The following is a 57,321-nucleotide window of genomic DNA, read 5'->3' as shown; positions in this document are numbered from 1 at the left end:
CCGCCACGAGGTGGCGCCGCTGGTCACGCCGATCGGCCTCGATCCGACGCACCCCTTCCCGCGCCTGGTGAACAAGAGCCTGAACTTCATCGTCCAGCTGGAAGGCACCGATGCCTTCGGCCGCGATTCGGGCCTCGCGATCGTACCGGCGCCGCGCATCCTGCCGCGCCTCATCCGCCTGCCCGGGGAAGTCTGCGAAGGTGGCGACAACTACGTGCTGCTCTCGTCGATCATCCACGCGCATGCCGACGATCTCTTCCCCGGCATGCGCGTGCTGGGCTCGTATCAGTTCCGCCTCACCCGCAACGCGGACCTGACCATCGACCCGGAGGATGTCGAAGATCTCGCGCGCACCTTGCGCGGTGAACTCTTCTCGCGCCGCTACGGTGACGCCGTGCGCCTGGAGGTGGCCGACAACTGTCCCAAGCCCCTCGTGGACTACCTGCTCAAGCAGTACTCGCTGGAAGCGGATTCGCTCTACGAGGTGAACGGCCCGGTGAACCTCGCGCGCCTGTTCGAGATGACCTTGCAACCGGCCTACGCGCGCCTGCAGTTTCCTGGTTTCGTACCCGCCCTGCCAAAGGCGCTGGCCGACGCGGAGGACATGTTCTCGGTGATCGGAAAGCAGGACATCCTGCTCCACCACCCCTTCGAATCGTTCTCGCCCGTGGTCGACTTCCTGCGCCAGGCGGCCAAGGACCCCCAGGTACTGACGATCAAGCAGACGCTCTACCGCAGCGGCGCCAACTCGGAGATCGTCGACGCCCTGGTGGAAGCGGCGCGATCGGGCAAGGAAGTCACCGCCGTGGTCGAACTGCGCGCGCGTTTCGACGAAGAATCCAACCTGACCCTGGCCTCGCGCCTGCAGCAGGCGGGCGCCGTGGTGACCTATGGCGTGGTGGGCGTGAAGACGCACGCGAAGCTGATGCTCGTGCAGCGCCGCGAGAACGGCAAGCTGGTGAGCTACGCCCATCTCGGCACCGGCAACTACCATTCGGGCAACGCGCGGCTGTACACCGACTACAGCCTGCTCACGTCCGACGAAGCCCTGTGCGACGACGTGCATCGCCTGTTCCGCCTGCTCACCGGCATGGGCAAGGCGCTGAAGATGAAGCGGATGCTCTACGCACCCTTCACGCTGAAGAAAGGCCTGCTCGACCTGATCGCGCGTGAAGCCGCGCACGCCGCCGCGGGCAAGAAGGCGGAGATCGTCTGCAAGATCAACGCGATCACCGATCCCAAGCTGATCCGCGCGCTCTACCGGGCGAGCCAGGCAGGCGTGAAGATCGAATTGATCGTTCGCGGCATGTGCTGCCTGCGCGCAGGCATCCCGGGGGTATCGCAGAATATCCGCGTGCGCTCCGTGGTGGGCCGCTTCCTCGAACACAGCCGCGTCTACTGGTTCCACAACGACGGCGAACCGGATCTCTACCTGGCCAGCGCCGACCTGATGGAACGCAATCTCGACCGCCGCGTCGAGACCTGCTTTCCCATCGAAGGCAAGAAGCTGCGCCAGCGGGTGCGGCGGGAACTGGAGTTCTACCTCACGGACAACCACTCGGCATGGGTCCAGCAGCCCGACGGGAGCTATGCCCTCCTGCAGCCGTCCCCCGGCCAACCGGTCCGCGACGCGCAGGCCCAGTTGCTGGAACGCTTCGGCGGCATAGCGGCACCCCAGCCCAGCTGAAACGCCCCCACGGAGCGGCTTCTCTGTGAGAGCCGCTTTTTTGTGGGGAGCCGCCTCTCCTGTGTGAACCACTTCACCTGTGTGAACTTATTCACCTGTGGGGAACCACTTCACCTGTGGGGACCACTTCTCCTGTGGGAGCCGCTTCAGCGGCGATGGGTGCTTGCCTCACCCTGGCCCGCTGCCGCGGGATCGCCGGCAAGCCGGCTCCCACAACGACACCTCTCACAACGACACCTCCCACGACAGCGGCTCCCACGACAGCAGCACCCACAACGGATACGCCCAACGGCCAGCGCGACAGCGGCCATGGACCACGGCAGAATGGTGCCGTATATGCGTACCGGCAACCGCCAGCACGGGTGGGTCCACCGTCTGTTCCAGGCGACGGTGCTGTGCGGCCTGCTTCTGGGCGGTACCGCCACCGCGACCACGCTCACGGCCAACTGGCGCGAGGTGCGTCCGGGCGACACTCCCGCCGACATCCTCCGCGAGGCGGCCCAGCGGCCCCTGCCCGCCTTCGACCCGGCGCGCATGCAGATCCTCCCCAACGCGCCCACCGGCACCTGGGTGATCTTACGCGGCCTGCCCCCCTGGACGACGGGCGAACGCGTGCTCAGCGTCGGCCATCCGGGCATGGGCGCGGTGTCGCTCTACGACGGCGACACGTTGGTGGCGACCACCTCGCTGGACGACTTCGGGCCACCCCTGCACGGTCACGGCCGGCTGATCTTCAACGTGCCCGCGTCGATTCCGGCGTCACGGCCACTCCTGCTGAAATTCGAGCCCACGGCACAACCGCCGGGCGCGGTGACGATATCGATCGACTCGTGGCCGGATTACCTCCGGGACGACGGCAGCTGGATGGTCTTCGCCACCGGATGTTTTGCCGTCATGCTGACCATGGCGCTGATGGCGCTGTGCTTCACGCTGATCCTGCGCGACATGACCTTCGGCTGGTATGCCGCGTACCTGATTTGTTATGCCTTGATCCAGGGCTTGCGCTCGGGCTTCGTTTTCCACCCGCTCGAATTGCAGTCGCTGGCCGGCATGGCCGACACTCTCGGCGCGGCGGTGACGGCACTGTCGGTGACCTTCGCGGCCCTGTTCATGCTGCGCTTCGCCAAGGTCGACGAATACGTGCCCTTGCTGCGCACGCCCGTCCTGGCCTTCGCGGTGGTGATGCCCTTGCTGATCGTGCTTCGCGCGACCGGCGTCGGCATGCTGGTGGGCATGGCCCAGCTGCTGTTACAACCCTTGGTGCTGCTCGGCGCGTTGCTCCTGCTCGTGGCCGGTGCCATCGCCGCCGTGCGCGGTTCGCGGCATGCCTGGTTTTTCCTGGCGGGCTGGACACCACTGCTCATCCTTACCGCGCTATGCGGCGCCCAACAGCAGGGCATGTTCGCGGGAGCGCCGTGGCTGCCGGATGCGGCGATCGCGGTGGGCGCCTTCGAGGCCATCGTGTTGTCGATCGGCTTGTCCGACCGTGCGCTCACCATCCGCCACGATCGCGACCGCGCCCGCCAGCTTGCGGACAGCGATCCATTGACGGGACTGCTCAACCGTCGCGCCTGGACCGATGCGGCGACGGGTGTGCTGGAACAGGGGGCCTCGCGTCCCATCGCCGTGCTGTTCTTCGACCTGGATCACTTCAAGGAACTCAACGACCGGCACGGCCACGCCACCGGCGACCGAGCCCTGGTGGCCGTGGCGGCCGCCCTGCGTCATGAACTCAGGCCGCCCGACCTGCTCGGCCGCTACGGGGGTGAAGAGTTCGTGGCCTTGCTGCAAGGCGTGGACAGGGAAGATGCCATGCAGGTCGCGACGCGGTTGTGCCGGCGCGTGCATCGGCTCGACGTGCACGTGGGAGCGCAGGGATCGCTGTTGACGGTCTCGATCGGCGTGGCCATGCGCACGCCCGCGGATACCGTGCAATCACTGGTCGAGCGGGCGGACAAGGCGATGTACGCGGCGAAGCTCGCCGGGCGCAACCAGGCGATGTGCGCCGGCCACGCCGGACCGGTGCTGGTCCGCCGCAACGATATCGGAAAAGCCGCGAACTGAGGTTCGCCGTCTATCGCCTCAAGCCAGCCCGGCGGCCGCGGCCACGATATCGTCGTCGCCCGGCAACACCAGGAACGCCGCACCCGCCAGCGGCGTGAACGTATCGGCGCCCACGACACGGCGCAGCGGCACGTGCCCCAGCCCCGCCTCGACGATGGCGGTGATCACGCCCTCGCCCACGCCGGCACTCTTGCGCCCCTCGTCCACCACCAGGATACGTTTCGCACCCTTGGCCTGCCGGGCGATGAAGGCGTCGTTGAGCGGAACGAGCCAGCGCAGGTCCACCACGCGCACCTTCCATCCATGTTCCGCTTCGATACGTCGCGCCGCGCGCAGGCTCATCGGCACGCCGTTGCCGAAGGTGAAGACGACGAGGTCGTTCGCATCCTCCTCGTAAATCCGCCCCTCGCCCAGCGGCATCGCCTCGCCCGGTGACGGATAGGCGAATTGCCACTGGCCATCGCCAGCCTCGTAGAGGTCCTTGGTCATGTACAACGCGATCGGCTCGAGGAAAGCGGTGACCCGGCCGTCGACTTTCGCCAGGGCCGCCAGGGTTCGCAGCATCGTCGCGGCATCGTCACCGCGGCTCGGGCAACCCACCACGAACCCGGGGATGTCGCGCAACGCGGCGATCGAGTTGTCGTTGTGGAAATGGCCGCCGAAACCGCGCTGGTAGCCCAGGGAGGCCACCCGCATCAGCATCGGGTTGCGGTACTGCCCGTTGGAGAAGAACTGCAACGAGGCCGCTTCACCACGAATCTGGTCGCAGGCGTTGTGGAAGTACGCGAGATACTGGATCTCGGGCAACGGCAGCATGCCCATGTTGGCATAGCCCTGCGCAAGGCCGAGGATCATCGTCTCGTCGAGCAACGTGTTGAACACGCGGGTGTTGCGGAAGGCCTTGTGCAAGCCCTTGGTCACCGTGTACACGCCACCCTTCTGCGCCACGTCCTCGCCGAACAACAGGCTTTCCGGATACTTCGCCATGAGGTCGTGCAGGGCCTGGCCGATCTGGATGGCCAGGTGGCGTGGCGGTTGGTTTTCCGGAAGCTTGTCGGCGCCGCCGAACGCGCGCTCGCGCTCCGTCGCCTCCCCCATGCGCGCCGCTTCCGCACGAACGGCATCGGGCGTGTACGGGGCGAGTGGCGCCATGACGTCGGCCAGGCTGTCGAGCTTGGCGGTGCGATCGGCGACATCGGCCGCTTCGAAACAGCGCTTGCGAATCCCCTCGTAGAGCCCGAGCAGGCTCTCGGAATCGTAAAGGCCCGAGGCGAGCGCGATGGTCGCGCTGCGCAGTAGCGGATCGGTGGCTTCCAACGCCACCAGTTCCTCGACGGAACGCCACTCGATCTCGAAATCGGTGCCCGCGTGGCCCATCACCCGTGTCGTGACCAGGTGCAGGAAGGTCGGCCGGCGCGTGTTGCGGCAATGGGCGACGGCGCGTTCGACGTCCGCGTAACCGCCGGCGAGGTCGAGGCCGTCGGCGTGGAAGTAGTCGAGGTCCGCACGATGGCGGAAGTTGTTGGCCACCCACCCGCCCGGCGTCTTCACCGAGATACCGATGCCGTTGTCCTCGCACACGAAGAGCACGGGCGCGGGCAACTTCTGGTATGCGGTCCAGGCCGCCGCGTTGAACGCGGTCTGCGCCGTGGCGTGGTTCGACGACGCATCGCCGAACGAGCAGATCGCGATCGAGTCGCCCGGCACGGGCAAGGCGTGCCCGATACGCTTGGCCTGCTCGATGGCGACGGCGGTACCGAGCGCCTTGGGCAGGTGCGAGGCGATGGTCGAGGTCTGCGGGAGCACCCACAACGGCTTGCTTCCCCAGACCTTGTGGCGGCCGCCGGACGCGGGGTCCTCGCTGCTCGCGGCAAAGGACAAGGCCGAGTCCATCACCGGGTCCATGCCGGGCAGCTTGCGGAAACGCTCGGCCATGAAGCCGCCGCTGCGGTAGTGCAGGAAGGCGGGATCGGTGTGCCGGGTGGCCCGCGCGACCATCGCGTTGCCTTCGTGCCCGGACGAGCCGATCGTATAGAACACCTTGTTCTGCACACGCAGCACGCGCGCCATCAGGTCGAGGTGGCGACTGATCAGCTGCGATTCGAGCAGTTCGCGAAACCCACGCGCATCCAATGCGCTTCCGGGCAGCACCGGCTCGTCGTCATGCGGCGCACGGGCGGTGTCGCCTCGCCACGACTGCACGAACTCGACGAAATTCCGATCGACGATCTCGGCGCGGTTGAAACCCTTGTGACGGGCGGCGATGGCTTGCGGAGCGGACATGGGAAAGACTCGGGGAAGTGGGGATCAGGCGTGCATCGGCGAGAAACCGGGCTGCGCACGAACGCGGGCCAGCCAGTCGGTGACATTCGGCCAACGGGAGAGGTCGAAACCACCGTCGGCGGCGCAATGCGTATAGGCGAATAGCGCGATGTCGGCGACACCGAAGCCGCCCCCGCTGAAAAACGATTCGCTGGCGAGATGGTCTTCCATCACATCCAGCGCCCGCGCGCCGCGCTCAAGCAGCTGCGGCAACTCCCCGCGACGCGGATGGTCCCCGGGCAGCCATTTGCAGACGAAGCGCGCCACGGCCACGTACGGCTCGTGGCTGTATTGCTCGAAGAACATCCATTGCAGCGTGCGCGCACGCTCCCATGGGTCCGACGGCAGAAAGGCCGTACCTTCGGCGAGATAGCAAAGGATCGCGTTGGACTCGGCGAGGCGGCGGCCGTCCTCCAGCACGAGCAGGGGCACCTTGCCGTTCGGGTTCAACGCGAGGAATTCCGCGGTGCGCGTGGCGCCGGCGGTACTGTCGGTCTCGATCCAGCGATAGGGACGACCGAGCATGTCCAGCAGGTGTTGCAGCTTGTAGCAATTGCCCGATGCGCGCAGGCCATAGATGGTCGGCATGGAGGAATTGGAATGGGCCAAGGGATGTCCTCAGGGAAAGAAAGGAATCAACGACGGCGGGCGAGCCACTGTTCGCGGGTCTGCCCCCATAGATCGACGATGTCGTCCTCGAACGGTGGCGGCAAGGCACCCGGCCCTTGCCAGGTGGAACCGAGCTTCCTCGCGACGCCGATCGAGGCGAGGTTCCCCGGGTTGATCGAATGGATCACCTGGCTCCAGCCAAGGTTGGCGAATGCCCAGTCCATCGAGGCGGCCGCGCCTTCCGTCGCGTAGCCCTTGCCCCAGGTTTCCCGCAGCAGCCCCCAGCCGATCTCGTGGCCCGGCCAGCCTTCCGGCTGCCATGGGCCCAGTCGGCCCACCCAGCGTCCGCTGGCGCGTTCGATCACCGAGAACATGCCGAAACCCTCGATGCTCCAGCAACCGGCCATGGTCATGAAGTTGCGCCAGGCGATGGCGCGCGGCTGCGGACCGCCGAGGAAGCGGTTGACTTCAGGATCGGCCATGCATTCGGCCCAGGCGTCGAAATCCTCCGCCGCCGTGGGCCGGAGGATCAACCGGTCGGTTTCGATGACGGGCCCGTGCATGCCGGCGTCAGAACGCGTTGATGCCCGTGAGTTCACGGCCGACCACCAGCTGGTGGACGGTCTCGGTGCCCTCGTAGGTAATGACCGATTCCAGGTTCAGCGCATGGCGGATCGCCGAATGTTCCGTGGTGATGCCCGCGCCACCGAGGATGTCCCGGCAGTCGCGCGCGATGTCGAGGGCCATGCGGACGTTGTTCCATTTCGCCAGGGACACCTGGGTGGGCTGCAGGCGCCCGGCGTCCTTCAGGCGGCCCAGTTGCAGGGAGAGCAACTGGGCGGTCGTGATGCGGCGTGCCATGTCGGCCACCCGGATCTGCACGGCCTGGTTCGCCGCCAGCGGGCGGTTGAACAGCACGCGCTGCGCGGTGTAGTCGAGCACTTCCTTCAGGCAGGCCTGCGCGGCGCCGATCGGACCCCAGGTGATGCCGTAACGCGCCTGGTTGAGGCAACCCAGCGGTCCCTTCAGGCCCTTCACGTTGGGCAGCCGCGCACTGTCGGGCACGCGGACGTCGTCGAAGAACAGACCCGAGGTGACCGAGGCGCGCAGGCTCATCTTCTTGTGCACTTCCTGCGCGGCGAAGCCCTTGGTGTCCGTCGGCACGATGAAGCCCTGGATGCCTTCGTCGGTCTGCGCCCAGACGATCGCGATGTGGGCGAGGTTGCCATTGGTGATCCACATCTTGGCGCCGTTGATCACCCAGTCGCCGCCATCCCTGCGCGCGACCGTCTTCATGTTGGCCGGGTCGGAGCCGCCGTGCGGCTCGGTCAGGCCGAAGCAGCCGATGATCTCGCCCGCGGCCATCCGCGGCAGGTACTCGCGCTTCTGCTCTTCGGAACCGTAGGCGAAGATGGGATACATGCACAGCGAGCTCTGCACCGAGGCGAAGCTGCGCAGGCCCGAATCGCCCCGCTCCAGCTCCTGGCAGATCAGGCCGTAGCTCACCCCGTTCATGCCGGCGCAGCCGTATTCCTCCGGCAGCGTGGCGCCCAGGAGGCCCAGCGAGGCGATCTCCGGAACCAGCTCGGCGGGAAACCGGCCCTGGTCGAAGCAGTCGCCGATGATCGGAAGGACCTTTTCGTCGACGAAGCGTCCGACGGTGTCCTGGACCATGCGCTCTTCGTCGGTGAGCAGCGAGCGGACATCGTAGAGGTCGAGCGGATCGAGACGGTGGGCCATACGTGGGACTCTTGCCTGGGCAGCCGGAAAGCCCACGATTGTAGCCATGGCCGATGGCGGGGTCATGGCGGGCCGCAGCAATCGTGGGACCGGTTGCCGGAATCTCCACGCCGGAGGCGCCATAATGACCACCCTGCCCGCTCCCTGACGGACCGCCATGTTCAAAGGTGTGCTGCTCGGCTTCGCCTGTTACGCCGCCTATGCGTGGAGCGACGCCTTCGTCAAGTCGCTGGAAGGCAGCCTTCCCGCGTACGAGGCGGTGTTCTTCGGCGCGGTGCTGGCCATGGCCGCCTTTCCCTTCCTGAAGAAGCCCGGCGACCGCTGGAGCGAGATCGTCATATCGAAGATGCCCGGCCTGTGGCTGCTTCGCGCCACGGCGGGCGCCATCGGCAACGTGACCGCGGTCATGGCTTTCACCGCCCTGCCGATGGCCGAGGCCTTCTCGCTGATCTTCCTGCTGCCCATCTTCGTGACCATCCTCTCGGTGGTCTTCCTGCGCGAACACGTCGGCTGGCGGCGCTGGTCGGCGGTGATCGTGGGCTTCCTCGGCGTGCTGGTGGTGTTGCGGCCGGGCTTTCGTCACCTGGGCACGGGACACGTCGCGGCGATCATCTGCGGGATCACCGGCGCGCTGTCGATCATCGCGCTGCGCATGGCCGGCGCGACCGAGAAGCGCATCACGCTGTACGGCGCGGGCGTGATCGGGCCGATGATCGCGGGCTTCATCATGATGCTGCCGCACTTCGTCTGGCCGGACGCGCACCAGTGGTTCCTCGTGCTGGGCTATGGCCTGCTGGCCGCGGCGGGAGCGGTCCTGCTGATGCTCGCCACGCAGAATGCGCCGGCCAACCGCGTGGCGCCGACGCAATACAGCCAGATGCTATGGGCCATTCTCTTCGGCTACCTGCTGTTCCACGATCACCTGGACTGGCCGATGCTGGTCGGCATCGTGATGATCCTGGGCGCCGGCCTGTTCACCTTCGTGCGCGAAGAGAAGAAGACCGACTGGTGGCGCTGGACGAACATCGTCTGAAGCGACCTGGTGGGAGCCGCCCCTGTCGGCGATCCGGCGGCAGCCGGCCAGACAGCGGCCAGCACCCATCGCCGCTGAAGCGGCTCCCACAAAAATCTCTCGCGGACTGGTGGGAGCCGACTTGTCGGCGATCCGGCGGCAGCCGGCCAGGTGATGGCTGGCACCTGATTGCTAAGTGTTGCTGACCCCGTGCGGCACGTGGCCGGTCGCCACATGGCGGCGGGCCGATTCCACGTTGGCCGGGGAATCGTCGAAGAAGATGTCCGCGCCGAAGGCTTCGAGGAAAGGTCCCTTGTCACGGCCGCCGAGGAAAAGCGCCTCGTCGATGCGCACGCCCCAGCGGCGCAGCGTGAGGATCACCCGTTTGTGCGCGGGCGCGGAGCGAGCGGTGACGAGAGCCGTGCGGATCGGCGAGGTTTCCGCCGGGAAAGCCGCCTGGAGCCGGTGCAGCGCGGCGAGAAACCCACGGAAAGGGCCGCCGGAAAGCGGCTCGGCCCAGCGCTCCGATTCGTTGAGATGGAAGGCCTCCAGCCCCTGCTCTTTTGAAACGCGCTCGCCCTCGTCACCGAAGATCACCGCGTCGCCATCGAAGGCGATGCGCAGTTGCTCGCTGGATCGCTGGGGCGCGGTCGATGGCAGGATCGTGGCCGCCGCCACGCCGGCGCGCAAGGCGCGCCCTACGTCCTCGGCGTTCGCGGAGAGGAACAGGTCCGCGCGAAACGGTGCGATGTAGTCCGAGGTCGGTGCGCCGCTGGTGAATGCCGCCCTCGATATGCCCAGCTTGTAGTGCTGGATCGCGTTGAAGATACGCAACCCGGTGTCGCCGGAATTGCGCGAGAGCAGGATCACCTCGACGGGTGGTACGTCGCCGGAAAGCGCATTGAGTCCGAGCAATTTCTGCACCAGCGGAAAGGCGACGCCCGGCTTGAGCAGGTCGTCCTCGTGCTCGATCTGGAAGGCGCGGTAGGCATCCAGCCCCTCGCGCTCGAACAGCTCATGGCTGTCCTCCATGTCGAACAGCGCCCGCGAGGAAATCGCGACGACCAGGCGGTTGTCGCGCACGGAGGATGCGGCGTGGGCGTTCTGCGTATCGTCGTGGGTGGTCATGGGCATGCTGTCCAGCGCGTTCCGGCTCCCATCCTAATGCACCCGACGCGCCAGGCCTACGGCGCGAACTGCTCGTCGAGGATGCGCTGCTGCAGGTTGTGTTCCGGGTCGAACAACAATCGCACCGCGTTCCGCCGCGATTGCCTGATCTCCACGCTGCGCACATCGCGCACCTCGTGGAAGTCCGCCGTGGCGCTGATCGGGCGCTTGTTCGGGTCGCGCGTGGCGAAGCCCACCCGGGTGGCATGGGGCAGGATCGCCCCCCGCCAGCGGCGCGGGCGGAACGGGCTGATCGGGGTGAGCGCGAGGACGTTGGCGTCCAGGGGCAGGATGGGACCGTGCGCGGACAGGTTGTAAGCGGTGGACCCGGCGGGCGTACACACGAGGATGCCGTCGCAGACCAGCTCGGCGAGTTTCACCTCGCCGTTGAGGCTGACTTGCAGGTGCGCGGCCTGGTTGGTCTGCCGCAGCAGGGCCACTTCATTGAAAGCCAAGGCGCGATGCTCCGCGCCATCGCAGCAGATGCTGTGCATCTCCAGGGGATGCAACACGGCCGGGTGGGCCTTTTCGATCCGCTCGGGCAGGTTGTCGACTTCGTGCTGGTTCATCAGGAAACCCAGCCGGCCCAGCTTCATGCCGTAGAACGGCACGCCGAGCGTGCGATGCGCATGCAAGGTGCGCAGCATGAAGCCGTCACCACCCAGCGACACGATGATATCGGCGTCCCCGGGCTCCACGCCCTTGTAACGGTCGATGAGCGCCGCACGGGCGCGTTGGGCGACTTCGGTTTCGCTGGCGACGAAGGCTAGGCGCATAAGGGAAGGCTTGGCGGATCCAGCCGGGAGCTTAGTCCTTAAGGCCGCCGGTCGGATAGGCCGGGAAGACGGTGGAGGTTTTCGCCAGCGGGTATCGCCGACAGGGTCGGCTCCCACCGGTGCAGTCGGCCCCCCGGTACCACCCGGCACTCGGGGTTGGCTCCAACGTCAGGATTGGCTCCAACCTCGGGATGGGCTCCCACCCAAGGGTCGTCGCCCACCAGGGCACGGGCCTTGGTGGGAGCCGACCCTGTCGGCGACACCCGGCCTCAGACCGGAATCTGCGCCAACTGCGCCAGGCGGCGGACGGCGACCGAGGCGATCGGATAATCCGCGTTCTGGGTGAGGATCTCCGCCAGCATCGCGCGGGTGTACTTGAGCGTGGCGTCGTCCCGCTCCAGCCATGCCTTGACCGGGCTGACATCCGTGCGATCGCCGGCGACAGCCAGGACCTGCAAGGCGAGCGCGCGGTGCTGGGCGTTGAGTTCATCCAGCAGCGATCCACGCGCCTGCGCATGCCATGCACCTTCCACCGGCAAGGCCTCGATCTGGCCACGCAACCACTCCAGGTCGAGTGCTTCGGCCAACTCGTAGAACACCTTGGCCACGGTCGCGATGTCCTTGCCGCTCTGCTTCGACACCTCGACCATGTCCAGGGCGGCACGCAACACCGGCACCCGGGCGAGACGAATGGATAGCTCGTTCGGCACGCCAAGGCCTTCCCACTTTTCCTGGCTGGCGGCGAAATCGCCGCGACCGGTATCGGTGAGCGCATCCGGCAACGCCTTGCGCAAGGTGGTGACCTCGCTCGCATAGCGATCGACGTTCGCCGCGATATCCAGCGAACCGCCCGGCCGGTTGAGCAGCCAGCGGGTGAGGTGGCGCAGCAACGACCATATCTGCAGGATGGCGTCGATCTGCGTGTCTTCCGCCACCGTGCCGTCCAGCGACTCGATCTCCGCCCACAGGTCGCGTGCGTCGAGGATTTCACGCGCCGCCGTATACGCCTTGGCGATGGAGGCCGGACCGTGTCCGGTGTCCTCCTGCATGCGCATCATGAACGTGGCGCCCATGCGGTTGATCGTCGAGTTGGTGACCGCCGTGGCGATGATCTCGCGTTTCAGGCGATGACGCTGCATGTGCTCGGCGTACTTCTCGTGCAGCGGCACGGGGAAGTAACGGACCAGTTCGCGCGACAGATACGGGTCTTCCGGCACGTCCGAATCCAGCAGTTGCTGGAACAGGCGGATCTTGTCGTACGAGAGCAACACCGACAGTTCCGGCCGGGTAAGGCCCTGGCCACGTTGCTTGCGCTCCGCCAGTTCGGCGGCCGTCGGCAGCGATTCGACCTGGCGGTCGAGCATGCCTTCGGCTTCCAGCGTGCTGATGAAGTGAGCCATCGAACCGAGGCGGCGCACCGACTGGTGCTCCATCACGGTGATCGCCTGGTTCTGCCGGTAGTTGTCCCACAGGACGAGGCGGGCGACCTCGTCGGTCATCTCCGCCAGTTGCTTGTTGCGGCCCTCGAAGCTCAGCTCGCCTCGCTGCACGGCGTCGTTCAGCAGGATCTTGATGTTCACCTCGTGATCGGAGGTGTCCACGCCGGCCGAATTGTCGATGAAATCGGTGTTCAGCAGCACGCCGGACTGCGCCGCTTCGATGCGGCCCTTCTGGGTCATGCCCAGGTTGCCGCCCTCGCCCACGATCTTGCAGCGCAGTTCGCTGCCGTTGACGCGCAGCGCGTTGTTGGCACGGTCGCCGACATCGGCATGCGTTTCGCTGGTGGCTTTCACGTAGGTGCCGATACCGCCGTTCCAGAGCAGGTCGACCGGTGCCTTGAGGATCGCCGAAAGCAGGTCGGTCGGCGCCATGTGCGTGGCGTCGGAACGGATGCCGAGCGCGGCGCGCGTTTCGGGCGACACCGGGATCGACTTGGCACTGCGCGGGTAAACGCCACCGCCGGCCGAGATCAGCGACTTGTCGTAGTCGTCCCACGAGGATCGCGGCAACGCGAACATGCGCTGGCGCTCGGCGAACGACTTCGCCGCGTCCGGGTTCGGGTCGAGGAAGATGTGGCGGTGATCGAACGCGGCGAGCAGTCGGATCTTCTCCGACAGGAGCATGCCGTTGCCGAAGACATCGCCGGACATGTCGCCCACGCCGACCACGCTGAATTCCTCGGTCTGGCAATCGCGGCCCAGCGCGCGGAAATGGCGCTTCACCGACTCCCAGGCGCCCTTGGCGGTGATGCCCATGCCCTTGTGGTCGTAACCGTTCGATCCGCCCGAGGCGAAGGCGTCGTCGAGCCAGAAGCCATGCTCGCTGGAGATCGCGTTGGCGATGTCCGAGAACGTCGCGGTGCCCTTGTCGGCGGCGACCACCAGGTACGGGTCGTCGTCGTCATGACGCACGACGTCGTGCGGCGGCACCACCTTGCCCTCGACCAGGTTGTCGGTGATGTCGAGCAGGCCGTTGATGAACATGCGGTAGCAGGCGATGCCCTCGGCCAGCTGTGCATCGCGATCGGCACCCACCGGCGGCCGCTTCACGAAGAAGCCACCCTTCGAGCCCACCGGCACGATGACGGTGTTCTTCACCATCTGCGCCTTGACCAGGCCGAGGACTTCGGTACGGAAGTCCTCGCGGCGATCGGACCAGCGCAGGCCGCCACGGGCGACGGAACCGAAGCGCAGGTGGATACCCTCCACGCGCGGCGCATAAACGAAGATCTCGCGGAACGGCACCGGCTTGGCCAGGTCCGGCACCTTGTGCGAATCGAACTTGAAGCTGATGTACGGGCGGAACGCGCCGTCCCAGGCCTGGAAGAAATTCGTGCGCAACGTCGCGTGGACCAGCGAGATGAAGCTGCGCAGGATGCGGTCTTCGTCGAGGCTGGACACGTTGTCGAGCAGCGCGTTGATCGCCTCTTCCACCGCCGTCACCTGCTCGGCGCGCGGGAGGCTGAGCGAAGCCACCAGGTTGCCGATGAGTCCAGGCTGCGCGGCGAGCGTTTCCGGGTCCATCAACGCATGCATCTCGTGCGAGAGCAGGCTCTCGGCACGCTCGCGCTCGGCACCGCCGAGGCTTTCCCGGCGAGGATCGAAGCGTGCGTTGAACAACTCGACGATGAGGCCGGCGATGGCCGGGTAACGGTTGAGCGCGTCTTCCATGTACGCCTGGGAGAACGCCACGCCCGTCTGCAGCAGGTACTTGCAGTAGCTGCGCAGCACGGCCACCTGGCGCCAGCCGAGCTTGGCGCCGAGGACGAGGCGGTTGAAGCCGTCGTTCTCGGCGTTGCCACGCCAGATCTGTTCGAAGGCGTCCTCGAAGATCGTGCCGACCTGCTCCACCTCGAAGGCGAGGCGGCCGACCGGCTGCACCTCGAAATCCTGGATGTAGAGCGAGCCATCCGCCTGCTTCACCTCGTACATATGCTCGGTGAGCACGCGCAGGCCGAGGTTCTCCAGCTGCGGCAGCACTTCGGAAAGGGCGATGTCGGAGCCGGAACGGTAGACCTTGAAACGCAGTTCCTCCGGCCGGTGCGGGGGGTGGTAGAACGACATGCTGATGGCGTCGGGACCGTCGAGGCCCGCCAGGGCACGTACGTCGGCGGCGGCGACCTGCGGCGATACCTCGTCGACGTAGCCGGCGGGCAGGCTCTTTCCGTAGCGATTGGCCAGGATGATGCCTTGCTGCTCACCGGCCGTCTCGATCAGCCGGTCGCGCAGTTCGTCGTACCAGTTGCGCGCGATCGAGACGATCTGCGCCTCGATCCCTGTCGCATCGTAGACCGGATGGTCGCCGATGCGCGGACGCACCACGACATGCAGGCGCACCAGGGCGGCTTCGCCCATCAGCACCGCGGAATCGACGTGCTCGCCATGGAACGCGTCGCGCAACACGTTCTCCACGCGCTCGCGCACGGAGGTATTGAAGCGGTCGCGCGGGATGTAGACCAGGCAGGAGAAGAACCGGCCGTAGCTGTCGCGGCGGATGAACAGGCGCGTGCGCGTGCGCTGGGCCAGTTCGAGCAGGCCCATCGAGAGGGCGTAGAGTTCGTCGGTACTGCACTGGAACAGTTCTTCCCGCGGCAGCGTGTCGAGGATGTGGCGCAAGGCCTTGCCCGAGTGCGAATCGCGCTTGAGCCCCGAGCGGTTCATCACCGCCTCGCACTTCTCGCGCACCAGCGGCACGTGCTGCGGATGGGCCATGTACGCGTTGGACGAGAACAGGCCCAGGAAACGTTGCTCGGCGACCGGCCGGCCCTTGTCGTCGAACTTGAGGACGCCGATGTAATCCATGTAGCCGGCGCGGTGCATGGGCGACCGCGCATTGGTCTTGGTCAGGATGATCGCGTCCGTCGAGCCGGAGCGCGGCAGTTCGCTGGCGACCAGGGTGCGTAGCGAACGCGGCGCGAGCGAACGCTCCGCGGCCCGCAGGATGCCAAGCCCCGACCCTTCGACGGTCTTGAGCACCTCGTCGCCCGCATCGGCCGACACTTCGTACTCGCGATAGCCCATAAAGGTGAAATGCTCGTCCGCCACCCAGCGCAGGAACTCGCTCGCCTCGCGGATTTCCTCGGCGGTATACGGCAACGCGCGCTGGCCGAGTTCGTCGGCGATCTGGATCATCTTGCCGCGCATCGCGCGCCAGTCGTCCACGGCCTCGCGGACATCGGACAAGGCGGTCTCGACGTTCGCCCTGAGGGTGTCCAGTTCGGTATCGTCGATGCGATCGATCTCGAAACGCATGATCGACTCGGTCTTCTCCCCCGTTCCCATCGACTGGAGGACACCGGCGGCCGAGCGCACCACGGGCACCACCGGGTGGATGATCGCGTGGATGTCGGCGTGAGCGGCGGCCACCATGGAGACGGTGTCGACCAGGAAGGGCATGTCGTCGGTGACGACCTCGACCACGGCGCGGCTACCGGAGACCCCGGGGTTGTACACCCTGACCTTGGCCTTGCCGGGCGTCCGCTCGCGGGCGAAGGCCAGAAGGTCGGCGATCAGCGCGGCCCAGCGGGCCGGCGCGTGCAGGCCATGGTCGGCGGGGGCGATCCGGTCGAAGAAGGCCTCGATAAAAAAGCGCGCCTCATCGAGGCGCTCCGCGGGGTGGTCGAGCTTTTTCAGTTCATCGAAGACAACGGCATGGAACGGGCCGTTTTCGGCAGCGCGAATCGCATTCATGGGCGGATTGTCGATGTGGGGAGTCGGAAAATCCGTGAAAGCATAGCTCCCACCGATGTCATGTAGCCACACCGGATGACATCGGCCGTTGCCGTTTTTTCACCGCGTTGCGGCATCCTCGTCGCCCCATTTCGAGAAAGCGGGCTTGCCGTGCACCCCGGTCGTTCCGTGCATCGCAACAATTCGGGCGCGAATGTGCGGGATGCCCGTTGACGCTGGGGAAAGGTAATTCTAAACTGGACGGTATAGTCCAGCAGGTATAGCTAATGTCGCACCTGGAGACCCGCCCGCCGTCGGACCATCAGCAGCGGGTGCTCCAGGCGGCGTGTTCGTTGTTCCTGCGCGATGGTTACCGCGTCAGCATGGGAGCCGTGGCACGCGAGGCGGGTGTGTCCAAGCAGACCGTGTATGCGCACTTCGATAATAAGGACAACCTGTTCCACGCCGCCGTCGAACAACTCGTCTTGCCCCTCCACGCGAGCCTTGCCCCTGAAAGCCGCGGCCTGGCCTACATGCTCCATGCCCTGGCCGAGGCGCACCAGACCTACGTGATGGACCATGCGCACGTGGCCCTGGGCCGCATGTTGATCGCGGAGGCGCCGCGCTTTCCGGCAGCGGCGAGGACGTTCTTCCGTACCGCGATCGACACGGTCGCGGTACGGCTCGCGCGCTGCATGGCCGAGGCGATGGACCACGGCCACATGCGCCGCGAGGACCCGGACGTCGCCGCGGAGTTGTTCCTGTCCATGTTGCACGGGCTTGAAGGGGATCGTCGCCTCTTCGGGGTCCGCGCAAGAGGCCGAAAGGCACAGGACGACTGGGCCAGGCACGCGGTAACAGTATTTATGCACGCGTACGACATCCTGCCGGATGAGCCGGCGCGAACGAACAAGAAACCTGGAAAAGGAACGGAGTTCTCATGAATCCCCTGCCCCTGCGCTCGTCCCTGCTGGCCCTCGGCCTCGCCGCGGCGCTTGCCGCCTGCCACAAGCAGGAAGCTCCCCAGCAGCCGCCTCCGCCGGAAGTCGGCGTCATCACCGCCCAGCCCCAGGACACTCCGCTGGTCCAGGACCAGGTGGGCCGCGTCTCGGCCTTCCGCACCGCCGATGTGCGCGCACGCGTGCCCGGCATCCTCCTGCACCGCCTCTATGAGGAAGGCACGGACGTCAAGGCCGGGCAGAAGCTGTTCCAGATCGATCCGCAGCCGCTCAAGGCCGAGCTGGACTCGCAGCTCGCCGTGCTCGCCTCCGCCCGCGCCACGGCGGTCAACGCCAAGGCCCAGGCCGATCGCGCCCGCGGCCTGATCGGCAAGAACTACGTGTCCCGCCAGGACCTCGACACGGCGGAAGCCAACGAGCGCACGGCGCTCGCTTCGGTGAAGCAGGCCGAGGCCAACGTCCAGACCGCCCGGATCAACCTCGGCTTCACCGACGTGGTCTCGCCGATCGATGGTCGCGCCGGCCAGCAGCAGGTGACCGAAGGCGCCCTCGTCGGCCAGAGCGACACCACCCTGCTCACCCAGGTGGACGAGATCGACAAGGTGTACGTGAACTTCAGCATGTCGGTGGCGGACCTCGACACCATGCGCCGTGCCGCCGCCAATGGCGCCGCCACGCTCTCGCCCACGGACAAGGCCACCGTGCGCATCCAGCTGCCCGACGGCTCCGACTTCGGTGAACAGGGCGTGCTCGACTTCTCCTCGGCCACGGTGAATCCGCAGACCGGCACGGTGAACCTCCGCGCGCAGCTCGCCAACACCGACCTGCGCCTGCTGCCGGGGCAGTTCGTGACGGTGAAGGCCACCCTCGGCGACCTGCACAACGTGTTCCTGGTGCCCCAGGCCGCCGTGTTGCGCGACACGAACGACGCCTACGTCATGGTCGTGGGCGAAGGCCACGCGAAGGATCCGCAGACCGGCAAGGACATCACCGTGCCCTCGGCCGCCGTGCGCCGTCCGGTCAAGACCGACCGTCTCAGCGGCACCAACTGGGTGGTCACCGGCGGTCTCAAGCCTGGCGACCAGATCATTGTCCAGGGCCTGCCGAAGGCGCGGGACAACGCTCCGGTGAAGGCATCGCCCGCGCAGGCAACCCCGGCTCCGGCCGAGGGCGGTCCCGCCGCGGCCGCCCCCGCCGGCAAGCAGTAAGGGAGTTCTCTCATGCCGAGTTTCTTCATCGACCGTCCCATCTTCGCGTGGGTCGTGGCGATCCTGATCAGCCTTTGCGGCACGATCGCCCTGCTGAACATGGGCATCGAGTCGTATCCGAACATCGCCCCGCCACAGGTCGTCGTCACGGCGACCTATCCGGGTGCGAGCGCGGACACGACCGAAAAGACCGTGACCCAGGTGATCGAGCAGCAGCTGACGGGTATCGACCACCTGCTCTACTTCAGTTCCGCCTCGAGCTCCAGCGGCACGGCTACCGTGACGCTGACCTTCGAGACCGGCACCGATCCCGATATCGCCCAGGTGCAGGTGCAGAACAAGGTGTCGCTCGCGACGCCGCGCCTGCCGTCGGAAGTGACCCAGCAGGGCGTCGTGGTGGCCAAGTCCAACCCCGACTTCCTGATGTTCATCGCGCTGACATCGACCAACCCGGCCATCGACGGCAACCGCCTGACCGACATCGTCTCCTCGCAGGTGCTCGACCAGATCGCCCGCATCCCGGGCGTGGGCAGCACGCGCCAGCTGGGTTCCGAGTACGGCATGCGCGTCTGGCTGAACCCGGACAAGCTGCGTGGCTACGGCCTTTCGGCCAGCGACCTGCGTAACGCGCTCAGCACGCAGAACGTGCAGTTCGCCGCCGGCTCGATCGGTACCGACCCGGCCGTGAACGGCCAGGGCTTCAGCGCCACGGTCTCGGCGGAAGGGCGCTTCACCACGCCCCAGGAATTCGCGGACATCATCCTGCGCGCCAACAACGACGGTACCGTCGTGCGCCTGAAGGACGTCGCCCGCGTGGAGCTGGGCCCGCAGACCTACGGCTTCAACGCGCAGTGGAACGGAACGTCCACCGGTTCGTTCGGCGTGCAGCTGCTGCCCGGTGCCAACGCGCTGGACGTGGCCAATGCCGTGCGCGCCAAGATGGACGAGCTGTCCCGCAGCTTCCCCGAAGGCGTGACCTGGTTCGCTCCGTACGACACGACCAAGTTCGTGACGATCTCGATCGAGGAAGTGGTGCACACCCTCGTCGAAGCGGTGATCCTGGTCTTCCTCGTGATGCTGCTGTTCCTGCAGAACTTCCGCGCCACGATCATCCCGACCCTGGTCATCCCGGTGGCCTTGCTCGGCACCTTCCTGGGCCTGTCGCCGCTCGGTTTCACGGTGAACCAGCTGACCCTGTTCGGCATGGTGCTGGCGATCGGTATCGTGGTGGACGACGCGATCGTCGTGATCGAGAACGTCGAACGCATCATGTCCGAGGAAGGCTTGCCGCCGAAGGAAGCCACTCGCAAGGCGATGGGCCAGATCACCGGCGCCGTCGTCGCGATCACCGTGGTGCTGGCGGCCGTGTTCGTGCCTTCGGCCCTGCAGCCGGGTGCATCGGGCATCATCTACAAGCAGTTCGCGCTGACCATCGCGGTGTCGATGGGCTTCTCGGCCTTCCTCGCCCTGTCGTTCACGCCGGCGCTGTGCGCCACGATCCTCCGGCACGAACACGGCGAGAAGAAGAAGAACGTCGTCTATCGCAAGTTCAACCAGGTGTTCGACTGGGTGCAGCACACCTACTCCGGCCATATCGGCGGTGCGGTGCGCCACGCTCCCCGCTGGATGATGGTGTTCGTGCTGATCGCCGTCCTGTGCGGTTTCCTGTTCACCCGCCTGCCGACCAGCTTCGTGCCGGACGAGGACCAGGGCTACGCACTGGCCATCGTGCAGCTGCCGCCGGGCTCCAGCCTGGCGCGCACCGAGAAGGTGATGAGCGACATGCGCGGCATCCTGCTCAAGGATGTCTCCGTCGACGGTATCTTCCAGATCTCGGGCTTCAGCTTCGTGGGCCAGGGCGAGAACGTCGGCATGACCTTCATCCGCCTGAAGGACTGGGACAAGCGTGACCTCACGGCCACCGAGTTCATCCAGCAAGCGAACGGCAAGATGCAGGCCGTGCGCGACGCCACGATCTTCGTCGTCAACCTGCCGACGATCCGCGGACTCTCGCAGTTCGGCGGTATCGACATGTACCTGCAGGCGCGTGCCGGCCAGTCCCGCGACGAACTGACCCAGGCCCGCAACATGCTGCTCGGCGCGGCGGCGCAGAACACCGCCCTGGTGGGCGTGCGTCCGAATACGCTCGAGGACGCGCCGCTGCTTCAGTTGCAGGTGGACCGCACGCAGGCGCAGACGATGGGCCTCTCGGTCAGCGACATCTATACGGCGATCCAGCTCACGCTGGCCCCGGTGTATGTCAACGACTTCTCCTACGGCGGACGCGTGAAGCGCGTGATGCTGCAGGCGGACGCGCCCTACCGCATGGGCACCGACGCTTTCCAGCACATCTTCACGCCCAGCACTCTGGCTACGTCCTCGACCGGCACGAGCACTTCGTCGACGGTCGCCAGTGCCTCCACGGCGCTGGACAACGCCATGATCCCGCTGTCCAGCGTGGTCAGTTCGAAGTGGACGATGGCCGCGCCGACGCTCAACCGCTACAACGGCTATTCCGCGGTGGAAATCGTCGGTAACCAGGCGCCGGGGTACTCGACCGGCCAGGCGATGGCCATCGTCGAAGGCATCGTCAACGACAAGCTGCCCAAGGGCTTCGGCTACGACTGGACGGGCCAGTCGTACCAGGAAATCCTATCCGGCAACTCGTCGACGTTGCTGTTGGCGCTATCGGTCGTGATCGTGTTCCTCTGCCTCGCCGCGTTGTACGAGAGCTGGTCGATCCCGGTCTCCGTGCTGCTGGTGGTGCCGCTGGGCATCCTCGGCACCGTGGTCTTCTCGATGCTGCGTGGCCTGCCGAACGACATCTACTTCAAGATCGGCATGATCACCGTCATCGGCCTGGCGGCGAAGAACGCGATCCTGATCGTGGAATTCGCGGTGGAACAGCAACAGGACGGCAAGACGCTGCGCGAAGGCGTGATCGAGGCCGCGCGACTGCGACTCCGCCCCATCCTGATGACCTCGCTGGCCTTCATCCTCGGCGTGTTCCCACTCGCGATCTCCACCGGCGCGGGCGCCAACTCCCGCCACGCGATCGGCACGGGCGTCATCGGCGGCATGCTGTTCGCCACCTTCCTCGGCCTGCTGCTGATCCCGGTGTTCTACGTCAGCGTCCGCCGCATGCTGGGCGACAAGCTGGACGAGGTGTCCGGCAAGATGCCCCACCACGGCGGCGATCCGGACGGACACGGTCCCCACGGCGGAAGCCCCTCGCCCAACGTCGGGCCTCACGCCCCGAACGTAGGCGACGTCACCGCCTTCGACTCGGACCCGCGACGCGGAACCGACCGTCCGTAACAAGAGAAGCCCGGCGAAAGCCGGGCTTTTTCTTTGCACTCCCGGTGGGAGCCGACCTGTCGGCGATCCCGCGGCGACGGGCCGGCGTGGGGCAGAGCCGTCGGCCGCCACCCTCGTCGCACACAACGAGCGCGAGGGCGAAGCCGAGCCGTCCCCGAACGAATCCCAGCGATGCGCGAACACCGCCCCCATGGACGGTTTCAGGAAATGGCGGGAATGCGGATAAGCTGCGTGGACGGCAACACCCGCCCCATCAGGAGTTCCAGATGATCGATCACACCGGCGTCACCGTCAGCGACTTCGAGCGCAGCAAGGCGTTCTACCAGAAGGCATTGGGTGCGATCGGCTACGAGTTGCTGGCGATCTTCCCAGCGTCCGTCACCGGCCGCACCGACGTGGCCGGCTTCGGCGAGGGCGGCAAGCCCGACTTCTGGATCTACAAAGGTGAGCCGAACCAGCCGCCCGTGCATGTCGCCTTCCGCGTCGCGTCGACACAGCTGGTGCGTGCGTTCCACGAGGCAGCGCTCGCCGCCGGCGGCCGGGACAATGGTCCGCCGGGACCGCGCTCGCACTATCACGCGGGATATTACGGCGGTTTCGTGCTCGACCCGGACGGCCATAACATCGAGGCGGTCTTTCACTCCGCCTGAGCCGTCCATCCCTGGACGACGGAGACCGGGCGTTAACGCAACCCGGTTTCGGCGCGCGCGATCACGAGGCGCTGGATCTCGCTGGTGCCTTCGTAGATCTCGGTGATCTTCGCGTCGCGGAAGTAGCGCTCCAGCGGCATTTCCTTCGAGTAACCCATCCCACCGTGAATCTGCACGGCCTGGTGGGTGATCCACATCGCGGCCTCGGAGGCGACCAGCTTGGCCATCGAGGCCTCGGTGCCGAAGCGACCGCCGTTCTTATCCGTCTGCGCCTTGGTCCACGCCGCGCGCAGCGTCAGCAGCAGGGCCGCGTCGAGCTTGCACTTCATGTCGGCGATCTTGGCCTGGGTCATCTGGAACGTGCCGATCGGGTGGCCGAAGGCCTTGCGGTCGCGCGACCACTGCAAGGTGGCCTCATAAGCGGCACGCGCGATGCCCACGGCCTGCGACGCGATACCGATGCGGCCGGCGTCAAGCACGCCCATGGCGATCGCGAAGCCCTTGCCCTCTTCGCCCAGCATGTCTTCCTTCGGGCACACGTAATCGTGGAATTCGATCTCGCAGGTGGCCGACGCGCGGATGCCGAGCTTCGGCTCGGTCTTGCCGGCGAGGAATCCCTCGCGCGCGGTATCGATGATGAAGGCGGAGACACCGCGCGCGCCGATCCCCGGCGTGGTCACGGCGAACAAGACGATGTAGCGGGCGACGGGGCCGGAGGTGATCCAGCTCTTCTTGCCGTTGATGACCCAGTCACCGTCGGCGTTCTTCACCGCGCGGGTGTGCATGTTCGAGGCGTCCGAACCCGACTGCGGCTCGGTGAGCGCATAGGCGCCGATGGCTTCGCCCGAAGCGATGGCGCGCACGTACTTCTGCTTCTGCTCTTCGGTACCGTTCTTCAGGATGCCGTTGCAGAACAGGGAATTGTTCACCGACATGATCGTGGAGGTGGCCGCGTCGGCCGCGGCGATCTCGACCATGGCCAGTACGTAGGAGACCGGGTCCATACCCGCGCCACCGTAGGCTTCCGGCACCTCGATGCCCATCAGGCCCAGTTGGCCCATTTCCTGGATGTTCTCGAGCGGAAATTCGCCCTTGGCATCCAGTTCGGCGGCCACGGGGGCGATCCGCTTCTGCGCGAAATCGCGGGCGATGGACTGGATCGACAGCTGGTCGTCGGTAAAGCGGAAATCCATGGTGTTCCTCGCGCCGGCCTGACGGGCGGCAAAGTCTTGGGTGGAGACAAGCCCACCATTGTAACGGTCGTTCGAGTCGGTGCCTCCGTGCACTGCAACATGGCCTTGACGCCCGGGCGCACTGGCCGCATCCTAGGTATCTCTGTATCGCGATATAAGGATGTTGGATGGACCTGTCGACGGCCTCCACGGTGCTTCGGCTCCTGGCCGATCCCACCCGCGTCCGCCTGCTCGCCCTGCTGGATCGCGAGGAACTGACGGTCGCCGAACTGGCGGCCGTGCTGCACCTCGCCCAGCCTCGCGTGTCGACGCACCTGGCGAAGCTGAAAGAGGCGGAACTGGTACGCGATCGGCGGGCCGGCGTATCCGCCTATTATCGCGCCAACGCCGAGGCGGACCCCACCCTCGCCGCCCTGGTGGCGTCCCTGCGCGACACCTTGAGCGACGCCCTGCTGCGCGAAGACGCGGAACGCCTGCCCACGGTACTGGCCCAGCGCGCCCGCGCCGAAGGCTGGGCGGACACGGTGGCCGGCGACATGGAGCGGCATTACTCACCCGGACGCACGTGGGAAACACTGGCCCGGTCGCTGTTGCAGTTGCTCGCCACGGGCGACGTGCTCGACATCGCCTCGGGCGATGGCGTCACCGCCGAATTGCTGGCCCCGCATGCGCATTCCATCGTCTGCATCGACAGCTCCGAGCGCGTCGTCGAAGCGGCGCGCCAACGCCTGTCAAGCTTCACCAACGTGGACGTGCGCACCGGCGACATGCACGCGCTGGACCTGGGCGGCCGGCAGTTCGATCTTGTCCTGCTGTTGCACGCCCTCACCTATTCCGAGCAGCCGCAACAGGTCTTCGCCGAGGTGGCCCGGGTGTTGAAGCCGGGCGGACGCCTGCTCGTTTCCACGCTCGGCGAACACGACCACCGCGCCGTCGTCGAGCCCTTCGACCACCGCAACCTCGGTTTCACCTGCGACGGCCTCACGGCCATGGCGCGGAAGGCCGGGCTGGACGTGGTCAGCTGCGAGCGCCTGAGCCGCGAGCGTCGCGCCCCGCATTTCGAAGTCATCAGTCTTCTCGCGCGCAAGCCCTGAGCGGAGACATATCCCATGAAGAACCTTCCCTGGCTCCATCCCGATCGCGTCGCCCTGATCCAGAAGGGCCTCGCCGAGCGCATCATGATCCTCGACGGCGGCATGGGCACCATGCTCCAGGGGCACCAGCTGGACGAATCCGGCTATCGCGGCGAACGGTTCGCCGGCGGCAACGACAGCACGCACGAACACGGCCACGACCACCCCGGCGAGTGCGACCTGAAGGGCAACAACGACCTGCTCCTGCTGACCCAGCCGGACATCATCCGCGGCGTGCACATGGCGTACCTCGAAGCCGGCGCGGATTTCGTCGAGACGAACACCTTCAACGCCACGCGCGTCAGCCAGGCCGATTACCACCTCGAGCATCTCGTGCCCGAACTGAATCGCGAAGGCGCTCGCATCGCCCGCGAGGCCTGCGACGAGATGACCCGGCGCACGCCGGACAAGCCGCGTTTCGTCATCGGTGTCCTCGGGCCCACGAGCCGCACCGCTTCGATCTCACCCGACGTGAACGATCCGGGCTTCCGCAACGTGACGTTCGAGGAACTGACGGCGAACTATGTCGAAGCCGCGCGTGCCCTGATCGAGGGCGGCGCGGATACGATCATGGTCGAGACGATCTTCGACACGCTCAACGCCAAGGCCGCGCTGTTCGCGCTGAGCGAGCTGTTCAACGAACTCGGTGCGCGCGTGCCCGTGATGATCTCGGGCACGATCACCGATCGCTCCGGGCGCACGCTCTCGGGCCAGACCGCCGAGGCGTTCTTCTATTCCGTGGAACACATCCAGCCGCTGTCGGTAGGCCTGAACTGCGCGCTCGGCGCCGACGACCTGCGGCCGCACGTGCAGATGCTCGCGCGCATCGCCGGCAGCGCCGTCAGCACGCACCCGAACGCGGGACTGCCGAACGCCTTCGGCGAATACGACGAGACCCCGGAAAGCATGGCCGCGACCATCCGTGGCTTCGCCGCCGACGGCCTCATCAACATCGTAGGCGGCTGCTGCGGCACCACGCCCGCGCATATCGCGGCGATCGCCGCCGCCGTGGCGCCCTACCCGCCTCGCGTTCCCAAGGACACCGCACAAGCCGCATGAGCATTCGATACACGCGCCTGTCCGGCCTAGAGCCGCTGGTCCTCACGCCGGACCTCAACTTCATCAACGTCGGCGAACGTACCAACGTCACCGGCTCGGCCCAGTTCCGCAAGCTGATCAAGGAGGGCCGCTACGAGGAAGCCGTGGACGTGGCCCGCCAACAGGTGGAGAACGGTGCGCAGATCCTCGACGTGAACATGGACGAGGGCCTGATCGATTCCGAGGCGGCGATGACCCGCTTCATCAACCTGATCTCCTCCGAGCCCGACATCGCGCGCGTGCCGATCATGGTGGATTCCTCGAAGTGGAGCGTGATCGAGGCCGGCCTGCGTTGCATGCAGGGCAAGGGCATCGTCAATTCCATCTCGATGAAGGAAGGCGAAGCCGCCTTCCTCGACCATGCACGCAAGGTCCGCCAGTACGGTGCCGCCGTGGTCGTGATGGCCTTCGACGAGGCCGGCCAGGCCGACACCAAGCAGCGCAAGATCGAGATCTGTTCACGCGCCCACGAACTGCTGGTGAACGAGCTGGGCTTCCCCCCGGAAGACATCATCTTCGATCCCAACATCTTCGCCATCGCCACCGGCATCGAGGAACACAACAACTACGCGGTGGATTTCATCGAGGCGACGCGCGAACTGAAGAAGCGCTTCCCCTCGTCGCATGTGTCCGGCGGAGTCTCCAACGTATCGTTCTCGTTCCGTGGCAACAATCCGGTGCGCGAAGCGATCCACTCGGTGTTCCTCTACCACGCGATCGCCGCGGGCATGGACATGGGCATCGTCAACGCCGGTGCGCTGGCGATCTACGACGACCTGCCCGAGGAACTACGCGAACGCGTCGAAGACGTGGTACTGAACCGCCGCCCGGACGGGACCGAACGCCTGCTCGAGATCGCCGACCGCTACAAGGGCGGCAAGGGCGAGGTGGCGGTTGAAACCGCCGCATGGCGCGACAAGCCTGTCGCCGAACGGTTGACCCATGCGCTCGTGCACGGCATCGACCAGTTCGTGGTGGAGGATACGGAAGAGGCGCGCCTGGTCGCCCGGCGCCCGCTCGATGTGATCGAGGGGCCGCTGATGGCCGGCATGAACGTGGTGGGCGACCTGTTCGGCGCCGGCAAGATGTTCCTGCCCCAGGTGGTGAAATCCGCCCGGGTGATGAAGAAGGCCGTCGCGCACCTGATTCCCTATATCGAGGAAGAGAAGCTGCGTTCCGGCGACGCCGGCAAGAACAACGGCAAGATCGTGCTCGCGACGGTCAAGGGCGACGTCCACGACATCGGCAAGAACATCGTCGGCGTGGTGCTCCAGTGCAACAACTTCGAGGTGATCGACCTCGGCGTGATGGTGCCGACCCAGAAGATCCTGGACATCGCGCGCGCCGAGAACGCCGACATCATCGGCCTCTCCGGCCTGATCACGCCTTCGCTGGAAGAAATGAGCCAGGTCGCCCGCGAGATGGAGCGGCAGGATTTCCGCGTGCCGCTGATGATCGGCGGCGCGACCACCTCGCGCGCGCATACAGCGTTGCGCATCGAGCCGCATTACAAGTCGCCCACCGTGTGGGTGAAGGACGCCTCGCGAGCCGTCGGCGTCGCGCAGTCGCTGGTCAGCAAGGACCTCGTCGACGAGTTCATGACCAAGGTGCGCGCCGAGTACGCGGAGGTGCGCGATCGCCACAAGAGCCGCGGCGCGGGCAAGCAACTGGTGCCCCTGTCGAAGGCCCGCGCCCAGCGCTACACGGGCGACTGGCAGGCCTATACGCCGCCCACGCCACGCGTGCCCGGCGTCACCGTGTTCGACGACTACGACCTTGCCGAACTGCGCGGCTATATCGACTGGTCGCCGTTCTTCAACGCGTGGGAACTGGCCGGCAAGTTCCCGGCCATCCTCGACGACGAGATCGTCGGGCCGCAGGCCACCGAGCTCTACAACGATGCGCAGGCGATGCTCGACAAGCTCATCGCCGGGAAGTGGCTTACGGCCAAGGGCGTGATCGGCTTCTGGCCCGCCGCGCAGTCGGGCGACGATATCGAGGTTTACGCCGAGGCGGGCACCGGCAAGCGCAAGGCGGTGACCACCCTGCACCACTTGCGCCAGCAGGTGGATAAACCGGCCGATCGTCCGGACTTCTGCCTGTCGGATTTCGTCGCGCCGAAGGACAGTGGTGTACAGGACTGGATCGGCGGTTTCGCCGTGACCGCGGGCATCGGCATCGACGAGCACGTGGCCCGCTTCGAGGCGGTGCACGACGACTACTCCTCGATCCTGCTCAAGGCCCTGGCCGACCGTCTGGCGGAAGCCTTCGCCGAACGCATGCACGAGCGCGTGCGCAAGGAGTTCTGGGGTTACCAGCCCGACGAGGCCTTGGACAACGACGCCCTTGTCGCGGAGCGGTATCGCGGCATCCGCCCGGCCCCGGGCTATCCCGCGTGCCCGGAACATTCCGAGAAGCGGACCTTGTTCGACCTGCTGCAGGCCACCGAACACACGTCGATCCAGCTCACCGACAGCTTCGCCATGTACCCCACGGCCGCCGTATCCGGCTGGTATTTCTCCCACCCCGACAGCCAGTACTTCGTGGTCGGCAGGGTCAGCCGCGAACAGGTCGAGGACTACGCCCGGCGCAAGGGCTGGGAACGCCGCGAAGCCGAACGCTGGCTAGCCCCCTACCTCGACTACGACCCTGACTGAAGACGGCTCCCACCTTCGGGTGGGAAGCCGCTAGTGAGAAGTCACTGGTGGGATGCAACTGGTAGGAAGCCCCCGGTGGGAAGCCGCTTAAGCGGCGATCGGGTGCTCGCCAAACCGTCACCCAACCCCAGCCCTCAAGTCTCCTCCGGCCCACCTGGCTTTACCGTCTCCCCCCGCTCGCGATGCTTCAGGTGCGCGAACACGTTGTAGAACGACACGATCATCGGAAAGGCCGTCTGGATGATGCCCACCGAATCGTTCTTGCCCCAGATGAAATAGGCGAGCGTCAGCACGCTGCCGCTGACCGACAGGTACCAGAAGGACATGGGCACGGTGACCTTCTTGTTCTTCCGGGTCGCATAAAACTGGACGAACCAGCGCGCGGTGAAGAGCAACGTGCCCAGGAGACCGATGATCTTCCAGGGCGTGAGGGTCAACAGGTGGAGATCGGCGAGGGCTTCGTGCATGGCGGTGTCCGCTGGGTGAGCCGGCGCATTTTAGCCCCGGGAACCATGGTGTGACCCAAAAGAAAACCCGGCGCGTGGCCGGGTCTTCAGGATTCGATGGTGGGCGGTACAAGGATCGAACTTGTGACACCTGCCGTGTGAAGGCAGTGCTCTACCGCTGAGCTAACCGCCCATCGAGCGCGGGATTCTACGTAGAATCCGCCAGACCGTCAAGGTCGGGTCAGGGGAAACAGGATGAGGTCAGGGGCAAGGGTGTCACCGTGATCGCACCGGAAGCACGCAGGGTCAACAGCGAGCCCTGCCTGCCCTCTTCATTCGTGCCGACCTGGCTGACCGGGTCGCCTGGCTTACGCGCACACGCCACGAAGTTCAGCGTGGTACGGCCTGTACTGGTCACGAATTCACCGGTCTGGTTGAAGGTGAAGATCGAGCCGTCCGTCCCGCGCAGGGACACGCCCCGGATCTGCGGCGTGTAGCGAAGAATGTCCATGTTCTTCTCGCCGGTGACGAAGGCCTGGTTCGCACCATCCGCAGTTACGTCGTAGGAATACACGATCCAACCAGCGTCGTAGTCGAAGGGATCGGATGTCGCCTCCTGGCATTCCGTGCCCGTGGTGCTGCGGCAGATCGATACGAAACGGTGCTGGCTCGCCGCCTGCCCACGCGCGAACTGCATGTCCGCCGAGAGGGAATTGATCGCATTGGCGATGTCGCCCCGGCTCATCACCGAACGGAAGCTGGGTATCGCTACCGCCGCCAGGATGGCCAGGACGAAAATGGTCACCATCAGCTCGATCAGGGAAAGCCCGGCTGGTCGCTCCCTCACCCCGGTTGTACCAACCGTCAGCGCGCGCATCACCAGCAACGCCCGTTGGTGTTTCTCGTCGTGTCCGTCGACGCCGGCAATTTCGTTCCGGTGGAGTCGATGCTCAGCGAACCGCAGACGTCCTCGCTCTGGTCTCCTTGCGGAACGGCCGTCGCTGTATAGGTCTTGGTCAGATCGTCGGAGTTGATGGTGACCTTGTAGTACCCCTTCTCCGATGTGGCGCTGCCGAGCTTGAGATCGCCCGTCACCGGGTCATCGCCGTAGTGGTTGAACGTGGCGTAGTAGCGTTCCTGCGCGTTGGCGACGCGCATGAGCAACTCCTGGCCATCCGCCCGGCGTGCACGGTAGGCGTAACGGCCATACTGGGTGATCGCGATCGTCGCCAGGATGGCCATGACGACGACCACGATCATCAGTTCGAGGAGGGTGAAGCCACGTACGGGGCGAAGCTTACTGGTCATTGAGGATTCTCCAGGAACGACGACGCCAGATGGGAGAGCCTACCGAGAATGCGGTGGATGTACCCTTCAGCGTGACCCCAGGAACGAGGGTGGTGCCGCCACCGATGAGGGTCGCCGCGGCGAGGCTGCCCGTCGCGGGTGGATTGTCGACGCGCGCACCGGCGAGCGAGTAACCGGCGCCAAAGGAACCGGTGCCGACGACGCCCGCACCCGGCCCGCCCGTCGCCGCGTCAACGACCATCAACGCACCGGCACGACCGGGGTTGCATGGGTCGGGGCTGGTCGGGATCAGCGTGGTGATGATCGCTCGGTTGGTATTGAACAACGCCGTGGGCGTGACGACGACACGCTCGCCCGCGGACACGTCGAGGTCGAAGTACCACCCTCCCGTGCTGCCCGCGACCGCGTTGCTGGTCAAGCCACGGTTGAAGCTCGCGTCTTCGACCAGGTCTTGCGCGACCAGATTCGAGCGGGTCCACGGCAGGCCGGTCGTATTGCCCAGGCCCGGATCGCGTATACCGTAGACGGATTGGGTCTTCGCACCCGTCGTGGTGCGGTCGTCGTCGCCCAGGAACTTGCCCGTGCCGAACACGACCATGAAGTATTGCGAGTTCGGGTCGGGGAACAGTCGCGGCATCACGGTGATCGGCTGGTCGCCGGGAACCGTGTTCGCAGGGCTGCCGCTGGTCGGACGATAGATGAGGTCGACCGTACCCGTGCTGATGTCACGCAGGTCGAAACGCCACAGGTTTCCCGCGAGATCGCCCGCGAAGGCGACATCGTCGACCTGGTCGTTGTCGTAGTCGCCCAGCACCGGAGATGCCAGTCCGAAGCTGGTGACGGCGCTGCCGCCATAGGTCGTCGGCGTCTGAAACTCCTTCAACACCGCACCCGTCTGCGCATCCAGGACGAAGAGCGAACTGAACTTGTTCGATGCCGCGGTGGCGTTGTAGGCCGGATCGAGGCTATCGGTCGGGAAATAACCGCCTGGCACCAGCACGACCCACTTACCGCTCTTCAGGCGGCCGATATTGGGCTGGCCAAAGGTATAACCCAGGTTCGCACCGCCCACCGAGTCGGAATTGAATTCCCAGAGTACCTTGCCCGCCACGGCGGTGGCACTGGCACCCGTGGGATCGGTGATGTCCAGCGCATAGATGCCACGGCCGCCATAACGAAGGCCACCCACGAGGATGGTGTGCCAACCGATCGTCGATGTGGGGCGGGCCTGGCTGAAGTAGACGTCCCGATAGATCGGCGTGGCGTCCACCGTCGGCTGGTAGCTGAAATTGTTCTTCCTCGAGAAGTACCAGAGCTTCTGGTAGGAAGCGGAGGGCACGTAGGCCCACTGCTCCCGCCCGGGCGAGGATCCGCTCTGTGCGGCCAGGCGTGCGTCGAAAGCATGCAACATGCCGTCGTTCGCGGCCGCATAGAGTATCGGTTGACGATCGAGGTGATCGGCGACGAACTGTGAATAGCTCTTCTTCGGATCACTCGTGTAGGCAGCCGTTTCGGGCGCCGGGGTGCTGGCATCGATGGGGGGGAAGAAGTCGCGATATCCACTCGAGGGATAGCTTACGTACACAGGCTGCGCGTTGACGATCGCGCCCAGCAACGAGGTGCGCGTGCGCAGCAGGGTGCCTTCATCGGTGCGGACACCACGGACCCAGTTGACGCGCTTCTCGCCGTTGGTGTCGCTGATCACATTGGCGGGAATCGGGTCGGGCTGGGCGATGTTCATGATCGCCTTCTGTGCCGCCGTCATGTTGGCGTACAGGTACTCGACGCCCTTCCCTTCGCCCGGGCCGGCGCTGGTCACGATGATGCGTGAGTCCGTGCGATCGGTGAGCGCCTTGCCTGCTTCCCATAGCAGGCTTCCACGGCCACCGCTGGATGTCACGGCATAAGCCTCGAGCTTGCCCGACCAGTCGGTCGACGAGAAGCTGGGAACATAGGTCACCGCATCCGTGCTGATCACACCGGAGCTCAAGGCTGCGGAAACCGCGCTCGATGTCGTGGCAAGCACCGACTTGATGATGTTCACCAGGCTGTTGACCAGGGTTGTCGGGTCGGATGCGTTGAAGAAACCGCCACGGCTGTTCACCGCACCGTGCCATGTGTCGTCGACGGCCTGTGGGGAATTGTTGACTGGCCGGGGCCACGCTTTCGTGCCTGCCTTAAGCGCGGTGAGGTCATTCGGAAAATCGAGGGAACCGGCAACGCCCAGCGTCACGTAGAACTGCGAGACGTGCTGCCATGTAGCGGGGTCATTGGAAGGATTCCAGTAGACATCCACGTTCTTGGTGGGAGCATCCGGATCCACCACGGACGACGACGTCAGGTCCGGCAAGTACGGCTTGACTCCGTCCTTCAGCTTGGGCTGGAGATCGGTCGCCCAGAAATACCAGGCGATATTCGCCATGGACGAGGTGTAGACGGTACCGGAAACGTTGCCGTATATCTTCGACACGGTGTCGCTGGTCGAATAGGCCGTCTTGTCGGGCAGCGTCTGGTTGACCTGGCTGGTATTGGTGGACCCCATGGCCGGGGCGCCGTCGGCACTTGCCGCCGGAAGCGTGGGATCGGTCTCGTTCCAGTAACCATCCGTCACCAGCATGTGGAAATTTCTGCGGCAGACCAGATCGGCGCTGTCGTTGCCGGAAAGACCGTTCCAGTAGGGATCGTTCGCGTCCTTGGTCAGTCCGGCGCGAAAGATGTTCGACGCACGGATGGTCGCCGCGCGCGCGGGTGTGTCATTGCCGCCGACGACCTGGAAAATCCAGTCGAAGAAACTCTGGCGCACCGTCGACGTGAGGTCGCCGATGTCCTGCAAGTTCGCCGTCGCACCGAAACGCACCGAAAGATCCGTGGTGGTGGTGGAAGTCGGATTCTTCATGTTCTGCCAGGCGATGCGGATCGAATTGCCGATCTTTGCGAAGGCCTGCGACATGGTCGTACGCGTCATCATGTTGCGCGTGCGGTAATAGGCGAACCAGTTCGCGAAATCCTGGTATTTACTGGATGGAACGGCCACCGCTTCCCAGTTGGCGGAGTTGTAGAGCACGCTGGTGTCGACCGTTCCATCGGATTTCTTGATATTGGCCGTGCTCTTGAGGCGCCAATAGTAGGGACCGCCGATCGGTTTCAGGCCGTTGGGATCGGTATAGGTACCGTTGAAAGGACTGGTGGCGTTGGGTGTGCAGCGCCAGCGGTTATCGGTGACGTTGCCTTTCTTATCCGTCACGACCACGCCGAGCAAGTTGGCCTGGCGGCCATCGAACGCATCGCCCTGGCTGTTACCATTGTTCCGGTAAGCGGCTGCGGACGTTGCCTGCTTATTGATGCGGCGATTGACATCGATACCATTCATCCACACGGAGGCCAATGTCGCGTCCGCATTCGGGAACGCTGTGCCATCGGCCCGCACGGGCGGCGTATACGAAATGTTCGGATTGAAATAGACACCGTTCATCGCCTCCGAACGGAGATCCGTCTTGTCGGTGATACGAGGATCGATGACACCCGCGCAGACCCAGGGCATGTAGTAGCCCGTGTTGCCGCTTACCGTGTCCTGCCACGACTTGTTGTCGAACGGCCGGTTGTCGCCCATGTAGAAACTCTGCATCGACCCGGAATCGTCGAAGGTCACGGCGACATTGGGCGCCACGGATGTCGTGAGATCGGGCGGAATGGCGCCAAGATTGGTACTGTCTGCACTGGCCAATCCAGGCAGGCCCCCGAGCATCGTCAGGACCAGCACGGTAGTGGCCGAAAGCAGGCGGTGGGATGCGCTCATGACGATATCTCTCAGTTGGCCTTGGCCGCGAACGTGGTCTCGATGACTCGGACCGTGTTGTCGTTCGCTCCGGTCGAGCGGGAAGTGATCCGGTAGATATGGCTGTCGACGCTGGTGTTGCCGGTACCCGGCGAGGATTGTCCCGACTCGTGCTGCGAGCCGGCGCCCGACGGCAGCTCCACACCCAGGTCTTCGATGATGTACACCGGGTCCTTGGTCAGCTTGAAGGTCTTGTCCGCGCTTTCCGCCGTGAGCGTACCGGCGGAATACACCGTGCTTCCCGTGTCCACCCAGCCCGGCGAATTACGGAACGCTTCCACATCGGTGTTCGATACGGTGGCATCGTACTTGTAGCAAACGGGACCTGACGTGGTGCATGCCATGGGGTCGAGATTGCTCGCCGTCCACAAGCGCCACTCCGCGCCACGAAGGGCGGATTCCGCACCGAAGTCGGCCAACTGGGAACTGCGCAGGCCGCCAGCGAGACGCAGCTGCATGAGTGACGTACCGGACGCGGCGATGGCGAGGATCGTGATCAGCAGGAGGAAGATCAGCGCGATCACGAGCACGACGCCAGCCTGCCGCCGTGGCGCCTGCCATGCTCGATGAAGGGGAAAGCGTTTCATGTCTGCTCCGGAACGCGTCGCATCAGGGGTTGTAGTTGCGCAGCATCACCAGCGAGGTGAACTGACGGCGGAGACGCTTGTCGTCGAACCCTTGCTGGGACGGCTTGATGGCGAGACCCGCCGTGCCCGACTGCGCCGGATAGACCGGCGCGAAATTGCCGTTGCTGCTATCGGGCGTATACAGGAAGGCCGTTTCCGGCGTGGTGAGGGTCGGCATGGTGACCTGGCTCGAAAGCAGCAACGACACCTCGATGCTCTTCACCGCGCGCCACAGGCATCCCGGATCGCTCGTCGTCAGGGTGTTCGCCGTCGGCGGACAGGTCACCGTCTTGTTCACACGTGAGTCGACCTGGTCGGCGGTGAGGAATCGCACGGCGCCATTGGCATCCTCCACGCCGTAGCGGAAGGTCAGGCGCTCCACGCCGCGAATCAATTCCTGGTCGGGTACCGAAACGGTGGTGCCGTTGACCCGGCGCATCAGCGCGCCGGTTTTCACGCCAGTGTCCGATCCGTTGTCGCTGACCACCTGCACGTAGTACGTGACGTTCTGCATGTCATTGACGAAGTCGAACAGGCGCGGAGCCGACTGCGGCTGCAACGCCAGCGGCGTGATGAAATTGCTCGCCGCCGCCGGCACGAGCTTTGCCGTCGTGCTGCCGGTCACCGCGAACACCTGCGCGCTGGAGCAGTCGGCGACGAGCGCCATGCCGCTCTTGAATTCCGAAATCGGCGGTTCGGTAGCCGTCGGAGCCAGTTGGATTTCCTTCAGCGTATTACCGGTCAGGTCGGGCACCACCTTGTTGGTGTCGCCCAGGCGCCAGCCGCGCGAAGAATCCAGGTAACGCAACGTAAGGACATCAGTGCCCACGACGCGATTGCCTACCGCGGTCCCCGCCGTGTTCAGCTTGCCGCCGAGGAACGTCACCGGAATCGGGAGGCACGCGCCCGTGCCCGTGCAGTTGTAGCCGCGCATGAACATGAAGGACGGCATCGCATACGGCGCTGTCGGCGCGGCCGGATAATTGACGCCGGACTCACCCGAGGCCCCACCCCATGGGGTCGTGTTCTCGAACAACGCGGGTACGTCCAGGAAGTTCTTGGCGAGGATGCGCGGCGTGCGCAGGCCGTCCAGGTAGACGTCCGACGTGGTCTTCGTTGCGACACCGCCGGTGTTGTTGCAATACATGCCGGTGGCCATGCTGAGGTCGTCGTTGAGCTTGCCGATGGCGAAGCGGCCGTCCTCCTGCAGCCGCGCGAGTTGCGTCTGCACCCGGTTGCTGCTGGAGGTCGAGAGGAACAGCGTGATGATCCCAGCCGACACCAGCAGGCCGAGCACCATCGCGACCATCAGTTCGATCAGGGTGACGCCGCGGATGGCGCGACGCATAGTGATACGCATGGTCATGGTTCGAAGACCCAGGTGAACGATTGCAGATTGCCGTCGTCGACGTTGTCATCCGTGCCGCCGCCGATGCCGCGTTCGGCCCAGGTGATGGTCATCGTGCATGTGCCGCCGAAGGGCGGACGCAAGCCGATCTGCGCCGTGGGGTCGTAGCCGAGGTCGCCGGCCTTCGTGCATGCGATCGAGCTCGGCCCCAGTCCAGGCAGGAATGCCTGCAGCTGTGCTGTCCAGAGCAGCTTGTCGCGCAACGCGATGTCGTCGGGACTGCAGGGCGCCGTCGCGTCACACTTGGGCATCGTGCCCGTCGTGAATGGATAGGTCGCGGAGTAATCGTCTTTCCACAGCCCGTAGGGGTTGGCCCGCATGCGATCGGCCATGCTGTTGGCAAGGAAGGTCACTTGCGTGCGGACGAAGGCCGACTGGTTGGACCGCGTCGAGATGATCAACAAACCGGCGAGCCCGATGAGACCGATGCTGAATATCAGCACGGCCATCAAGACCTCGATCAACGACACGCCGCGCACCGCGCGGCGGGAACGAATACTGGCCACGTAGGCTTCCCCTGCATTTCCCTTCCGATAGCCTATCCCGGACCCCAGCCTTGTTAAGGCGCTTCCCGACGAGCGGTAGGTGGCCGCCGACAAGCGGAGCCTGACGAGGGCCGGGGCTCACGCTAGGATGGCAGCCCGGAGTCGCCTGGGGCGGCACTGACCACCACATGGGGAAATATCATGCGACCGACCAGCGCGATCCTTATCGCCACCAGCCTTCTATGGACGTGTTGGACCCCCGCGCATGCCCAGGAAACCGGTCTACCCGGCGCCACCTTGGACGACGCGGGGCAAGCGGCGGGTTTCGGCCAGTTTCTTTGCGGGCTTCCCGGCAGCCAGATCGACGCCTTCCGAAAGAAGGTGGACACCCTCACGTCGGGAGGAACGGCGAGCGCGGCGTTCCATGCCGGCGAAGCGAGAGCCAGGAAGCTGATCGACCAGGCTCGTCAGGACAATGGAGATGGCCAGGAACTGCGGGACGTTTCCTGCAGCGAGGCCACCACCCTCATCACCAACACCCTCGCGACACCCTGACGTAAAGCGCACCGCACGTTCACGTCCCTGGGGGCTCCATGGCGGTCTCATCCACAACGGGAGGCCCAGCCATGAACCACGACCGCCAGGACGTCAAACACCCCGACCACAGCCAACCGAAGCATCCGGAATCGGAACGCGAGAAGAAGGCCCGCAAGGAGCACGCCGACGAGAACCAGGACCACGCCCTGGAAGAGACCTTCCCGGCCAGCGATCCGGTCTCGCCCTTCGTGCCGGCGAAAGCACCCAAGTAAAATGCGCCACACGACGCCGCGCGTGTCGCCGACACGCCGGCGTCGCATCGGTATAACGCAGCGGTCACGAAGCAGCGGTGAGAATGAGCGGGCTAAGAAAGGAGTTCGTCCGTGCTCGCGCAGTATGTCTTCACCTCGGCGGATGTTCCGTTCCGCATCGTTCGCCACGGCCACCGCTGGCGTGCGCTCCACGGCGATCGCGAAACCGGTCGCTACGACAACGCCGAAGAGGCGATCCATGCCCTTCGTGCCGATCATCCCGATGCCCGCCTGCCCCGGCGCCTCAGCGACTGGCGCTACCTGCCGGATGCTCCCCTGCTCCACCTGGCACCACCCAGCGCGGCGGCCATGGCACGTCTCGCCGCCGGCTAGGCCTCAAAGGGCCATGCTGCGCCAGTGGCCATGGTCGTCCTCGATCCGCAGTTCCACGGAGGCGCCACCCGCGTGGTGCGCGCGGGCCTGGCGCAGCGCATAGGACAACGCATCGCGTTCCTGTTCGAAACGCACCGGCTTCTCCGCATCCACCCGCACCGCCCATTCGGCGCCGGATTGCGGGGGCTGCATGACGTAGACACGGACGTAGCGCATCGCTCGTAGCCTTTCCTCAACCCTGACGAGGCCATTCACGCGCCAGCAGGGCGAAGACGACGTCGTCGACCCATTCGCCGCGAAAGAAATAGCTCTCCACATGGTGGGCCTCCTGGCGGAAGCCGAGCGAGCGCAACAGCGCGATGCTGGCGACGTTGCGCGGGTCCACCGAGGCCACGGCACGCCGATAGCCCCAATCGCCAAAGGCGAGGCCGAGGGCCGTGGCCATGGCTTCACGGGCATAGCCACGGCCTTGCCGCTCGGGCCGGAGCGATACCCCGAACTCGATCGCCCCGTCCGGGGCCGGAGGGAAATGGATGCCGAGATCGCCGACGAGTTCGGCGGAATCCTTTTCCCGGATGGCGAGCTGGAACCAGCTATCGGGCGCGGCGAAGGGCTGGACGGCCTGCTTCGCGATGAACGCCTCGGCATCGCCGACGTCCGCCGGTTTCCAGCCCTGGTAGCGGGCCACGGCATCGTCGCCACGATAAGCATGCAGGAGCGGCGCGTCCGCTGGAGCGAGGCGGTCCAGGCGCAGCCGCGCGGTGAGGAAGACGGGGTGAACGGGATGGTCCATGCGGCATCCTCGGCCTATCCGGCCGGCGCCGCAACTAGTCCTCGCCGGCACCACGCTTTTCGTAGTCGGCACGCGCCGCCTCGATGTCCGCGCGATGCTTTTCCGCCCACAACCATACGCTGCAAAAGGCGGCGCCGAGGCTCAGGCCGATCCCGGTGAGTTCGTATTCCACGCGCGGCGGCACCACTGGATAGACCGTGCGCGTGACCAGCCCGTCGGCTTCCATCTGGCGCAAGGTCTTGGTCAGCATTTTCTGGCTGACCCCGCCGATCAGGTCGGCGAGACGGCCAAAACGCAGGCGGCCATGTTCCGCCAGCACCTCCAGCGTGAGCATCGTCCAGCGATCGGCCACGCGTTCGATGATGCCCTGCACGAGGGCATCGAGTTCCGGATCGGTGTAAGGCTCACCCAATACACGGCAGGGTTCGTCGTAGATCTTCTTGGTCTTGGCGGCCATGTCCGCACTCCATACTTCCCAGGCGGTAAGTATGGAACTTTTAGGCGCCTACTTTCCATAGGATCGTGTCCGGCCTAGCCTATCCCTACTTTTTCTCCGACGAGGTTCCCATGAACATCTCAGGCAACACGATCCTCATCACCGGCGGCGGCTCGGGCATCGGCCGGGCGCTGGCGGAAGCTTTCCACGCACGCGGCAACCAGGTCGTCATCGCAGGGCGCCGGCAGAGCGTGCTCGACGCGACCATCGAGGCCAATCCCGGCATGAAGTCGGCCGTGCTGGACATCGAGAACCCCGCGGCGATCCAGCGCTTCGCCGCCCAGCTGCGCAAGGACTTCCCGGCCCTCAACGTGGTGATCCACAACGCGGGGATCATGCGTCCGGAACGGCTGACCGACGGCAGCACGGATACCGCCGAAGCCACCATCACCACCAACCTGCTCGGACCGATCCGGCTCACCGCGGCACTGATCGATCACCTGCTGGCGCAGCCGAAGGCGAGCATCGTCACGGTGTCTTCCGGCCTGGCCTTCCTTCCCTTCGCCGTCGCTCCGACCTATTCCGCGACCAAGGCGGCGATCCATTCGTATTCGGAAACGCTGCGCTACCAGTTGAAGGACACGTCGGTGCAGGTGCTGGAACTGGTACCGCCCTATGTGCAGACCGAACTGATGGGTGAGCGGCAGAAGAACGATCCGAACGCGATGCCGCTGGATGCGTTCATCGAGGAGACGATGCGTCTGATCGAGAGCACGCCGGACGCCACGGAGATCCTTGTCGAGCGTGTGAAACCGTTGCGCTTCGCCGAGGCGAACGGGAGCTACGCGGGGTTCTTCAAGCAGTTCAACGACAACGCGGCGGATCACGCTCCGTAGCTGTCGAATCGCCGACAAAGTCGGCTCCCACCGGCTTATGGCTACCTGGCCAGCTTGTGGCTACTTGGCCGGCTTATGGCTACTGGCCGGCTTGCAGCTACCTGGCCAGCTTGTGGCTACTGGCCGGCTTGCAGCTACCCGGCCAGCTTGCAGCTACCTTGTGGGAGCCGACTTTGTCGGCGATGCTCTTACGACAGACACAAAAAAACCCGCTGGCGCGGGTTTTCTTGTGTCCTCCGGGACCGCTCGTCGGCAGTCCGGGAGAAAGGCGCTGGTGCCGGAAATAGGAATCGAACCTACGACCTCATCATTACGAATGACGCGCTCTACCAACTGAGCTATTCCGGCGAGAAGCGGAATTCTAGGGAAGCTTGGCACCCGGCGCAAGCCTCAGCCGGCCATGCGCAGCTCCTTGGGCAGGGCGAACGTGATGTTTTCCGCCTCGCCATCCAGTTCGCGCACGCTGCCCGAGCCCCAGGATTGCAGGCGGGCGATCACTTCCTGGACGAGCTTTTCCGGTGCCGAGGCACCCGCGGTGACGCCGACGCGGGTCTTGCCTTCCAGCCAGCCGCGCTGGATGTGTTCGGCGCCGTCGATCAGGTACGAGGTGACGCCCTGTTTCTCGGCCAGTTCCTTCAGGCGGTTCGAATTGGAACTGTTGACCGAACCCACCACGAGGACGAGGTCCACGGCGTCGGCGAGACGGCGTACGGCATCCTGACGGTTCTGCGTCGCGTAGCAGATGTCGTCCTTGCGCGGCCCCTCGATGCTGGGGAACTTCTCGCGCAAGGCGCCGATGATCGCGATGGTGTCGTCCACCGAGAGGGTCGTCTGGGTGACGAAGGCGAGCTTGTCAGGCTGCGAGGGCATCAGCTCGGCGACATCCTCGACGGATTCGACGAGGTAGATACGACCCACGTTGGCCCGGTTCCACTGCCCCATCGTGCCCTGGACCTCGGGATGGCCGGCGTGGCCGATGAGGACGACGTCATGCCCCGCGCGGCCCAGGCGCGCGACTTCCATGTGCACCTTGGTCACCAGCGGGCAGGTGGCGTCGAACACGTTGAGGTGGCGGCGGTCGGCCTCTTCGCGCACGGCCTTCGGCACGCCATGGGCGCTGAAGATCACGGTGGCGCCATCGGGCACTTCGTCGAGTTCGTCGACGAAGACCGCGCCGTCGGCACGCAGGCGCTCCACGACATAACGGTTGTGCACCACCTCGTGGCGCACGTAGATGGGCGCGCCGTAGGATTCGAGCGCGCGCTCGACGATGGCGATGGCGCGATCGACGCCGGCACAGAAACCGCGGGGATTGGCGAGGAGGATGTCCAAGGGGACCTCGTGGCCGTGAGGCCGTGGCTATGGGCTTTGGGCGCCCTGGGGGCGCCGGAACCCGCGCATTATCGCACGGCGGGCTTGGGCGAGCCGCTGAACAGGCTGAACACGATCAGGGCCGCGGCGCCCACGCTGATGGCGGAATCGGCCACGTTGAAGACCGGAAACGGATAGCTGCCCAGGTAGACCTGGATGAAATCGGTGACCTTGGCCGCGTGGACGCGGTCGATCACGTTGCCCAGCGCGCCGCCCACGATCAGCGCCAGGGGCGCGGCGGTACGCCAGTCGTGGCGCGGGGTGCGCGAGAGCCACACACCCAGGGTGCCGCTGATGACGGCCGCCAGCAGGACGAAGAACCAGCGCTGCCAGCCGGCGCTATCGGCCAGGAAGCTGAACGCGGCGCCGGTATTGAAGGTGAGCGTCCAGTTGAGCACGCCCGGAATCACCGGATGGGGCGTCTCGGCCGGCTGCAGGGCGGTGAGCGCCCACCACTTGGTCAGCTGGTCGAGCACGATCATCACGGCGGCGAGCCAGAGCCAGGACAGCGCGTTGGGTTTGGGGCGTACGGTCATGCGTCGGGGACCATGGGTGGTGTCAGGGATGATGTGGCGAAGCCGCCGGTCAGAACCAGCGGCGGTCCTCGCCCTGCCCCGTCACGTTCTCCACGCAGCGGCCGCAGATCTCCGGATGTGCCGGGTCGACACCGACATCGGGACGATGGTGCCAGCAACGGATGCACTTGACCGCATCGCTGACCGTGGCCGAGACGTACACCTCGGCGCCGTCCAGCTCCACCCGCTCGGCGGACGCCGGACGGCCTTCCAGCGGCGCGAGCGTCACATCCGAGGTGATGAAGAAGAAGCGCAGTTCGAAAGCCGATTCAGCCAGCGCCGCCTGGGTGGCGATATCGGCATGGATCGTCAACGTGGCGTCGAGCGAGGCACCGATCTGGCCTTCCTTGCGCATCCCTTCCAACACGCGCGACGCCGTCTCGCGGATGGCCAGCAAGGTCGACCACCAGCCGCGCGCGTCGGCGTCCTGGCGCACGTCGAGCCCTTCGTAGAAGGTCTCGAACAGCACCGATTCGCTGCGCGAGCCCGGCATGTGCGCCCAGATTTCCTCGGCGGTGAAGCTGACGATCGGCGCCAGCCAACGGGCCATGGCCTCGAGGATACGGTACATCGCGCTCTGCGCGCTGCGCCGGCCGCGGCTGTCCGTCGGCATCGTGTAGAGGCGGTCCTTCGTGATGTCGAGGTACAGCGCGCCGAGTTCATTGGTGCAGAAGTTCTGCACGCGCTGGACGATCTCGGGGAAGTCGTAGCGCTCGTACGCGGCCACGATCGCCGCCTGCGTGTCCGCCGCCTGTCCCACGGCCCACCGGTCGAGGTCGAGGCAGGCGTCGGTGGCGAGCAGGTGCTTGTCCGGATCGAAGCCATCCAGGTTGCCGAGCAGGAAGCGCGCGGTGTTGCGGATGCGTCGATAGGTGTCCGCCACGCGCTTCAGGATCTCGTCCGAAAGCGACATCTCGTTGCGGTAGTCGGTCGAGCAGATCCACAGGCGCAGGATGTCCGCGCCCAGGGTCTTCATGATGTCCTGCGGCTCGATGCCGTTACCCAGCGACTTGGACATCTTGCGACCCTGCGCATCCACCGTGAAGCCGTGGGTCAGCACGTGGTCGTAAGGCGCGCGGCCGTGGATCGCCGCCGAGGTGAGCAACGACGACTGGAACCAGCCGCGGTGCTGGTCGGAGCCTTCCAGGTACATCACCTTGTACTCGCTGGCGTCGCCGGCCTGCAGTTCGGGACGCGCGCCGATCACGGCGAAATGGCTGACGCCGGAATCGAACCAGACATCGAGGACGTCGGTCACCTTCTCGTACTTGTCCGCCTCGTCACCGAGCAGTTCGCGTGGATCGAGCGAGAACCAGCTGTCGATGCCTTCCAGCGCGACCTTCCGCGCGACCTTCTCCATCAGCTCGACGGAATCCGGATGCGGGTCGTGCGTGTTCTTGTCGACGAACAGGGTGATGGGCACGCCCCAGGTGCGCTGGCGCGAGATGCACCAGTCCGGACGACCTTCGACCATGCCGGCGATGCGTTCTTCGCCCCAGCCGGGTACCCAGCGCACGGCCTTGATCGACGTGAGCGTGGTGCGGCGCAGGTCGGCCTGCTCCATGCCGATGAACCACTGCGGCGTGGCGCGGAAGATCACCGGCGTCTTGTGCCGCCAGCAGTGTGGGTAGCTGTGCGTGAGCTTCGCCGAGGCGAGCAGCACGCCACGGTCGCGCAGCAGGTCGACGATCTGGTCGTTCGCCTTCCAGATGTGCACACCGGCGAAGGAGACATCGCCCGCCAGGGGCAGGTCGGCCCGATAGACACCACGGCCGTCGACGTAGTTGAGCGTGCCGATGCCATAGTTCTGGCCGACGACGAAATCTTCCGCGCCGTGGTCGGGCGCGGTATGCACGGCACCGGTGCCGTCCTCGTCGGACACGTGGTCGCCGAGGATGATCGGCACGTGCTTGTCGTAGAACGGATGACGCAGCGGCTGGTTCTCCAGCACCGCGCCCTGCACGCGCGCGAGCACGTTCACGGTCTCCACGCCGTAACGCGCCAACGCCTTCTCGACCAGCGCCGAGGCGATCACCAGCAGCAGCGGCTTGCCACCACGCGACGGCCCTTCGACGAGGGCGTATTCGAGTTCGCCACCCAGCGACACGGCCTGGCTGGAAGGCAGCGTCCACGGCGTGGTGGTCCAGATGGGAACGGCGATGTCCGCTTCGCCCGTGGCGATGCCGAACAAGGCGCCGAAGGACACCGGATCGACCGCGTCATAAGCGACGTCCACCGCCGGCGAGGTCTTGTCGGCGTATTCGATCTCGGCCTCGGCCAGCGCCGAACCGCAATCGAAGCACCAGTACACCGGCTTGGCGCCACGCACGACGTGGCCGTTGGCGACGATGCGTGCCAGCGCGCGGATCATGTCCGCCTCGTAGGTGAAATCCAGCGTGCGGTACGGCTTTTCCCAATCGCCCAGGACACCCAGGCGCTTGAAGTCGGCGCGCTGCAGGTCGATCTGCGCCATCGCGTACTCGCGGCACTTCTGCCGGAACGTGGCGGCGTCGAGCTTGTCGCCCGCCTTGCCGAATTTCTTCTCGATCGCGATCTCGATCGGCAGGCCATGGCAATCCCAGCCCGGCACGTAAGGCGCACGGTAACCGGCCATCAGCTTCGACTTGACGACGACGTCCTTGAGCACCTTGTTGACCGCATGGCCGAGGTGGATCATGCCGTTGGCATAGGGAGGGCCGTCGTGCAGCACGAACACCTTGTCGCGCTCCGCCGTGTGCGCCTGGATCTGCGCATAGCGGCCCACGCGTTCCCACGTGGCCAGCCAACCCGGCTCGCGCTTGGGCAGGTCGCCACGCATCGGGAAATCCGTCTGCGGCAGGTTGATGGTGTTCTTGTAATCCTGGGTCATCGCTGGGAACCGTGGGTTTCTGGGGCATCGACAAGTATGGGGTTCATCCCAAGGGCCTGCCGGGCGGCGATCTCGTCCTGGCGCATCTGCGCGGTCAGGGCGTCGAGGCCGTCGAATTTTTCTTCGTCACGCAGTTTCCGAACGAACTCCACGCCGATGCGCTGGCCGTAGAGATCGCCGGAGAAATCGAAAAGGTGGGCTTCGAGCAGCGGCTCGCGCACCTCGTTCACCGTCGGCCGGTAACCCAGGCTGGCCACGCCCGGCCAACTGCAGGGACCGTCGCCGATGCCGATGCGCACGGCGAAGATGCCATGGATCGGGCTCACCCGTTCACTGAGATGGACGTTGGCGGTGGGATATCCAAGGGTGCGGCCCAGCTGCTGGCCGTGTTCCACATGGCCGTCGATGACGAACGGCCGTCCCAGCAGGCGGGCGGCCTCACCGAAACGGCCTTCGGCCAGCAGCGTGCGCACCCGGGACGACGACACCCGTTCGCCGTCGACCCGTACCGGTGGCACCGCGTGCGCGGTGAAGCCGAGGTCGGCGCCCATCGCCTGCAGGAGGGCGAAATCGCCACCGCGACGGTGGCCGAAGCGGAAATCCTCACCCACCCACACTTCGCGCGCGGCCATGCGGCCGACGATCACCTTGCGGACGAAGTCCTCGGCGGACATCGCGGTCAAGGCCTGGTCGAAGCGCAACGAGAGCAACTCGCGGATGCCGGCGGCCGTCATGCCCTCGGCCTTTTCGCGAACCCCTGAAAGGCGCGGCACCGGCTCCTTCGAAAAGAAGGCGCGGGGCAAGGGTTCGAAGGTGATGACGGCGGGGGCCAGGCCGCGCGCTTCGGCCCGCTGGCGCACCTCGGACAGGATCGCCTGGTGGCCCAGGTGCAGCCCGTCGAACGCGCCGATCGCGACCACGCTGCCTTCGGGTGCGAGGCATGGGCCGTCGTCGTCGCGATGAAGTCGCAGCGTCATGCCGGGGCGCCCTTGGATCGATGCGGAATAAAAGCCATCAGGCCAGTATAGCCGCCCCATTGCGCCGCACAATGCGACGCCGTGCGCCTCACCGGGCGCGCAGGTCGCGCAGGCGGAAACCCATCGCGAATAGCGTACCCACGTAAGCGCCGCCGCCGGCACCGACCAGCACGGCCAGGCGCCATACCCGCTCCCATTTCTCGACCGCGCTCCATTCCGGCCAGACATGCAGGCCGGCGAGCAGGACGGACACCATCACCGCGCAGGCGACGCCCAGGCGGGCCAGATGACGGCCCCAGCCGGATTGGCGCGTATACACGCCGGCCTTGCCCAGCCAGCGCCAGAGCAGCAGCAGGTTGAGATAGCTGGCCAGGGCGCTGGCCATGCCCAGGGCCATGTGCAGTCCCGGGATCGTGGCGATCGCCTCCATCCACGATCCCGCCTTCTGCGCCGGGGTCGCCCAGAGGAAGAACAGCAACGCCAGGAAGGCCACGTTGAAGACCATGTTGGCCACCAGCGAAGCCACGCCGGCGCGGACCGGGGTCGTCGTGTCCTTGCGCGCGTAGAAGGCCGGCAACACGACCTTGACCAGGGCGAAGGCGGGCAAGCCGAAACTCAGCGCCGAGATCGACAAGGACGCCATCCGCGTGTCGAAGGCGGTGAACCGGCCATGCTGGAAGATCGTGGCCACCAGCGGCACCGAAAGGATCATCAGGCCGAACATCGCCGGCACGGCGATCAGCAGCGTCGTGCGCAGGCCCCAGTCCAGCGCGCGCGAGAAACCTTCCTTGTCGGTGGTCACGTGGTGGCGCGACAGCGAGGGCAGGATCACCGTTCCCAGCGCCACGCCGAACACGCCCAGCGGCAGTTCCAGGAAGCGGTCGGCCTGCGACAGCCAGCTCTGCGAACCGGCGACGAGCAGCGAGGCGATCACCGTGTCGAGCAGCAGGTTGATCTGCGCGACCGAGGAGCCGAACAGGGTCGGCACCATCAGCCGCATGATCCGGCGCACATCCGGCGAACTCCAGCCCCAACGCGGCAGCGTGAGCAGGTCCAGCTGCTTCAACGCGGGCATCTGGAAAACCAGTTGCAGCGCGCCGGCCACGAGGATGGCCCAGCCCATCGCCATGATCGGCGTGTGCAGCTTCGGCGCGAGCCACAGCGCCCCGGCGATCATGCAGAGGTTGAGGATCACCGGCGTCAGCGCCGGCAGTCCGAACCGGTGGAAGCTGTTCAGCGCGCCGCCGCTCAGGGCGGTGAGCGAGACGAACAGGAGGAAGGGGAAGGTCAGCCGCAACAGGTCGACGGTGAGACCGAATTTTTCCGGTGCCTCGACCGCGCCCGGCGAAAAGAGGGCTGTCACTTGTGGCGCGAAGATCACGCCCAGGGCCACCACCACCAGCAGGACGCCGCCAAGGGTGCCGGCGGTCAGCGACATCAGCCGCTTCAGGTCCTCGTGCGGACGGGTCTCCTTCACTTCCGTGAAGACGGGCACGAAGGCCGTCGAGAACGAGCCTTCGGCGAACAGCCGCCGCATGAAGTTGGGGATGCGGAAAGCCACCCAGAAGGCGTCCGTCGCGGCATTGGCACCGAACGAGGCGTTGATAGCCATGTCGCGGACCAGACCGAGCACGCGGGACACCATGGTCATGCCACTGAAGCTGAGCATGCCGCGAAGGAGACTGGGGGTTTTCATCCGGACGAGGAATACCTGGAACAAACCCCTAGTTTGACAGCGGCGCCGGGGCGGAGGACAGTCCGCCATCTGGAATTTCCGGGGCAGTCCGCCCTTCCCGTCCGCCGACCCGCCCGCGCGGGGGCTAAGCTATTGACGCAACCCGTCTTTGGCTTCAAAATGAGCGTCTTTTTTAAAACCAACCGAACTCTGGAGCTTTACCTTGGCCAACATCAAGTCCGCGAAGAAGCGTGCGCGTCAGTCGGAGCAGCGCCGTCTGCGCAACGTCAGCGCGCGTTCCATGGTGCGTTCCGCACTGAAGAAGGTCGTCAAGGCGATCGACGCCAAGGATAAGGCTGGCGCCGTCAGCGCGTATGCCGTCGCCGTGCCGGTGATGGATCGCTACGCCGCCCGTGGCCTGATCCACAAGAACAAGGCCGCTCGCCACAAGAGCCGCCTGAACGCGAAGATCCGCGACCTGGCGTAAGCCTGCGCGACATCGCCGTTCGCAAAAAAGCCGGCTTACGCCGGCTTTTTTGTTGCCCTATATTGTGGGAGCCGCTTCAGCGGAGATCCCGCGGCAGCGGGCCCGGGTTAAATGGCAAGCACCCATCGCCGACAAGGTCGGCTCCCACCTCCCACCCTCAGTCTTCGCCGCGCATGCGGACATCGTCCGCAGCCTCGGTACGTTCGCGGCGCGCGACGCGCTCGGCATCGAAGAACTGCTGCACCTTCAGGCACACATCCCACGTGCCGACCTGGCCCGCGGCGGAAACGACGAACCACGGCGCCGTCCACTCCAGCCGCGCGACGATGTCGTCGACCACGCGCTTGAGCTCGTCCTCGTCGTCGATCACGTCGGACTTGTTGATCACCAGCCAGCGGGGGCGGTCGACCAGTTCGGTGTCGAACTGCTGCAACTCGTGCTCGATCGCACGAACCTGCTCCACGGGATCGGAGCCGTCGATCGGCCGGATATCGACCACGTGCAGCAACAGGCTGGTGCGCGACACATGGCGCAGGAACTGGATGCCCAGGCCCGCACCATCGGCGGCCCCCTCGATGATCCCCGGGATATCGGCGATCACGAAGCTCTGGTCGGTACCGATGCGCACCACGCCCAGGTTCGGGTGCAAGGTGGTGAAGGGATAATCCGCCACGCGAGGCGTCGCCGCCGACACGGCACGGATGAAGGTGCTCTTGCCGGCGTTGGGGAACCCGAGCAAGCCGACATCGGCCAACAGGCGAAGCTCGAGTTTCAGGTCGCGCACCTCGCCCGGCGTACCCGGCGTGGACTTGCGCGGAGCCCGGTTGACCGAACTCTTGAAGTGGATATTGCCCAGCCCGCCGCGCCCACCCTGCGCCACCTTGAGGCGCTGGCCGTGCATGGTGAGGTCGCCGATGACCTCGTCGGTGTCGACATTGGTCACCACGGTGCCGACCGGAACGCGGACTTCGATGTCTTCGCCGCCCTTGCCGTACATCTGGCTACCCATGCCACCCTGCCCGCGCGGCGCCTTGAACGAGCGCATGTGGCGGAAATCGACGAGGGTGTTGAGCCCCTCGTCGGCCACCAGCCACACCGAACCGCCGTTACCGCCGTCGCCACCATCGGGGCCGCCGAACGGAATGAATTTTTCACGACGGAAGCTCACGCAGCCGTTGCCGCCGTCACCGGCCGAGACTCTGATTTGCGCTTCGTCGACGAATTTCATGGAAGATGGCCTGGTAGAAGTGATGCCGCCGTACAAACGAAAAGCCCCGCCTATGGCGGGGCCTTCGCTATCGCGTCGAAGAGGCTTACGCCTGGACGACGTCGACGAACTTGCGGCCCTTTTCGCCGCGGGTCTTGAACGACACGGTGCCGTCGACCAGCGCGAACAAGGTGTGGTCGCGGCCGAGGCCGACGCCCACGCCGGCGTGGAACTTGGTGCCACGCTGGCGAACGATGATGTTACCGGCTTCGACAGCCTGGCCACCGTAGATCTTCACGCCGAGGTACTTCGGGTTCGAATCGCGGCCGTTACGGCTGGAACCTACGCCTTTTTTATGTGCCATGACTTATATCCTCCGGCGACTCAGGCGTTGATGCCCGTGATCTCGATTTCGGTGTAATGCTGACGGTGTCCCTGCGTGCGCTTGTAGTGCTTGCGACGACGGAACTTGACGATGCGGATCTTATCGGCGCGGCCGTGGGCGCGAACCTTCGCGCTGACGGTGGCACCGGCGACCAGCGGGGCGCCAACGGTGATCGATTCACCTTCGCCCACCAGGAGGACCTGGTCGAACTGGATGGTGGAATCGACTTCGGCGGGGAGCAGCTCGACGCGCAGGATTTCACCTGCCATCACACGATACTGCTTGCCACCGGTCTTGATGACTGCGTAGCTCATGGTTGTTTCCTGTTGCTGATTATGTAGTTCTTTTTAGGGTCTTGCGGGTGTTGCGAATCGCGAATTATAGCGGGGCCCAAAAGGCAAGGTCAATCAGTTGGTTAAGGCCGGAATGCGGGGACGGGCCCTGGTCGGCCTCCCTGGAAGACATTGGTTTGAAAACATGGCCTTAGCTTCCGTCCGGTGGACGGGAATCGCCGACAGGGTCGGCTCCCACCGGGCAAGGGCCTCGATGGGAACCGCCTGGCTCGGGATGGAAGCCGGCCTGATCAGGATGGGAACCGGCCTGGCTTGGTGGGAGCCGACCCTGTCGGCGATGCCGCCGAAGGCGGCTCCCCCCGCCGCGCCCCACTCTCCCCGCCGGAACTACTTCTTCTTCGCAGGCGCCGCCGGGGCGGGGGCCGGAGCCGGTTTCGCCGCCGCGCCGGCCGCCGGGCACTGGCCCTGCTGGTTCAGCGTGCCCTGGCTCTGCAACTGGGCGATCATCTGCTGGCCGCGTTCCTGGCCCCACTGCTTGCCGATCTGCATGCCTTCGGCCATGGTCGCCGGCATCTGCGTGATCACCTTCTGGCCCAGGGGCGAGCGGTAGAACTTGAGCAGGCCGTCGATATCCTCGGCCGTGAAATGCTTCTGGTAGACCGGAACCATCCGTCCGATCAACTGGTTGGTGGCATTGGCATCCACGAAACCCTGCCAATAGCTGGCCGGCACGCAAGGCAACGCGTTCTGCATCACGCCCGCCATCTGGCTGTTCATCTGGCTGAGCATGCGGCCCATGCCGACGGCATCCATCAGCTGGCGCACCTGCTGCTCGGAGGGCGGCGCCGCCAGCGCCTGTCCCGCACAACCCGCCAGCACCAGGCCGGCGGCGATCCCTGTCCACTTACGCATGCGTGTCTTCCTCTTCGAATGGGTGGCTTCGACCCCTCCCCGGGGCCGGGCCATGGTAGCCGCGCGCGGCCCTCCGGGTAACCCACATCCGGCAGGGTTCCGGTCCCGCATAACAAATGTGATGACCTGTCAAAGGTCGATACGGAATGAAGGCCGAAAACCCTTGGTATAGTCAGCGACTTCCCCCATTTACGTCGGCACATGGACAGCATTCGCATCCGCGGCGCCCGCACGCACAATCTCAAGAATATCGACCTCGACCTCCCCCGCGATCGCCTGATCGTGATCACGGGGCTGTCCGGGTCCGGCAAATCCTCGCTCGCCTTCGACACGATCTACGCCGAAGGCCAGCGTCGTTACGTCGAGTCGCTGTCCGCCTACGCGCGGCAGTTCCTCTCGATGATGGAAAAGCCGGACGTGGACACGATCGAAGGCCTCTCGCCGGCCATCTCGATCGAGCAGAAGTCGACGTCGCATAACCCCCGTTCCACCGTCGGCACGATCACCGAGGTGTACGACTACCTGCGCCTGCTCTACGCGCGCGTCGGCACCCCCCGTTGCCCGACTCACGGCATCGCCCTGGAAGCACAGACCGTCAGCCAGATGGTCGACACGGCCATGGCACTGGACCCGGACAAGCGCTGGATGCTCCTCGCGCCGGTCATCCGGGAGCGCAAGGGCGAGCACGTGCAGGTGTTCGACCAGCTGCGCGCCCAGGGTTTCGTCCGCGCGCGCGTCGACGGCGAGGTGTACGACCTCGACGCCGTGCCGCCGCTGACGCTGCGCCAGAAGCACACCATCGAGGCGGTGATCGATCGCTTCCGTCCGCGCGAGGACATCAAGCAGCGCCTGGCCGAGTCGTTCGAGACCGCGTTGCGCCTCGGTGACGGCATCGTGATCCTCGTCGACATGGACGACAAGAAAGCGACGGAGCAGCTGTTCTCCTCGCGCTTCTCGTGCCCGATGTGCGACTACTCGCTGCCGGAGCTCGAACCGCGCCTGTTCTCGTTCAACTCTCCGGTCGGCGCCTGCCCGACCTGCGACGGCCTGGGCGTCACCCAGGTCTTCGATCCCTCGCGCGTGGTCGGGCACCCCGAGCTCAGTCTTGCCGGTGGCGCCATCCGCGGCTGGGACCGTCGCAACGCCTACTACTACCAGATGATCGTTTCACTGGCGAAGCATTATGGCTTCGATCCGGAGACGCCCTGGCGCGAGTTGCCGAAATCGGTGCAGAACGCCGTCCTGAACGGTTCCGGCCGCGAACTCATCCCGTTCCGCTACATCACCGAGCGCGGCGGCAAGGTGACCCGCGAGCACAAGTTCGAGGGCATCCTGCCGAACCTGGAGCGCCGCTACCGCGAAACGGAATCCGCCGCGGTACGCGAGGAACTGGCTCGCTACATCGCCGATCATCCGTGCCCGGATTGCGGCGGGCAACGTCTCAACCCGTCGGCACGCAACGTGTTCGTGGCCGATCGCGCGATCCCTGAACTGACATCGCTCGCGATCGACAATGCCCTGTCCTTCTTCGAGAAGCTGAAGCTGCCGGGTTGGCGCGGCGAAATCGCGGTGAAGATCGTGAAGGAGATTCGCGAGCGCCTCACCTTCCTCAACGACGTCGGCCTCAATTACCTCACGCTCGACCGCCAGGCCGACTCCCTGTCCGGTGGCGAGGCGCAGCGCATCCGCCTGGCCAGCCAGATCGGCGCCGGCCTCGTCGGTGTCATGTACGTGCTGGACGAGCCGTCCATCGGACTGCACCAGCGCGACAATGAGCGCCTGCTCGGCACCCTCACGCGCCTGCGCGACCTCGGCAACACGGTGATCGTGGTGGAGCACGACGAGGACGCCATCCGCGCCGCCGACCATATCCTCGACATCGGCCCGGGCGCCGGCGTGCACGGCGGCCACATCGTCGCCGAGGGTACGCTCGAACAGGTGCTGGCGTCGCCCCGCTCGGTCACGGCGAAGTACCTCAGCGGAGAGCGCGGCATCCAGGTGCCGGCCAAGCGCCGCCAGGCTCGCGACGACCAGTGGATCGAACTCAAGGGCGCCACCGGGAACAACCTCAAGGACGTCGACGTCCGCATCCCCGTGGGCACGTTCACCTGTGTCACGGGCGTGTCCGGTTCGGGCAAGTCCACCCTGATCAACGACACCTTCTATCGCCTCGCCGCGATGGAACTCAACGGCGCCAGCGAGCAACCGGCACCGTACGATTCGATCGAGGGCCTGGAACTGTTCGACAAGGTGGTCGACATCGACCAGTCACCGATCGGCCGCACCCCGCGTTCGAATCCGGCCACTTATACGGGCCTGTTCACGCCCTTGCGCGAGCTCTACGCACAGGTGCCCGAGTCGCGCCAGCGCGGCTACACGCCGGGCCGTTTCAGCTTCAACGTGCGCGGGGGCCGCTGCGAAGCCTGCGAGGGCGACGGCATGATCAAGGTGGAGATGCATTTCCTCCCCGATGTGTACGTGCCCTGCGACGTGTGCCACGGCAAGCGCTACAACCGCGAAACACTGGAAGTGCTCTATAAGGGGCACACCATCGCGGACGTGCTCGACATGACCGTGGAAGATGCCTTCAAGCTGTTCGAGAACGTACCGGTGATCGCGCGCAAGCTGGAAACCCTGCGAGCCGTCGGCCTCGATTACATCAAGCTCGGCCAGAGCGCCACCACGCTCTCCGGCGGCGAGGCGCAGCGCGTGAAGCTGTCGAAGGAACTGTCCAAGCGCGACACGGGAAGCACGCTCTACATCCTCGACGAGCCCACCACGGGCCTGCATTTCCACGACATCGAACAGTTGCTCGACGTGCTGCACAAGCTGGTCGAGCACGGCAATACCGTGGTCGTGATCGAACACAACCTCGACGTCATCAAGACAGCCGACTGGCTGATCGATCTCGGGCCCGAAGGGGGAGCGGGCGGCGGGCGTATACTTGTCAGTGGCACACCGGAAACGGTCGCCGCGACGAAGGAATCGCATACCGGCCGGTTCCTTCTGCCGCACCTGAAACCGTCCAAGCCCGTCGCCAAGGTGGCGACGAAGGCGACGACGAAGGCGGCCAGCAAGGCCGCCACGAAGAAACCGGCCGCCAAAGCGGCCCCGGACGCGAAGAAAAAAAGGACTGCATGACCACTGAAGCCTCGAACACCCCGACGCCCGTGCCGCTGTTCATCACGCCGATGGACGTGCGCTGGCAGGACCTCGACGCCTACAACCACGTCAACAATGCGAACTACCTGGTCTATCTGCAGGAGGCACGCATCAAGTGGCTGGAACAGCTGCCGGGCAAGTGGTACGGCGACGACGGCACGCCGGTGATGGCGCGCAGCGAGTTGAACTACCGCATGCCCATCGAATACCCGGCGGACATCCAGATCGAGCTTTTCGTCAATCGCATCGGCACGAGCTCCATGACCATCGGCCACCGCATCGTGACCAGCGACGACGCCACGAAGATCCATTGCGACGGCAGCGTCACCATGGTCTGGATCGACCCGAGGAACGGGCGCCCGGTACAGGTGCCGCAGGTGATCCGCGACGCGGTGGCGGAAGCCGAGAACGCCTGAGCCAGGCAGGCAGGTCTCGAAAGTGAGGCCTGCCGCACTTCGCAAGATCGCGCGGATTCAGATCCGACCGGTATGATCCGTCAGGGTCACCCACGGAGAGAGTGAATCATGCTGCGCCGTTCCCTCGTACTCGCGATCGCCTGCGCCGTCGCCCTGCCCGCCCTTGCCGCCGATGAGCGTACCGCGCTCACGCTCTACCGCGCCGATGGCGACCAACTCTTTTCCACCGGCGGCGATGCCGTGTCCGGCGACGGCTACGCCGTCGTCCACGAGCGCCGCGCGTTCGACCTGAAAGGCGGCGTGCAAGACCTTTCCATCGACGGCCTTCCCGCCGCGCTGGACAGCGAGGCCATGTCGCTGCGCTTTCCCGGCAAGAACACGCGTGTCGTCTCCCAACGCCTGTTACTCGGGCAGGGTTTCGACGGAGCGGTGGCCGGACTCGTCGGCCGCAACGTCAGCGTGATCGGCGAGAACGGCCAGCCGATCGCCACCGGCACCCTGGTCCGCGGCGGCGACGCGCTCGTCGTACGCGAAGCGAACGGCCAGGCCAGCCTGATCCGCCAATACGCCGCCCTGCGCGCGGCCGATGCCACGGACTTCGCCCGCGGCTCGACCCTGCAGGTGCGCGTCAACGGCGGCTCGGCAGGATCGACGACCGCGCAACTCGACTATCCCACCTCCGGGCTCGGCTGGCGCGGCGCCTACGTGGCCACGCTCGCCCCGGGCAACACCTGCCGCATGGCCTTCGACGCCGCCGCCAGCATCGCCAACCGCAGCGGGCGCGACTGGAAGGACGTGTCCCTCAAGCTCGTCGCGGGCGACGCGCGCCGCGCGAAGGCACCGCCGCAGCGGGAGAAGATGTTCATGGCCCGCGCACCCGCCCCCATGGCGGCCATGGACATGGCATCGGCGGAACCCCGTCAGGCCACGCTTGGCGACCTGCGCACCTACACCCTGCCCACCGCGGTCGACCTTCCCGATGGCAGCGTCACGCAAACCCCGCTTTACGACAGCCGCACACTGGATTGCCAGCGCGAAGCCGTCTACGACACGGGCATGGCCTACCAGCCGCCACAGCCGCGCATGGAGCGTGACATCGGCCTCCCGACGAACGGCGTGCCGGTCGTCTCGAACCTGCGCTTCAAGGCCTTCGACGCCCTTCCCGCCGGGTACGTGCGCGTGCTCACCACCGACCGCGACGGTAACGCCGAACTCCTCGGCGAGGGACGCCTGGACGACACGCCGAAGAACAAGGACACGACCGTATCGCTCGGCAACGCCTTCGACCTCGGCGCGACGCGCGAGCAAACGGCCTTCACCGCCGATGCCGCCGCGCACCGCATCGACGAAGGCATGCGCATCCACCTCACCAACGCGGGCGACACCGCCCGTACCATCGTCGTGCGAGAACATCCCGGCCGCTGGCGCGCATGGACGGTGACGTCTTCCTCCGTGAAACCATCGAAGGTCTCGCCGGAATTGCTCGAGTTCAAGGTCGAGGTGCCGGCCAACGGCAGCGCCGATCTCGATTACGCGGTGCGTTATACCTGGACCGACGCCGACCTGCCCAGGTAACACGACCCGATCGCCCCATCCACACCACGGACAACGACATGCTCGACATCCTCCTGCACGACGGCGACATCCACGAGATCCGCATGGCGCGCGCGCCGGTCAACGCATTCGACATCGCCCTGGTCCGGGCGCTGCGTGACGCGATCGCCGATGCTCCTTCCAACGGCGCGCGCGGCATCGTGCTGTCGGGTGCGCAGGGCATGTTCTCCGCCGGCGTGGACGTCCCTGCCCTGCTCCAGCGGGACCGCGCGGGCGTACGCGAATTCTGGGACGAATTCTTCGCCCTGTGCGGGGCCATCGCCGCCTCACGCGTTCCGACGGTGGCCGCCGTCACCGGTCACAGCCCGGCGGGTGGCGCGGTGGTTTCGCTGTTCTGCGATTACCGCGTGATGGCGCACGGCCCGTACAAGATCGGCCTCAACGAGGTGCAGGTGGGGCTGTCGGTTCCGGAGCCCATACAGTTCGCGATGCGCCGCATCGTCGGCTCGTACCGCGCCGAGCGCTTGCTGGTGGCCGGCGCGATGGTCGACGCCGAGCAGGCCCACGCGATCGGGCTGGTCGATGAACTGGCCGCGGTCGAACAGGTGGTCACGCGCGCCGTGAACTGGCTGGCCGACCTGCTCAAGTTGCCGCCGAAGGCCATGCTGCGCACGCGGGCCATCGCCCGCGCGGATCTCGTCTCGGTGTGGGGCGACACATCGAACCTGCTCGATCCCGGTTTCATCGACGATTTCTTCGGCGATGAGACCCAGGCCGTCTTGCAGGCGCTGGTAGCCCGACTGAAATCCAAGTAGAAGCATCGCCGCTGAAACCTTGGAGAGAGTCGTCACGCATTTTCCGAGGGTGGCTGGCGACATCAGGCTCGGCTTCGCCATCGTGTTTTGCTTTGCCCCGAGGCAGGGGAGCCGTCGCGATGAGCGAAGGTGATTGTCTTGGTCGGCTTGCGTCGTGTGCGAGCGCGGACAAGCCATGCCTTTGATATGCCGTCGGCGTTGTGTGATGCGATAGGTTTTCGCGAGCACCCATCGCCGACAAGGTCGGCTCCCACCTTGAGTCGCCTCTGGTCGGCAAGAAATTGCTACCGGTCGGCACGTGGCGTCCGCGGAAAAAGCCGTGCGTCAAAGCACCTTCACCCCGCTCGTCAAGCAATCCAACCGCGTCGTTTGGAGGGGGAGGCGTCGGGTGTCGTTCTCAGAGCGATTCCGCAGGGAGGCGTAGGCCGGACGAGGACCTGTCTCTTAT

46 protein-coding genes and 2 tRNA genes (1 of these 48 only partly in view) are annotated in these 57,321 nt (G+C 65.8%); 19 read left to right on the top strand and 29 right to left on the bottom strand.

What is annotated here, in order from left to right; genetic code table 11:
* Positions 1-1,687: the 3' portion of a polyphosphate kinase 1 gene (gene ppk1, locus ACR9ZJ_RS03645; RefSeq protein WP_481286903.1), read on the top strand. Its footprint begins 473 nt before the window's first position; the window shows 1,687 of its 2,160 coding nt (coding positions 474-2,160); its start codon lies off the left edge, out of view; its stop codon occupies positions 1,685-1,687.
* A 309-nt stretch (positions 1,688-1,996) separates the two neighbouring features.
* A complete protein-coding gene (locus ACR9ZJ_RS03640) occupies positions 1,997-3,751 on the top strand; it encodes a sensor domain-containing diguanylate cyclase (RefSeq protein WP_481286902.1) in 1,755 nt (584 codons plus the stop codon).
* An 18-nt stretch (positions 3,752-3,769) separates the two neighbouring features.
* Here the strand turns inward: ACR9ZJ_RS03640 and ACR9ZJ_RS03635 are convergent, their stop codons facing one another.
* From ACR9ZJ_RS03635 to ACR9ZJ_RS03620, 4 genes are read right to left on the bottom strand one after another with little or no spacing between them, the layout of a single operon-like run.
* Positions 3,770-6,034, bottom strand: a complete 2,265-nt coding sequence (locus tag ACR9ZJ_RS03635) for a thiamine pyrophosphate-dependent enzyme (protein ID WP_481286901.1) — start codon at positions 6,032-6,034, stop codon at positions 3,770-3,772.
* A gap of 24 nt (positions 6,035-6,058) precedes the next feature.
* Complete coding sequence (locus ACR9ZJ_RS03630) at positions 6,059-6,661, bottom strand: glutathione S-transferase family protein (protein WP_481282715.1); 603 nt, start codon at positions 6,659-6,661, stop codon at positions 6,059-6,061.
* 47 nt (positions 6,662-6,708) lie between these two features.
* Entirely contained in the window at positions 6,709-7,245 is a 537-nt protein-coding gene (locus ACR9ZJ_RS03625) for a GNAT family N-acetyltransferase (protein WP_481286900.1), read from the bottom strand.
* A gap of 7 nt (positions 7,246-7,252) precedes the next feature.
* Positions 7,253-8,422 carry an acyl-CoA dehydrogenase family protein gene (locus tag ACR9ZJ_RS03620; protein WP_481281056.1) on the bottom strand — a complete coding sequence of 390 codons (1,170 nt, stop codon included), beginning with the start codon at positions 8,420-8,422 and terminating at the stop codon, positions 7,253-7,255.
* A gap of 157 nt (positions 8,423-8,579) precedes the next feature.
* Between ACR9ZJ_RS03620 and ACR9ZJ_RS03615 the strand changes: the two genes are divergently transcribed.
* Positions 8,580-9,455, top strand: a complete 876-nt coding sequence (locus ACR9ZJ_RS03615; protein ID WP_481286899.1) for a DMT family transporter — start codon at positions 8,580-8,582, stop codon at positions 9,453-9,455.
* A gap of 171 nt (positions 9,456-9,626) precedes the next feature.
* Here ACR9ZJ_RS03615 and ACR9ZJ_RS03610 read toward each other — a convergent pair whose 3' ends face one another.
* From ACR9ZJ_RS03610 to ACR9ZJ_RS03600, 3 genes are all read right to left on the bottom strand, one after another.
* A complete protein-coding gene (locus ACR9ZJ_RS03610) occupies positions 9,627-10,562 on the bottom strand; it encodes a 5'-nucleotidase (protein WP_481286898.1) in 936 nt (311 codons plus the stop codon).
* A gap of 56 nt (positions 10,563-10,618) precedes the next feature.
* Positions 10,619-11,377, bottom strand: coding sequence for an NAD kinase (locus ACR9ZJ_RS03605; protein ID WP_481281058.1), 759 nt, complete (start codon positions 11,375-11,377; stop codon positions 10,619-10,621).
* 269 nt (positions 11,378-11,646) lie between these two features.
* Positions 11,647-16,566, bottom strand: a complete 4,920-nt coding sequence (locus ACR9ZJ_RS03600) for an NAD-glutamate dehydrogenase (RefSeq protein ID WP_481286897.1) — start codon at positions 16,564-16,566, stop codon at positions 11,647-11,649.
* A 266-nt stretch (positions 16,567-16,832) separates the two neighbouring features.
* On the opposite strand from ACR9ZJ_RS03600, the gene ACR9ZJ_RS03595 reads away from it, so the two are divergent.
* From ACR9ZJ_RS03595 to ACR9ZJ_RS03580, 4 genes are all read left to right on the top strand, one after another.
* Positions 16,833-17,489: a TetR/AcrR family transcriptional regulator gene (locus ACR9ZJ_RS03595; RefSeq protein WP_371022035.1), complete on the top strand. Its 657-nt coding sequence runs from the start codon at positions 16,833-16,835 to the stop codon at positions 17,487-17,489.
* A complete protein-coding gene (locus ACR9ZJ_RS03590) occupies positions 17,486-18,712 on the top strand; it encodes an efflux RND transporter periplasmic adaptor subunit (RefSeq protein WP_481281061.1) in 1,227 nt (408 codons plus the stop codon). Before ACR9ZJ_RS03595 ends, ACR9ZJ_RS03590 begins: the two co-directional genes overlap by 4 nt.
* Positions 18,713-18,724: 12 nt before the next feature.
* Complete coding sequence (locus ACR9ZJ_RS03585) at positions 18,725-22,030, top strand: multidrug efflux RND transporter permease subunit (RefSeq protein ID WP_481286896.1); 3,306 nt, start codon at positions 18,725-18,727, stop codon at positions 22,028-22,030.
* Positions 22,031-22,296: 266 nt separating this feature from the next.
* Entirely contained in the window at positions 22,297-22,680 is a 384-nt protein-coding gene (locus ACR9ZJ_RS03580) for a VOC family protein (RefSeq protein ID WP_426287165.1), read from the top strand.
* Between the two features lie 32 nt (positions 22,681-22,712).
* Here the strand turns inward: ACR9ZJ_RS03580 and ACR9ZJ_RS03575 are convergent, their stop codons facing one another.
* Positions 22,713-23,873, bottom strand: a complete 1,161-nt coding sequence (locus tag ACR9ZJ_RS03575; RefSeq protein WP_481286895.1) for an acyl-CoA dehydrogenase family protein — start codon at positions 23,871-23,873, stop codon at positions 22,713-22,715.
* A gap of 167 nt (positions 23,874-24,040) precedes the next feature.
* Here ACR9ZJ_RS03575 and ACR9ZJ_RS03570 point away from each other — a divergent pair, with 167 nt between their 5' ends.
* The 3 genes from ACR9ZJ_RS03570 to metH are packed head-to-tail and all read left to right on the top strand — an operon-like array spanning position 24,041 to position 28,761.
* Positions 24,041-24,967, top strand: coding sequence for an ArsR/SmtB family transcription factor (locus ACR9ZJ_RS03570; RefSeq protein ID WP_481281064.1), 927 nt, complete (start codon positions 24,041-24,043; stop codon positions 24,965-24,967).
* Between the two features lie 15 nt (positions 24,968-24,982).
* Positions 24,983-26,065, top strand: a complete 1,083-nt coding sequence (locus tag ACR9ZJ_RS03565) for a homocysteine S-methyltransferase family protein (protein ID WP_481286894.1) — start codon at positions 24,983-24,985, stop codon at positions 26,063-26,065.
* Entirely contained in the window at positions 26,062-28,761 is a 2,700-nt protein-coding gene (metH, locus tag ACR9ZJ_RS03560; protein WP_481286893.1) for a methionine synthase, read from the top strand. The genes ACR9ZJ_RS03565 and metH overlap by 4 nt, the downstream gene beginning before the upstream one ends.
* Positions 28,762-28,895: 134 nt before the next feature.
* Here the strand turns inward: metH and ACR9ZJ_RS03555 are convergent, their stop codons facing one another.
* The 8 genes from ACR9ZJ_RS03555 to pilV form a co-directional block, all read right to left on the bottom strand.
* Positions 28,896-29,228: a lipid-A-disaccharide synthase N-terminal domain-containing protein gene (locus tag ACR9ZJ_RS03555; RefSeq protein ID WP_371022045.1), complete on the bottom strand. Its 333-nt coding sequence runs from the start codon at positions 29,226-29,228 to the stop codon at positions 28,896-28,898.
* Positions 29,229-29,325: 97 nt separating this feature from the next.
* Positions 29,326-29,400: transfer RNA gene (locus ACR9ZJ_RS03550), tRNA-Val, on the bottom strand.
* A gap of 48 nt (positions 29,401-29,448) precedes the next feature.
* The gene (locus ACR9ZJ_RS03545; protein WP_481286892.1) at positions 29,449-30,084 is read right to left on the bottom strand and encodes a GspH/FimT family pseudopilin; all 636 of its coding nucleotides are present in this window, start codon (positions 30,082-30,084) and stop codon (positions 29,449-29,451) included.
* Positions 30,084-30,515 (bottom strand): type IV pilin protein, encoded by a 432-nt coding sequence (locus tag ACR9ZJ_RS03540; protein ID WP_481281069.1) that lies wholly within the window; start codon positions 30,513-30,515, stop codon positions 30,084-30,086. The genes ACR9ZJ_RS03545 and ACR9ZJ_RS03540 overlap by 1 nt, the downstream gene beginning before the upstream one ends.
* Complete coding sequence (locus ACR9ZJ_RS03535; protein WP_481286891.1) at positions 30,505-34,311, bottom strand: pilus assembly protein; 3,807 nt, start codon at positions 34,309-34,311, stop codon at positions 30,505-30,507. The genes ACR9ZJ_RS03540 and ACR9ZJ_RS03535 overlap by 11 nt, the downstream gene beginning before the upstream one ends.
* Positions 34,312-34,322: 11 nt before the next feature.
* A complete protein-coding gene (locus tag ACR9ZJ_RS03530) occupies positions 34,323-34,937 on the bottom strand; it encodes a pilus assembly PilX family protein (RefSeq protein WP_481286890.1) in 615 nt (204 codons plus the stop codon).
* 22 nt (positions 34,938-34,959) lie between these two features.
* On the bottom strand, positions 34,960-36,336 hold the full coding sequence (locus ACR9ZJ_RS03525; RefSeq protein ID WP_481286889.1) for a PilW family protein: 1,377 nt from the start codon (positions 36,334-36,336) through the stop codon (positions 34,960-34,962).
* 2 nt (positions 36,337-36,338) lie between these two features.
* The gene (pilV, locus tag ACR9ZJ_RS03520) at positions 36,339-36,890 is read right to left on the bottom strand and encodes a type IV pilus modification protein PilV (protein ID WP_481281073.1); all 552 of its coding nucleotides are present in this window, start codon (positions 36,888-36,890) and stop codon (positions 36,339-36,341) included.
* Positions 36,891-37,070: 180 nt separating this feature from the next.
* On the opposite strand from pilV, the gene ACR9ZJ_RS03515 reads away from it, so the two are divergent.
* From ACR9ZJ_RS03515 to ACR9ZJ_RS03505, 3 genes are all read left to right on the top strand, one after another.
* Positions 37,071-37,424 carry a hypothetical protein gene (locus ACR9ZJ_RS03515; protein ID WP_481286888.1) on the top strand — a complete coding sequence of 118 codons (354 nt, stop codon included), beginning with the start codon at positions 37,071-37,073 and terminating at the stop codon, positions 37,422-37,424.
* A gap of 71 nt (positions 37,425-37,495) precedes the next feature.
* Positions 37,496-37,678 carry a hypothetical protein gene (locus ACR9ZJ_RS03510; protein ID WP_481281075.1) on the top strand — a complete coding sequence of 61 codons (183 nt, stop codon included), beginning with the start codon at positions 37,496-37,498 and terminating at the stop codon, positions 37,676-37,678.
* 111 nt (positions 37,679-37,789) lie between these two features.
* Positions 37,790-38,050, top strand: coding sequence for a hypothetical protein (locus tag ACR9ZJ_RS03505; RefSeq protein ID WP_481286887.1), 261 nt, complete (start codon positions 37,790-37,792; stop codon positions 38,048-38,050).
* Between the two features lie 3 nt (positions 38,051-38,053).
* On the opposite strand, the gene ACR9ZJ_RS03500 is transcribed toward ACR9ZJ_RS03505, so the two are convergent.
* From ACR9ZJ_RS03500 to ACR9ZJ_RS03490, 3 genes are read right to left on the bottom strand one after another with little or no spacing between them, the layout of a single operon-like run.
* Positions 38,054-38,266, bottom strand: coding sequence for a hypothetical protein (locus ACR9ZJ_RS03500; RefSeq protein ID WP_481281076.1), 213 nt, complete (start codon positions 38,264-38,266; stop codon positions 38,054-38,056).
* A gap of 16 nt (positions 38,267-38,282) precedes the next feature.
* Positions 38,283-38,843, bottom strand: coding sequence for a GNAT family N-acetyltransferase (locus ACR9ZJ_RS03495; protein WP_481286886.1), 561 nt, complete (start codon positions 38,841-38,843; stop codon positions 38,283-38,285).
* A 34-nt stretch (positions 38,844-38,877) separates the two neighbouring features.
* Positions 38,878-39,300: a winged helix-turn-helix transcriptional regulator gene (locus ACR9ZJ_RS03490; RefSeq protein WP_481286885.1), complete on the bottom strand. Its 423-nt coding sequence runs from the start codon at positions 39,298-39,300 to the stop codon at positions 38,878-38,880.
* A gap of 110 nt (positions 39,301-39,410) precedes the next feature.
* Here ACR9ZJ_RS03490 and ACR9ZJ_RS03485 point away from each other — a divergent pair, with 110 nt between their 5' ends.
* On the top strand, positions 39,411-40,175 hold the full coding sequence (locus ACR9ZJ_RS03485) for an SDR family oxidoreductase (protein WP_481286884.1): 765 nt from the start codon (positions 39,411-39,413) through the stop codon (positions 40,173-40,175).
* Positions 40,176-40,447: 272 nt separating this feature from the next.
* Here ACR9ZJ_RS03485 and ACR9ZJ_RS03480 read toward each other — a convergent pair.
* The 6 genes from ACR9ZJ_RS03480 to murJ form a co-directional block, all read right to left on the bottom strand.
* Positions 40,448-40,523 (bottom strand) — tRNA-Thr (locus ACR9ZJ_RS03480).
* A gap of 42 nt (positions 40,524-40,565) precedes the next feature.
* Positions 40,566-41,507, bottom strand: a complete 942-nt coding sequence (ispH, locus tag ACR9ZJ_RS03475) for a 4-hydroxy-3-methylbut-2-enyl diphosphate reductase (protein WP_481281080.1) — start codon at positions 41,505-41,507, stop codon at positions 40,566-40,568.
* 68 nt (positions 41,508-41,575) lie between these two features.
* Positions 41,576-42,082, bottom strand: coding sequence for a signal peptidase II (gene lspA / locus ACR9ZJ_RS03470; RefSeq protein WP_426287147.1), 507 nt, complete (start codon positions 42,080-42,082; stop codon positions 41,576-41,578).
* A gap of 49 nt (positions 42,083-42,131) precedes the next feature.
* A complete protein-coding gene (gene ileS / locus ACR9ZJ_RS03465; RefSeq protein ID WP_481286883.1) occupies positions 42,132-44,990 on the bottom strand; it encodes an isoleucine--tRNA ligase in 2,859 nt (952 codons plus the stop codon).
* Complete coding sequence (locus ACR9ZJ_RS03460) at positions 44,987-45,967, bottom strand: bifunctional riboflavin kinase/FAD synthetase (protein ID WP_481286882.1); 981 nt, start codon at positions 45,965-45,967, stop codon at positions 44,987-44,989. The genes ileS and ACR9ZJ_RS03460 overlap by 4 nt, the downstream gene beginning before the upstream one ends.
* 88 nt (positions 45,968-46,055) lie before the next feature.
* Positions 46,056-47,663: a murein biosynthesis integral membrane protein MurJ gene (gene murJ / locus ACR9ZJ_RS03455; protein WP_481286881.1), complete on the bottom strand. Its 1,608-nt coding sequence runs from the start codon at positions 47,661-47,663 to the stop codon at positions 46,056-46,058.
* Positions 47,664-47,865: 202 nt separating this feature from the next.
* Here murJ and rpsT point away from each other — a divergent pair, with 202 nt between their 5' ends.
* Positions 47,866-48,129 carry a 30S ribosomal protein S20 gene (rpsT, locus tag ACR9ZJ_RS03450; RefSeq protein WP_072321609.1) on the top strand — a complete coding sequence of 88 codons (264 nt, stop codon included), beginning with the start codon at positions 47,866-47,868 and terminating at the stop codon, positions 48,127-48,129.
* Between the two features lie 157 nt (positions 48,130-48,286).
* Here rpsT and cgtA read toward each other — a convergent pair whose 3' ends face one another.
* The 4 genes from cgtA to ACR9ZJ_RS03430 form a co-directional block, all read right to left on the bottom strand.
* Positions 48,287-49,357, bottom strand: coding sequence for an Obg family GTPase CgtA (cgtA, locus tag ACR9ZJ_RS03445; protein ID WP_481286880.1), 1,071 nt, complete (start codon positions 49,355-49,357; stop codon positions 48,287-48,289).
* An 85-nt stretch (positions 49,358-49,442) separates the two neighbouring features.
* Positions 49,443-49,700, bottom strand: coding sequence for a 50S ribosomal protein L27 (rpmA, locus tag ACR9ZJ_RS03440; RefSeq protein ID WP_144911162.1), 258 nt, complete (start codon positions 49,698-49,700; stop codon positions 49,443-49,445).
* A gap of 20 nt (positions 49,701-49,720) precedes the next feature.
* Positions 49,721-50,035: a 50S ribosomal protein L21 gene (gene rplU, locus ACR9ZJ_RS03435; RefSeq protein ID WP_306851521.1), complete on the bottom strand. Its 315-nt coding sequence runs from the start codon at positions 50,033-50,035 to the stop codon at positions 49,721-49,723.
* Between the two features lie 366 nt (positions 50,036-50,401).
* Positions 50,402-50,926, bottom strand: coding sequence for a DUF2059 domain-containing protein (locus ACR9ZJ_RS03430; RefSeq protein WP_371022065.1), 525 nt, complete (start codon positions 50,924-50,926; stop codon positions 50,402-50,404).
* Between the two features lie 201 nt (positions 50,927-51,127).
* On the opposite strand from ACR9ZJ_RS03430, the gene uvrA reads away from it, so the two are divergent.
* The 4 genes from uvrA to ACR9ZJ_RS03410 all read left to right on the top strand — a co-directional run bounded on the left by uvrA (position 51,128) and on the right by ACR9ZJ_RS03410 (position 56,873).
* A complete protein-coding gene (gene uvrA / locus ACR9ZJ_RS03425) occupies positions 51,128-54,067 on the top strand; it encodes an excinuclease ABC subunit UvrA (RefSeq protein WP_481286879.1) in 2,940 nt (979 codons plus the stop codon).
* The gene (locus ACR9ZJ_RS03420) at positions 54,064-54,504 is read left to right on the top strand and encodes an acyl-CoA thioesterase (RefSeq protein WP_481281086.1); all 441 of its coding nucleotides are present in this window, start codon (positions 54,064-54,066) and stop codon (positions 54,502-54,504) included. Before uvrA ends, ACR9ZJ_RS03420 begins: the two co-directional genes overlap by 4 nt.
* Positions 54,505-54,612: 108 nt before the next feature.
* On the top strand, positions 54,613-56,079 hold the full coding sequence (locus ACR9ZJ_RS03415) for a DUF4139 domain-containing protein (protein ID WP_481281087.1): 1,467 nt from the start codon (positions 54,613-54,615) through the stop codon (positions 56,077-56,079).
* A gap of 38 nt (positions 56,080-56,117) precedes the next feature.
* A complete protein-coding gene (locus ACR9ZJ_RS03410; RefSeq protein ID WP_481281088.1) occupies positions 56,118-56,873 on the top strand; it encodes an enoyl-CoA hydratase/isomerase family protein in 756 nt (251 codons plus the stop codon).
* The last annotated feature ends 448 nt before the right edge of the window (positions 56,874-57,321 follow it).

The sequence above is a fragment of the Luteibacter sp. KNZ12-1A genome, from assembly GCF_056755675.1.
This window is presented reverse-complemented; position numbering and strand designations above follow the sequence as displayed.

What these genes read in the sequence shown, in the direction of transcription:
- ACR9ZJ_RS03490 (WP_481286885.1), bottom strand. Translation starts at nt 39,300, where the DNA reads ATGGCCGCCAAGACCAAGAAGATCTACGACGAACCCTGCCGTGTATTG.
- ACR9ZJ_RS03635 (WP_481286901.1), bottom strand. Translation starts at nt 6,034, where the DNA reads ATGTCCGCTCCGCAAGCCATCGCCGCCCGTCACAAGGGTTTCAACCGC.
- uvrA (WP_481286879.1), top strand. Translation starts at nt 51,128, where the DNA reads ATGGACAGCATTCGCATCCGCGGCGCCCGCACGCACAATCTCAAGAAT.
- ACR9ZJ_RS03625 (WP_481286900.1), bottom strand. Translation starts at nt 7,245, where the DNA reads ATGCACGGGCCCGTCATCGAAACCGACCGGTTGATCCTCCGGCCCACG.
- ACR9ZJ_RS03640 (WP_481286902.1), top strand. Translation starts at nt 1,997, where the DNA reads ATGGACCACGGCAGAATGGTGCCGTATATGCGTACCGGCAACCGCCAG.
- ACR9ZJ_RS03585 (WP_481286896.1), top strand. Translation starts at nt 18,725, where the DNA reads ATGCCGAGTTTCTTCATCGACCGTCCCATCTTCGCGTGGGTCGTGGCG.
- ACR9ZJ_RS03580 (WP_426287165.1), top strand. Translation starts at nt 22,297, where the DNA reads ATGATCGATCACACCGGCGTCACCGTCAGCGACTTCGAGCGCAGCAAG.
- cgtA (WP_481286880.1), bottom strand. Translation starts at nt 49,357, where the DNA reads ATGAAATTCGTCGACGAAGCGCAAATCAGAGTCTCGGCCGGTGACGGC.
- ACR9ZJ_RS03610 (WP_481286898.1), bottom strand. Translation starts at nt 10,562, where the DNA reads ATGACCACCCACGACGATACGCAGAACGCCCACGCCGCATCCTCCGTG.
- ACR9ZJ_RS03535 (WP_481286891.1), bottom strand. Translation starts at nt 34,311, where the DNA reads ATGAGCGCATCCCACCGCCTGCTTTCGGCCACTACCGTGCTGGTCCTG.
- rplU (WP_306851521.1), bottom strand. Translation starts at nt 50,035, where the DNA reads ATGAGCTACGCAGTCATCAAGACCGGTGGCAAGCAGTATCGTGTGATG.
- ACR9ZJ_RS03595 (WP_371022035.1), top strand. Translation starts at nt 16,833, where the DNA reads ATGTCGCACCTGGAGACCCGCCCGCCGTCGGACCATCAGCAGCGGGTG.
- ACR9ZJ_RS03565 (WP_481286894.1), top strand. Translation starts at nt 24,983, where the DNA reads ATGAAGAACCTTCCCTGGCTCCATCCCGATCGCGTCGCCCTGATCCAG.
- ACR9ZJ_RS03460 (WP_481286882.1), bottom strand. Translation starts at nt 45,967, where the DNA reads ATGACGCTGCGACTTCATCGCGACGACGACGGCCCATGCCTCGCACCC.
- ACR9ZJ_RS03555 (WP_371022045.1), bottom strand. Translation starts at nt 29,228, where the DNA reads ATGCACGAAGCCCTCGCCGATCTCCACCTGTTGACCCTCACGCCCTGG.
- ACR9ZJ_RS03545 (WP_481286892.1), bottom strand. Translation starts at nt 30,084, where the DNA reads ATGCGCGCGCTGACGGTTGGTACAACCGGGGTGAGGGAGCGACCAGCC.
- ACR9ZJ_RS03620 (WP_481281056.1), bottom strand. Translation starts at nt 8,422, where the DNA reads ATGGCCCACCGTCTCGATCCGCTCGACCTCTACGATGTCCGCTCGCTG.
- ACR9ZJ_RS03630 (WP_481282715.1), bottom strand. Translation starts at nt 6,661, where the DNA reads ATGCCGACCATCTATGGCCTGCGCGCATCGGGCAATTGCTACAAGCTG.
- ACR9ZJ_RS03600 (WP_481286897.1), bottom strand. Translation starts at nt 16,566, where the DNA reads ATGAATGCGATTCGCGCTGCCGAAAACGGCCCGTTCCATGCCGTTGTC.
- metH (WP_481286893.1), top strand. Translation starts at nt 26,062, where the DNA reads ATGAGCATTCGATACACGCGCCTGTCCGGCCTAGAGCCGCTGGTCCTC.
- ACR9ZJ_RS03540 (WP_481281069.1), bottom strand. Translation starts at nt 30,515, where the DNA reads ATGACCAGTAAGCTTCGCCCCGTACGTGGCTTCACCCTCCTCGAACTG.
- ACR9ZJ_RS03515 (WP_481286888.1), top strand. Translation starts at nt 37,071, where the DNA reads ATGCGACCGACCAGCGCGATCCTTATCGCCACCAGCCTTCTATGGACG.
- ACR9ZJ_RS03575 (WP_481286895.1), bottom strand. Translation starts at nt 23,873, where the DNA reads ATGGATTTCCGCTTTACCGACGACCAGCTGTCGATCCAGTCCATCGCC.
- rpmA (WP_144911162.1), bottom strand. Translation starts at nt 49,700, where the DNA reads ATGGCACATAAAAAAGGCGTAGGTTCCAGCCGTAACGGCCGCGATTCG.
- ACR9ZJ_RS03590 (WP_481281061.1), top strand. Translation starts at nt 17,486, where the DNA reads ATGAATCCCCTGCCCCTGCGCTCGTCCCTGCTGGCCCTCGGCCTCGCC.
- ACR9ZJ_RS03420 (WP_481281086.1), top strand. Translation starts at nt 54,064, where the DNA reads ATGACCACTGAAGCCTCGAACACCCCGACGCCCGTGCCGCTGTTCATC.
- ACR9ZJ_RS03495 (WP_481286886.1), bottom strand. Translation starts at nt 38,843, where the DNA reads ATGGACCATCCCGTTCACCCCGTCTTCCTCACCGCGCGGCTGCGCCTG.
- ACR9ZJ_RS03415 (WP_481281087.1), top strand. Translation starts at nt 54,613, where the DNA reads ATGCTGCGCCGTTCCCTCGTACTCGCGATCGCCTGCGCCGTCGCCCTG.
- ACR9ZJ_RS03615 (WP_481286899.1), top strand. Translation starts at nt 8,580, where the DNA reads ATGTTCAAAGGTGTGCTGCTCGGCTTCGCCTGTTACGCCGCCTATGCG.
- ACR9ZJ_RS03510 (WP_481281075.1), top strand. Translation starts at nt 37,496, where the DNA reads ATGAACCACGACCGCCAGGACGTCAAACACCCCGACCACAGCCAACCG.
- ACR9ZJ_RS03430 (WP_371022065.1), bottom strand. Translation starts at nt 50,926, where the DNA reads ATGCGTAAGTGGACAGGGATCGCCGCCGGCCTGGTGCTGGCGGGTTGT.
- ileS (WP_481286883.1), bottom strand. Translation starts at nt 44,990, where the DNA reads ATGACCCAGGATTACAAGAACACCATCAACCTGCCGCAGACGGATTTC.
- ACR9ZJ_RS03485 (WP_481286884.1), top strand. Translation starts at nt 39,411, where the DNA reads ATGAACATCTCAGGCAACACGATCCTCATCACCGGCGGCGGCTCGGGC.
- ACR9ZJ_RS03605 (WP_481281058.1), bottom strand. Translation starts at nt 11,377, where the DNA reads ATGCGCCTAGCCTTCGTCGCCAGCGAAACCGAAGTCGCCCAACGCGCC.
- ACR9ZJ_RS03530 (WP_481286890.1), bottom strand. Translation starts at nt 34,937, where the DNA reads ATGAAACGCTTTCCCCTTCATCGAGCATGGCAGGCGCCACGGCGGCAG.
- ACR9ZJ_RS03570 (WP_481281064.1), top strand. Translation starts at nt 24,041, where the DNA reads ATGGACCTGTCGACGGCCTCCACGGTGCTTCGGCTCCTGGCCGATCCC.
- ACR9ZJ_RS03525 (WP_481286889.1), bottom strand. Translation starts at nt 36,336, where the DNA reads ATGCGTATCACTATGCGTCGCGCCATCCGCGGCGTCACCCTGATCGAA.
- ACR9ZJ_RS03410 (WP_481281088.1), top strand. Translation starts at nt 56,118, where the DNA reads ATGCTCGACATCCTCCTGCACGACGGCGACATCCACGAGATCCGCATG.
- ACR9ZJ_RS03500 (WP_481281076.1), bottom strand. Translation starts at nt 38,266, where the DNA reads ATGCGCTACGTCCGTGTCTACGTCATGCAGCCCCCGCAATCCGGCGCC.
- lspA (WP_426287147.1), bottom strand. Translation starts at nt 42,082, where the DNA reads ATGACCGTACGCCCCAAACCCAACGCGCTGTCCTGGCTCTGGCTCGCC.
- murJ (WP_481286881.1), bottom strand. Translation starts at nt 47,663, where the DNA reads ATGAAAACCCCCAGTCTCCTTCGCGGCATGCTCAGCTTCAGTGGCATG.